Raw genomic sequence first — 43,835 nt, 5'->3', positions numbered from 1 at the left:
GATGGTGTGGGAGAGTAGGACGCTGCCGGACATTCATTCGCGAGGGGCCGCCCAAAGATGGGCGGCCCCTTCGCGCATTTTTGCGTTCCCGAATGCGTGTCGTCCCAGGTACGCGTACAGTTTTGAACCGGCGATGTGAAAGGTGATGTCGTGGCCGACAACGAGTCAAGTTCCGAGGGCGAGCGCGCAAGGCGCGACGCCGGTCGACCCTATCGCGGCGGCAGCAGCCGCAACTCATCCGCTCCCCGGAGTTCCTCTCAAGAGAGAGGATCCGCCAGTCGCGGCGGAGCGCCTCGACGCGATGGCGCTCCCGGCCGTGGAGGCTCGCCTCGTCGCGACAACGGCCCCGCAAACGGCGGAGGCCGCAGGAGCGAGAGCGGCCCCACTCGCGGTACCCGGGACGGCAACTACCCGGGAGACCGGGAAGCCAGAGCCCCCCGTCGCGAGCGTGATGGGGGAGATGCGCGCCCCTCCCAAACTCGCTTGGACGTTCCCGACGTTCCAGAGGACGTGACCGGTCAAGACCTCGACCGAGACGCGCACGGCCGGCTCCGCACCCTGAGCAAAGACAACGCCGAAGACGTGGCCCGGCACCTCGTCATGGCCGGACGGCTGCTTGAGGAAGATCCGGAGCGCGCCTATCGGCACGCGCAAGTGGCGCTCGCCCGCGGGGGCAGAGTCGACGTCGTCCGCGAGGCCGCCGCGCTCACCGCTTACGCCACCGGCCGCTATGCAGAGGCGCTCCGTGAGTTCCGCACCGTTACCCGCCTGAGTGGCTCCCACGCACACCTCGCGCTCGTCGCGGATTGCGAGCGGGGCCTGGGTCGGCCAGAGAAGGCTCTCGAGATCGCCGCCGGGGTAGACGCCAAGAGCCTCGATCGCAAGGGGCGCGCAGAGTTGGATCTGGTTGTTGCTGGCGCACGTGGGGATCTGAACCAGTTCGAGGCCGCGTTGCTGACGCTCGATCGCATCGTCGCGGTCGACGGCGAGCAGGCACAAAGGGTGGAAGAAGCCCGGTCAACCTTGCGTGTAGCAGCGGGTTTGGACGCTCCGCAAGAAGAGCAAGCGCAATCGGGGGCTACCGAAGCAGAGGCAGGCGGGGAACCCCAGTCCACGCCCGGCGTTGACGAAGAGGAAGTGGTTGTTTACGACCTCGAGGATGATGGCAATGCCTGAGTCAATGCTGAAGGGGACCGACGGTCCACTGCAGGAAGCGTTCGACGCCGCGCTTGTGGACCTGGATGGCGTCGCCTACCGCGGTCCGCAGGCAATTCCCTCCGCTCCGCCAGCGTTGCAGGCCGCACGCGACGCCGGGATGAGCATCGTGTTCGTGACCAACAACGCCAGTCGTGAGCCTCACGAGGTTGCCGACCACCTCAGCAGCCTGGGCATTCCCACGGATCCCGACGAAGTGCTCACAGCAGCTCAAGCGCTCGCGCGCCTGATGGCCGGTGACCTCGAGCCAGCGGCGACGGTGCTGGCTGTCGGCGGCAAGGGCTTGAGAACAGCGCTCACCGAGTTGGGCTTCACGCTCGTGGCATCCGCACAGGACAACCCCGACGCCGTGGCGCAGGGCTTCGTGCCTGAGATCTCGTGGCGCGATCTGGCCGAGGCCGCATACGCAGTCCAAGGAGGCGCCAGGTTCTTCGCCACGAACCTCGACCTCACGCTCCCGAACGAGCGCGGGATTGCCCCAGGCAACGGCTCCTTGGTGGGTGCCGTGGTGCACGCCACCGGCGTCAACCCGACCGCGGCAGGCAAGCCCGAGCCCACCATGTTTCATCTCGCGGCCGCGTCGGTAGCCTCCGAGAAGCCGCTCGCGATCGGCGATCGACTGGACACCGACCTCAAGGGCGCCAGGGCAGCCGGAATGCCGGGACTGCTCGTCTTCACGGGAGTGTCCTCGGCAGCCGACGCGGTGCTGGCGCCGCGTGATCAGCGCCCGTCCTACGTCGGCGAGAACCTCGAGTGCCTGGCAGAGTCGCATCCCGCACCCCGGCTCGAGGGCGCGACGTGGATCGTCCGCGCTGCCTCGGCGTTCGTGGATGGTCGACGGTTGAATGTGACCGGGAGCGGCATCGACGCCGTGCGTGCAGCGTGCGCTGCAGCGTGGGCTTCCGCCGACGGTGGCGTACAGGTCGATGGTGGAACGATTCCCGACTTCAGAGTAGGGTCGTGACATGAGCAAGTTCGAGGAAGTCCGCGAACCCCTGGGCGAGGTGCACTATCCACCAGAGGTGGAGCAGGCGCTGAAGGCCGTCAGTGAGGTTCCTGAGGACGTAGACGAGCAGGCAGAGTTCTTCGACAAGATCCAAGACTCTCTTGCCTCGCGTCTGCGCGAGGAATCCTGAGCCTCGACTCCCATGCGGCTTGACCGCGCCGTTTACGCGCGCGCGCTTGCCCGGTCGCGGTCACACGCACAGGAACTGATCACCCAAGGCCTCGTCTTGGTTGATGGCGAACCAGAGACCAAGCCAAGTCGCATTGTGCCCGACAACGTCGCCATCGACGTGGTTGGCGCCACGGACCACTATGTGTCTCGCGCGGCGCACAAACTCATCGGAGCACTCGATGCCTTCTGCCCGCTGGGGCTCGAAGTGCGCGGAAGGCATGCCCTCGACGTCGGCGCCTCTACTGGTGGTTTCACACAGGTGCTCCTGGAGCGGGGCGTTGGCCGCGTGACCGCAGTGGATGTCGGCCATGGGCAGATCGCGCCCGTCATTGCCGACGACGCCAGGGTCGAGGCGGTCGAGGGGCTGAACGTGAGGGACATGGAGACCGGCTCGCCCGGCACGGGCGCCGGGCTCGTGGTCGCGGATCTGTCTTTCATCTCACTCACCATGGTCATCGCGCCGTTGCGTGCCGTGGCGGCGGATCACGCCGACTTTGTGCTCATGGTGAAGCCACAGTTCGAGGTGGGAAAGCGGGGACTCGACAAGCACGGCGTCGTCGTCTCTGATGAACTGCGCGCGCAGGCCGTCGCGGCGGTGTGCGAAAGCGCCCAACAAGAGGGCCTGGCGGTCCGGGCGCTCGAGCGTAGCCCGCTGCCTGGCCCGAGCGGCAATGTGGAATTCTTCGTGTGGGTCAGCCAGTCATGGCAGTCTAGGGGTGCGGCCCAAGAGCGCGTGCTCACCGGGCACGCTTTGGACGCCGCAATTGTCACGCTCGTCGAAGGAAGTCCATGACCCGCCGCATTCTCATCGTCGCGAACCCGAGTCGCCCAGAGACTCTCGAGGCCGCCGATCTCGCCCGCTTGGAACTCGAGCAACGCGGCATAGCGGTCTGCACCGACAAGGGTGAGGACCCCATCGACGCCGTGATGGTCTTTGGCGGCGACGGGACGATGTTGCGCGCGGCCAGAGAGACTTACGGAACGGGCGCCCCGTTGCTGGGCGTGAACATGGGTCACGTGGGTTTCCTCGCGGAACTCGAGCGCGGAGACGTCGCCCACGCAGTGAATTGCCTCGCAGAGGGAGAGTTTGAGGTCGAGGAACGCCGCACCGTGGACGTGGTGGTGCGTCAGCCGGACGGAACGGTCGAGACTGGCTGGGCACTCAACGAGGCCGCCGTTGAGCGTTCCGAGTTGCTACGGACGCTCGATGTAGCCGTCGAGGTTGACGGACGGCCGTTGGCGAGTTTCGGCTGCGACGGAATTGTGATCTCGACCGCCACCGGCTCCACCGCGCACGCGTTCTCGGGTGGCGGGCCCGTGGTGTGGCCAGACGTGGAGGCCCTGCTGATGGTCCCGCTCGCCGCCCACGCGCTGTTTGCTCGACCCCTGGTGGTGGGCCCTCGATCCTGGTTTGCCGTCGAGGTGTTGGAACGCTCGCCAGCCGACGGACTGCTGGTGCTCGACGGCGCCGAGACCATCGCCGTACGCCGTGGTGCGCGCATCGAGGTGCGCCTGGGCTCGGAGCGCGTGAGACTTGCGCGCACGCTAGACGCGCCCTTCACCGAACGCTTGGTGCGCAAGTTTGGCCTGGACACCGAGGGTTGGCGCGGCGCGAACCGGGCGCACAAGGAGTAGCCGTGCTGCACGAATTGTCGATCACATCGCTCGGAGTGATCTCCTCCGCGCGCCTGCCCTTGCGTCCAGGGCTCACCGTGGTGACGGGCGAGACGGGTGCAGGCAAGACCATGGTGCTCACGGGTCTGGGCCTCATTCTTGGAGGCAAGGCCACGCCAGACGCCGTGCGCGTGGGAGCCGATGAGGCGGTCGCAGAGGCTATCTACGACCTCCCGGAGTCGTTCGAGGGGCGCGCCCTGGTGACCGACGCAGGCGCCGTGATTGACGACGACGGCACGGTCACTGTGGTGCGCACCGTGGGGTCGTCCACCCGATCCCGGTCCATCCTCGGTGGCCGCACAGTGCCGCAAGCGCTGCTCGCTCAAGTGGGCGAGGAACTCGTGACCGTTCACGGTCAGGCCGATCAGGTGCGTCTGCGCACGCCAGCGCGCCAGCGCCAGCTCCTGGATACGTATGCGGGTCCGCGTCATGGCGAGGCGCTTGCGCGGTACCGTGCGGCTTGGGCGCAGTGGCGTGAGGCTGCCGAGACGCTGGAACGCATGGTCGCGTCGGAGGACGTGGAACGCGCAAGGCTCACCCGATTGCGCGACGACCTCGCTGCACTTGACGACGCTGCGGTGCAGCCAGGCGAGCGGGCCGAGCTTGAGGCGACGGGCCAAGTGCTGGCTCACGCCGAGTCGCTACGTTCGCTCGCCGTGACCGCGCACGACGCTTTGGCAGGCGAGAGCGAGTTCACGGCGGCCGTCTCGCTCGAGGCCGCACGCAAGGCGCTCGACGAGGCCACGGCTCACGATCCCTCCCTTCGGGCGCTCGCCACGCGGGTTGCCGACTATCTATATGGAGCCACGGACGCCGCTCAAGAGTTGGCGTCCTACCTTGACCGTCTCGAGGCCGACCCCGCGCGCCTCGATGCCATGCACCAGCGGCTGTCGACCATCAGCGCCGCGGAGCGCCGGTTTGGACGTGCGGCAGACGAACTGGAGCCCCTCAGACAGAGCATCGCTGAAGAACTCGGTGCTGACGCCGACTGGGAAGACAGGGTCGAGGCCGCCAGGGCCGCTCATGACCGCGCACGCGCGCTGATGATCGAGTGCGCCCAAGAGGTCACCGAGGGGCGTCAGGAGGCCGCCGAGCGGCTCGCGGCGCACGTGGAGAAGGAGTTGACCCTCCTGGCGATGCCAGACGCCACCGTGCAGATGCGCGTAGAGCCGCGTGAGCCTGGCCCGTTTGGCGCAGACACGGTGTCATTGCTGCTGTCCGCGCACCCAGGAGCGCCCGCTCGATCGGTGACGGAGGCCGCGTCGGGCGGTGAGTTGTCGCGCATCATGCTTGCGATCGAGGTGGTACTCGCCGAGGCAGGCGGGCCAGCGCACACTTTCGTCTTTGATGAGGTCGACGCGGGCGTCGGCGGTAAGGCCGCGCAAGCCGTGGGGCAGCGCCTCGCGGCTCTGGCACGCACACACCAGGTGCTGGTCGTCACCCATCTCGCCCAGGTTGCGGCATGCGCGGCACACCACGTGGTGGTATCGAAGGCGTCCGACGGCGCCGTCACCGTGTCGCACGTGCGCGAGGTCGAAGGGGAGGATCGCGTCACCGAGGTGGCACGCCTGCTCTCGGGAGAGCAAGACTCGGCTTCGGCGCGCGCGCATGCCGTGGAGCTCCTTGAGAGCTCTCGCGTGGCACCATGACGGCATGAGGCGTTCTTCCGAGGCCAACACCCCCACGACCCTTTCCGCCCGTGTGCGGGTAGGGCACGATCCCCGCACGCTGGCGCGCGTCCTCAAACGGGGCGAAATCGCCATCATCGACAGAGCCGACCTGGACGCGGCTTCGGCGGAGCTTCTTGCCGACCGCGAACCCGCCTGCGTGATCAATGTGTCGCCGAGCCTCACGGGCCGGTTCGAGGCGCGCGGCGCTTCCACACTTCTCGCCCGGTCGATACCGCTCGTGGACGCGACCGACCGCACGCTGATCGCCGCGGCCGACGGGGACGAGGTGAGTGTCGACTTCACCGTCGAGGCTGGCTCCGATGGCAGGCGCGCCATCGTGACATCTGGCCCGGGAAGTGTCGAGTGTCGAGTGGTGGACGCGGAACACATTGAGAGCAGGCAGACCGAGGCCAAGGCCGCGTCGGCCTCGCGATTGCCGCGCCTCACGGCGAGTGCGCTGGATCTGGTGCAAAGGGATGGCCCCGCGCTCGTCGACGGGGATGCGGTGCCGCACCTCGAGTTGGACCTTGCGGGCAAGGATGTGCTGGTAGTGACCGCAGGGCCGGGATACAAGAACCAACTTGCAGCCCTAAGACGCGTGGTTCGCGAGCTGCGCCCCGTCGTGATCGTCACGGGCGACGCCGCAAATGTGGTGGCCGAGCACCACGGCGTGGATGTGATCGTCGGTCCGATCGAAGGCGTGTCAGATGAGGTGCTATCGAAAGCTTCACGAGTGGTCGTTCACGGCGAGTCCAACGCGGTCGCGACCACCCGTCTGGGGGCACTTGGGGTGAGGCACGTCAGCAGCGCTTCGCGCCTCGAATCGGCCGATCTCGCGGTGGCCCTCGCAGCGTCCGCCGGCGCCAGGCTGATCGCGACTGTTGGCATTGACACCGCGATTCCCGACTTGGTGGATTCGGCGCAGGGAGCCTCGGCGCTGTTGGCACGCGTCGCCGCCGGGCCCGCGTGGATCGACGGACGCATGCTCGCCAGGATCCACAGGTCGCGGTGGTCTCGACTTCAAGGGTGGCTCGTGGTTGTCCTCGCGGCGCTGGCGGCCGCGGCGGCGCTCGCCTTGCATCCTCAAGTGCGGGACGTGGTGACGCGCGTGACGGGCCTGGGTTGATGCGATCGCGTACGGTATTCGCGGCATTCTTGGTGCTCGCCCTTTCCGCGGGAGTTCTGATCGGCTTGGCAGCACCCCGAGGGGTCGACGCCACGAAAGCATCGCCCTCCGCTGCTGCCGATATCGAGGAGGCGTTGGCGCGCGTCGCGCAACGCGAGGCGTGGCTCGCTGAGGTGGTCACCGCTTCCGTTTCGGGTCGACTCGAGGGCGCGGAGATCGCGATCCTCGTGGCCGATGGCGCGTCGGCAGCGGATGTCGACAAGGTGACAACCGCCCTCAAGGACGCGGGTGCCACTGTGGCACTCGAGGCGGCGCTGAGCGCCGACTGGTGGACTCCGGAGCTGGGCGCCTATCGCGGCGAGATCGCGGATCAGGTGGCGGATTCGGTGATCGGGGCCGAAGGGCTGCCCTCGACCGACGTCTTGCAGCACGCGATCGTCCAGGCGCTCGTGCCAGACGCCGTGCCAGCGGGCGCCGAGGCCCCGGGAGACGTGGGGGTGGAGTTTCCAGACGACGGGGTGGCTGCGGATCGAACGGCGGTGCTCTTCGAGGTCCTCACCCGGTCCGACCTGCTCGCCGTGAGCGAGGCGGCCACGGGGCCCGTCGACGCCCTCGTCATCGTGACCGCACAAGGCCCAGAGGGCGGGGGGACCATGGCGGGACTCGCAGCGAGCGTGTGGGAGCAGTACGTGTCCGCCACCCTGGTGGTCGTGTTCGATAACGGGGAAGCGCCCACTGTCGCCACGGAGGCGATCACACACGGCGCGACGGTTGCGATCACTGATCGCCCGAGTGTCGTGGTGGCGACGGAGGAGTCGCTCATGCCCGCTCAAGTGGTGTTGGCCCTGGTAGAGCAGCGAGACGGCGGTTCAGGAGCGTACGGCGCCGCTCAAGAACTGGCGCTCATTGCGAAACCGTGACCGGCGAGCCACCATGATCACCCGCGAACACTGTTACTGTTGAAGTCCGTGGAGAGATCTCGTTTTGAGTCCCGTGCGGACCATGTCACCCGGCACATCTTTGTCACAGGGGGCGTTGTGTCCTCCCTGGGAAAGGGCCTGACGGCTTCCAGCCTCGGCCGATTACTTCGCTCGCGCGGCATCCGCGTCACGATGCAGAAGCTCGACCCTTACCTCAATGTCGACCCTGGAACGATGAACCCGTTCCAGCATGGCGAGGTCTACGTGACGGAGGATGGAGCCGAGACCGACCTCGACATCGGCCACTACGAACGCTTCCTGGACGTGAAGCTCTCTGGCGACTCGAACGTCACCACCGGCCAGGTGTACTCGCAAGTGATCGCCAAGGAACGACGCGGCGAGTACTTGGGCGACACGGTGCAGGTCATCCCTCACATCACCGATGAGATCAAGCGCCGCATGCGCGCCCAAGCGGGTCCGGACGTGGACGTGATCATCACCGAGATCGGCGGCACCGTCGGCGACATTGAGAGCCAGCCGTTTATCGAGGCGGCGCGCCAGGTGCGCCACGATGTGGGCCGCGACAACGTCTTCTTCCTGCACGTCTCGCTCGTGCCGTACATCGGCCCTTCCGGCGAGCTCAAGACCAAGCCAACGCAGCACTCCGTGGCAGCGCTGCGCAGCATCGGCATCCAGCCAGACGCGATTGTGTGCCGTGCCGACCGCGACATTCCCGCCTCTGTCAAGAACAAGATCGCGCTCATGTGCGATGTCGAGCCGCAGGCCGTCGTGACGGCCAAGGATGCGCCGAGCATTTACGACATTCCCAAGGTGCTGCATTCCGAGGGTCTGGACGCATACGTGGTGCGCAGGCTCGACCTGGCTTTCCACGACGTGCAATGGGGAGCGTGGGACGACGTACTGCGCCGCGTCCACCACCCCGCTGAAGAGGTCGAGGTTGCCCTGGTCGGCAAATACGTCGACCTTCCCGATGCCTACTTGTCGGTGGGAGAGGCGCTGCGTGCTGGTGGCTTCCACCACAACGCGCGAGTCAACATCCGCTGGGTCGCTTCCGACACGTGTCAGACCCCAGAGGGCGCCCAGAAAGCTCTTGGCGGAGTCGATGCCGTCCTGATCCCCGGTGGCTTCGGCGTGCGTGGGGTGGACGGCAAGATCGGCGCGGCCCGCTGGGCGCGCGAGAATCGGGTTCCCACCCTTGGCATCTGCCTGGGCCTGCAAGTCATGGTGATGGAGTATGCGCGCACCGTGCTGGGCTTGGAGGGAGCGTCCAGCTCCGAGTTCGATCCCGACACTCACCATCCTGTGATCGCCACCATGGAAGAGCAGCTCGAGTTTGTCGAGGGCAAGGGCGACCTGGGTGGCACGATGCGCTTGGGTGAGTACCGCGCGGTTCTGGTTCCGGGCTCCGTCGTGGAGCAGACTTACGGCGTGGCAACCGTGGGGGAGCGCCACCGCCACCGCTACGAAGTCAACAACGCGTACAGGCAACGCCTCGAAGAGGCCGGCCTGGTGGTGTCGGGGGAGTCCCCCGATCGCCAACTGGTGGAGTTCATCGAGTTGCCGCGCGCCGCGCACCCGTACTACGTGGCCACTCAGGCGCACCCCGAATTCCTCTCGCGCCCCACGAAGGCGCACCCTCTCTTTGCGGGGCTCATCGCGGCCGCGCTCGAGCTCCAGAAGGGTGAGCCGGCGCGCGACGAAAGCCCCGCCGAGCAGTACGTCGCACCTGCCGTGTCCCCCTCCTCCGCACCTGCCGTGTCCCCCACATCGTGACGCCGGAGGCGGCGGCGCCATTGGCCGACGTCGACGCGCCACGCCCGACGCTGACGCGCCACGAGCGCTTCGACGGCCTCGTGTTCAACCTGGTGAGCGACGAGGTGGACCTTGGCCACGCCGTCGTGACGCGTGACTATGTGCAGCACACGGGAGCCGTCGTCATCGTCGCGCTCAACGAGGTTGGCGAGATCTACCTGGTGCGCCAGTATCGCCACCCCGTGGGGGTCGAGTGCTGGGAGCCCCCGGCGGGTCTGCGCGACGTGGCGGACGAGCCGCCCGTCGAGACGGCCAAGCGCGAGTTGCACGAGGAGGCGGATCTGACCGCGGCAACGTGGCACGTGCTCGCCGACTACTTCCCTTCAGGGGGAGGCAGTTCAGAGGCGGTGCGGGTGTTTCTGGCGCGGGACCTCGCGCCGGTGCCCGTCGCCGAACAGCACCTTCGCACCGACGAGGAGCACGACATGGTCGGCGCCTGGGTCGCCCTTGATGACGTGTTGGCCGCGATCCCCGCCGGGCGGGTGCACTCGTCGTCCCTCGTGGTCGGCGCCATGGCCGCTGACCTCGCCCGCCGCGCGGGGTGGACCACGCTTCGCCCCGCCGACGCACCGTGGATGCTGCCGCCTACGGACAGGCGTCGCCCAGGGGAGTAGGGGCCCTATGCAGGGCCCGACTGGAGGCCCGTGATCGAGCCCTGCGCCAGGATGTGCCCCTCCATGGCGGTGAGGAGATCGCCGTGCGTGAAGCCTGGTTCGAGCGCGAGCGCCCTATCCAGTGCGTAGATCGAGAACTCGTAGTGGTGGTCGGCGTTGGGCGGGCACGGCCCGAAATACTCGCCGTAGGACGTCGAGGACATCGACCTGCTGCCGCCCACGCCGCTCAAGTCGCCTGACGCGCCGCGATCGATCGAGGTGGTTGATGCGGGGATGTCGGCCACCAGCCAGTGAACGAAGCCCCCGGCGTCCGTGTCGATCATGGTGATGGCGAAGCCCTCCGTGTCTGGGGACGGCGACTGCCAGGAGAGCTGGGGGTTCGTGTTGTCTCCCGTGCACTGGCCCCCGAAGGCGTCGGCCGTGGTCCATTCGGGCATAGCCGCGCCGTCGGCGAAGTCCTCGCTCGTGACCGTCAGAACTGCGTCGGTCGCACTGACCTCGTCCGGGGAGGCGCATCCAGCACACAAGAGGGCGACCAGTGCGGTCGCGGTGGCGCGTCGAATCATGGCTCAAGCATGGCTACACGGCGACGGCGCCGCAACCGGTCAGCGCGCTACGCGGCCGCCTGGGCACGCACCTTGGTGCGATCTCGTTTGAGCAAGTAGAAGGCGGCGGAGTGTGCGGCCGTGAGGATCGCGGCGCCAGCGAGGTGCGCGCCGACGATGATTTCTGGCAGGCCGGTGAAGTACTGGACATAGCCGATGAGGGCCTGCAGCAACGTGACGGCGACAAGAACCTTCCAGGCTTTGCCAACCTCGTCCCGTTCGCCCTCCGAGCGGTCTGAGCGCACACGCCACACCAAGAAGGCCAGCACAGCGACGAACGCCCACACAATGAGCGCGTGGGCCTGGGCGGCGACTTCGGGGTCGATTCCGAGCCTCTCGGTCGCGTCGGCGTCGCCAGAGTGCGGACCGGCACCCGTAGTGACCGTGCCGAGAACCAGTAGGCCAGCGAGCAGTACGGAACTGGTCCGTAGCGTGGACTTGATGCATCGCCCGTCCCGCCTGGGGGCGTCACGGTACTTCAGTGCGAGCCACACGGCCTGCCACACGAGGGCCATGGACAGCAACAGGTGGGGGGCGACGACGACGGGGTTGAGGTCGGCCAGGACCGTGATGCCCCCGATGATCGCCTGAGCCACTACGCCCAAGAGCGGCACGAGGCCCCACCAGCGGAGGGCTGGGCGGGTGTCCCACACGGCGAGCGCCACCCCGACCGCCACCACGAGCAAGACGAAGGTCAGGGTGCGGTTGCCGAATTCTATGAACGGGTGAATCCCGAGCTCGCTGCGAAGTTCGGGGACGAACGTGCCTGGCTCGCACTGGGGCCAGGTCGAGCAGCCCAGCCCGGACCCGGTCAGCCTTACCGCGCCGCCGGTGACGATGATGCCGCCCTGAGTGAAGATGTTGGCGACCGTGAGCGCGCGACCGTGGCGGACCAAGAAACGGCGAAGTCGCTGGAAGGGGTTGCGGGAGCGAGTCTCGGGGGCCGTTGTGGTCACTGACCAAGTCTAGGCGTGTGCCGCGGAGGTTAGGCCCGCCTTGCTTGCGCACGGGCATTTTCGGCACGACAATGTTGTTTAATTACCTGACGACCGCGCAAGGCGGTGAAAACGGCGGAAGGAGGCTTTCTTGGGTACGGACACCACTCGAGAGCGCATCCTGAGCCTCATCGCATCTGCTGGCCCCATCACCGCTGCCGCCCTTGCCGACAAACTCAGCCTCACGTCGGCCGCCGTGCGGCGCCACTTGGGCGCACTCATCGACGACGGACTCATTCACGACCACGAGTTGCCGCACCCGGCCGACCGTGGGCGTGGCCGACCTGCCAGGTCGTTTGTCGCGACGGCGGAGGGCCAGCGGTCCTTGCAGTCCGCCTACTCGGAAGTGGCGAGGGAGGCAGTCAGTTACATGCGCGATCGCGGCGATCTCGCAGAATTTGTCGAGGCCCACGCCGCGAGGCTCGAGGCGACCCTCGCCGACGCCGTCGACCCCAACGCGCCGATGGCGGAACGGGTGGAGGCGCTATCGTCCGCCCTCGCAGAGCAGGGCTACGCCACGTCGGTGCGCCCTGGCCCAGGCGGGTACACCGTCCAGCTGTGTCAAGGCCATTGCCCTGTTCAAGAGATTGCCCAGGTCGCGCCGGAGTGGTGCGAAGCGGAAGCCAGGGCATTTTCCTCCGTTCTCAACGTTCATGTTCAAAGACTGTCCACGCTCGCCCAAGGGGCTCACGTGTGCACGACCACCATCCCGCTCACCCCAGCCCTGAAGGAAGGATGACGATGAGCACACCCACTGACAACGTCCCCATGACCCAAGACGAGACCATTGCGTCTTTGGGCAACTACGAATTCGGGTGGCATGACGACGACGCCGCAGGGGCGATCGCCAAGCGCGGCCTCGACGAGGACGTGGTGCGCGGCATCTCCACGCTCAAGAACGAGCCGGAGTGGATGCTCAAGCTCCGCCTCAAGTCGCTCAAGCTGTTCGGCAAGAAGCCGATGCCCACGTGGGGCTCCGACCTCACCGGTATCGACTTCGACAACATCAAGTACTTTGTGCGCTCCACCGAGAAGCAGGCCACCAGCTGGGAGGAACTGCCGGAGGAGATCAAGCGCACGTACGACAAGTTGGGCATCCCGGAGGCGGAGAAGCAGCGCCTCGTCTCTGGAGTGGCCGCCCAGTACGAGTCCGAGGTGGTGTACCACCAGATCCGCGAGGACCTGGAAGAGCAAGGCGTCATTTTCATGGACACCGACACCGCCTTGCGGGAGCACCCCGAGTTCTTCGAGGAGTACTTCGGCACCGTGATCCCGCCTGGCGACAACAAGTTCGCGTCGCTCAACACGGCCGTGTGGTCAGGCGGATCGTTCGTGTACGTCCCGCCGGGCGTCCACGTCGACATCCCTCTCCAGGCCTACTTCCGCATCAACACGGAGAACATGGGCCAGTTCGAGCGGACCCTGATCATCGCCGACGAGGGCTCCTACGTGCACTACGTCGAGGGCTGTACTGCGCCGATCTACAAGTCTGACTCGCTGCACTCCGCGGTGGTCGAGATCATCGTGAAGAAGAACGCCCGCGTGCGTTACACGACCATCCAGAACTGGTCGAACAACGTCTACAACCTCGTCACTAAGCGCGCTACGGCGGCCGAGGGCGCCACCATGGAATGGGTCGATGGCAACATCGGCTCGAAGGTCACCATGAAGTACCCGGCCATCTACCTGCTGGGTGAGCACGCCAAGGGCGAGACCCTGTCGATCGCCTTTGCCGGCGAGGGCCAGCACCAAGACGCAGGCGCCAAGATGGTGCACGCCGCCGCCAACACCTCGTCGTCGATCGTGTCGAAGTCGGTGGCGCGCGGGGGTGGCCGCACGTCGTACCGCGGGCTCGTTCAAGTGCTCGAGGGTGCGAAGGGCTCCAAGTCGAACGTCTTGTGCGACGCACTGCTCGTGGACCAGATCTCACGATCAGACACGTATCCCTACGTGGACGTGCGCGAGGACGACGTGAGTATGGGTCACGAGGCAACCGTGTCCCGCGTGAGCGAGGACCAACTGTTCTACCTCATGTCCCGCGGAATGGCGGAGACCGAGGCCATGGCCATGATTGTGCGCGGATTCGTGGAGCCCATCGCCCGCGAGCTCCCGATGGAGTACGCGCTCGAGCTGAATCGCCTCATCGAAATGCAGATGGAAGGATCCGTCGGTTGAGTATCACCACAGACCACAGCAAGGCCACGGCCGACGCCGCGCACAAGCACCAGTACAACGGCACCACCGTGCCGGACAAGTCGCGCGCTGACCGGCTCTTGTCCTTCGATGCCGACGCTTTCGGCATGCCGACCGGCCGCGAGGAGAATTGGCGCTTCTCGCCGATGCGCGACATCGCCGCACTCCTTGAAGACAAGGAGACCGGCGAGCACCTCGAGGCGAGCTATCCGGAGCTGCCCCAAGGCGTGAGCATCACCACGATTGACGCCGAGCAGTTCCGCGAGCGCGCAGTGAGGGCTCCTGGAGACCGCGCGAGCGCAGTCGCGGCGGCGCGCGCGGAAGGGGCGATGGCCCTCGCCGTCGCGCCAGGCACCATCGTGGCCGAGCCGATCCGCATCACCGTGACAGGAACCGGCCAGTCCGCCCGGCAGGCCATCTCGCTTGACGTGGGAACCAGTGCAGAGGTCACCGTCATCATCGAACGCAAGGGATCCGCCGTGGTTGGCGAGTTCACCTCTGTTCACGTTGCCGACAACGCCTCCCTCAACCTTGTGCTGATTCAGGATTGGGACGCCGACGCGATTCACGTGGGCGAGGTCGTGGCCAAGCTCGACCGGGACGCACGCCTGCGGCAGTCCGTCGTCACGCTTGGCGGCAAGGTGGTACGCCTCAACACCTCGGCCGCGCTGGCTGGCGAGGGTGCCTCCGTCGACCTGTACGGCCTGTACTTTGCCGACTCGGGCCAGCACCAGGAGCACCAGCTCTTCGTGGACCACGTCGCGCCGCGCTGCCGTTCGCGCGTCACGTACAAGGGCGCGCTCGCTGGCAAGACGGCCCGCACCGTGTGGATCGGCGACGTGCTCATTCGCGCCGCGGCCGAGGGCACCGACACGTACGAGCTCAACCGCAACCTGGTCCTGACCGACGGCGCGCGGGCCGACTCTGTTCCCAACCTCGAGATCGAGACAGGGGAAATCGAGGGAGCCGGTCACGCCTCCGCCACGGGTCGCTTCGACGAGGAGCAGATGTTCTATCTGCGCTCGCGGGGCATCACAGAGGACGCCGCCCGCAGGCTGGTGGTTCGCGGATTCTTCGCCGACCTGGTCCAGCAAATCGGCGTGCCTGAGGTGGAAAAGGGCCTCATGCGGGCCATCGACCAAGAACTTGAACAGATCACCGACGGGGAGGACGAGTCGTGAGCGAGCAGTTGGCGTGCCAAGTGGCCGACATGGAGCCAGGCTCGGCACTGCAGGTCTTCCTGACACGCGGTGACGGCGCCGAGGTTCCCGTTGCCCTGGTACGCACTGATGACGGTGAGTTCTATGCCATCAACGACGTGTGCAGCCACGGCGAGGTGCCACTGTCAGAGGGCGAGATCGAGGGCTGCGAGGTCGAATGCTGGGCCCACGGAGCCCGCTTCGATGTGCGCACCGGCGCCGTGATGGAGTTGCCAGCCATCGACCCCGTCGATTCCTATCCCGTCACCATCGATGGCGAGCGCGTGCTCGTCGACGTCGATCACCCACGACTTCCCGTTAAGGAGAACGCATGAGCACCCTGGTCATCAAGAACCTGCACGTCACCGTCGACACGCCTGAGGGCGTCATCGAGATCCTCAAGGGGGTCGACCTCACGATCTCCTCTGGCGAGACGCACGCCATCATGGGCCCAAACGGCTCCGGCAAGTCCACGCTGGCCTACTCGATCGCTGGTCACCCCAAGTACACGATCACCGAGGGCTCCGTCACGCTCGATGGTGAGGACGTGCTCGCCATGACGGTGGACGAGCGTGCCCGCGCAGGCCTGTTCCTCGCGATGCAGTACCCCGTCGAGGTGCCCGGCGTGTCCGTATCCAACTTCTTGCGTACCGCGAAGACAGCCATCGAGGGCGAGGCCCCCAAACTGCGTCATTGGGTCAAGGACGTCAAGACCTCGATGGAGAAGCTGCGCATGGACCCAGCGTTCGCTGAGCGCAACGTCAACGAGGGATTCTCTGGCGGGGAGAAGAAGCGCCACGAGATCCTCCAGATGGAGCTGCTGAGCCCCAAGATCGCCATTCTTGACGAGACCGACTCTGGCCTCGACGTCGACGCCTTGCGCGTCGTGAGCGAGGGTGTCAACCGCGTGAAGGAAGACACGGGACTGGGCGTCATGCTCATCACCCACTACACGCGCATCCTCAACTACATCACGCCTGACTACGTGCACGTGTTCGTCAACGGCCGCATCGCAGAAGAGGGCGGGCCAGAACTGGCCGAGCGCCTCGAGGCAGAGGGCTACGACCGCTTCCCGGTGGAGGCGTAAGCACCACGATGGACACGCTGACTGGCGTCAGGGCAGACTTCCCGATCCTCGCCCGCACGGTGCGGAACGGGAAGCCCCTGGTGTATCTCGACTCCGCCGCGACGTCCCAGCGTCCTCACCAGGTGCTGGACGCCGTGGCCGAGTTCGAGCGCGCCCACAACGGCGCGGTGCAGCGTGGCGCGCACCTGATCGCGGAAGAGGCGACAGAAGCCTTCGAGGGCGCACGTGCGAGCGTGGCGCGGCTCGTGAACGCCTCCGCGCCACAAGAGATCGTGTGGACGGGCAACGCCACGCAATCGATCAATCTCGTGGCAGGCGGCATCGCGAACGCCTCGGCAGGCATCGGCGGCGCAGAGGCCGAACGCTTCCGCGTGGGCCCCGGCGACACCATCGTCGTCACAGAGACGGAGCATCACGCGAACCTGGTGCCGTGGCAGCAGTTGTGCGTGCGCACGGGTGCGACGCTCAAGTGGATCGAGGTGGATGACGAGGGCCGCATGCGGCCCGACTCGATCGCCTCCGTCATCGACGAGACCACCAAGGTGGTCGCGTTCACGGCCGCGAGCAACGTGACCGGCATCGTGACGGACGTGGCACCCATCGTGGCCAAGGCGCGCGAAGTGGGCGCGCTGACGGTGCTCGACGCGTGCCAAGCCGTTCCTCACCTTCCCGTCGACGTGCAGGCGCTCGGCATCGACTTCGCCGCGTTCTCTGGACACAAGATGCTGGGACCCACCGGCATAGGCGCGCTGTGGGGCCGGGGGACCCTTCTGGACGCCCTTCCCCCCGTCGTCTTTGGCGGCGGCAGCGTGAAGACGGTGACCATGGAGACCACCACCTGGCTCGATGCGCCTCACCGTTTCGAGTCAGGCTCGCAACCCGTGGCGCAAGCCGTGGGGCTGGGAGCCGCGGCCGAATACCTCATGGCGTTCGGGATGGAAAACGTCGCGCGGCACGAGGCGCGGCTCGCGCAGATCATGCGCGAGGGTGTGGCTCAGTTGCCTGGCATCCGCCTGCTGGGACCGGTGGGGGACGTAGCCAAGGCCGACGTGCTCGGCCTGGCCGCCGTGGTGGTTGACGGCGTGCACGCCCACGACGTAGGCCAAATCCTTGACGACGCTGGCATCGCCGTGCGCGTGGGGCACCACTGCAACCAGCCCCTGCATCGGCGCTTTGGCGTGGTCTCCTCGACCCGTGCGAGCGCCCACCTGTACACGACCGAGGACGAGGCGAGGGCTTTCGTTGACGTCCTTGGTACCGTCAGGACGTTCTTTGGAGTGAACTCATGAGCGACCTTGAGCAGATGTATCAGCAGGTCATTCTTGACTACGCGAAGACCAGGCGCGGCAGCGGCCTCGTGACGCCTGAAGCTCCCTCAGTGGGGGAGTCGCACCAGGTCAACACCACGTGTGGCGACGAGATCACGTTGCGCGTGGGACTCGACGGCGACCTCATCACGTCGGTGTCGTGGGAGGGCCAGGGATGCTCGATCTCCCAAGCGTCCGCCTCGATGCTGGCCGAGATGATGGACGGCGCGAACCTGCGCACCGCCGACGAGACCATGGAGGCCTTCATGGCCCTCATGCACCACAAGGGTGTTCCCCTCGGCGACGAACGGGAAGACCTGCTGGAAGACGCCACCGCATTCGTGGGTGTGGGCAAGTACCCGGCGCGCATCAAGTGCGCCCTCATCAGCTGGATAGCGTTGCGCGACGCGATTGCGCGCGCCACCGTTGGCACGGAAGGATCAACACCATGACCGACACTGCAACCCCCTCCAACGTGGCCGACGTCGAAGAGGCGCTGCGCGACGTGATCGACCCAGAGCTGGGAATCAACGTGGTGGACCTTGGCCTCGTGTACGGCGTCCACCTCGACGAGAACCAGCACGCCATCATCGACATGACGCTCACCTCGGCCGCCTGCCCGCTGACGGACGTGCTCGAGGACCAGACCGCTCAGGCGCTCGAGGGGCTCGTGAACGGGTTCCGCATCAACTGGGTGTGGATGCCGCCGTGGGGCCCAGACAAGATCACCGATGACGGCCGCGAGCAGCTCAGGGCGCTGGGCTTCAACGTCTAGCGTGTTCCAGGTCTAGCGGTCGAGCACTCCGAACGCGTCGCACGACGCGACGGTACCGTTCGTGTACCCCGTGACGAACGCTTCAGTCCGCTGCTCGGACGTGCCGTGCGTGAAGGTGTGGGGGTCCACCTCGCCTTGAGTCGCCTCTTGGATGCGATCGTCTCCCACGGAGGCCGCCGCAGCCAAGGCATTGTCGAGTTGCTCCTGAGAGATCGGCTCGAGGAACGGGACGCCGGTGTCTGGATCTGGCGTGGTGGCCGCATGTCCCACCCATACCCCCGCGAGGCAGTCCGCCATCAACTCGACCTTGACGGAGTCCGAGTTCGCGCCGGTTCCTGAGCGGTCCGCAATGTCGAACACGCCCAACTCGTTCTCGATGTGATGCCCGTACTCGTGGGCGATCACGTACGCCTCCGCCAGGTTGCCGCTCTCGAAACCGAAGGACGCCAGGGAGTCAAAGAACGTAGTGTCCACGTACATTGTCTGGTCGGGTGGGCAGTAGAACGGGCCGGTTGCCGACGATGCCATGCCGCAAGCGGACGACGTGGACTGATCGAAGATCACCACGCCAGGCAGAGCGTGGCGGAAGCCCGCGGCTGGAAGTGCGTCCGACCAGTACGCGTCGAGCGACTCGATGACGGCGAGCACCCGGCAGTCTGCGTCGGCGTTGGCGTCCGCGCCTGTGGTGCAGTTCGCGGCGAATTCCTGCTGCACGGTGTCGTCTTGTGCCCCCGCCGCGCCACCGAGACCCCGAGTTCCGTCATCGAGGCTCAGTACCGAGGGGTCGATGCCGAGAATCAGCGCAAGAATGACGATCACCACGCCACCGATCCCGCCCCCAATGGCGATCCCTCCACGCGCGCCGCCGGGGCCCCTGCGTTGGACGCGGTTGGGGTCGAGTCGTGTGCCCTCGTTGAACGTCATGGTGTCTCCCGCCTGAGCCGACGCGGTGCGCGTGCTACGCGCACGGTGCGTCCCGTCCTCAAAAACTACTCGCTCGGCGCCTGAGGGGAGAGCCGCATCGGCCGCAACCGTGGTGCATCCGACCTTGCGTCATCGCCGATCCCCCTGGCGTGGAGCGCCGCGCCCAAGTCGAGGGCGAAGCCGACGGTGCGCGTGGCGGTGGGAATCATGAGCGCCGTGAGGTTGCGGCGCACCCCACGGGCGCGGGCGGCATCTCTCGACTGGCGCATGATGTTCGCGATCTCGGGGATCGCGCGCAACATGATCGCAAACATGAGTCCAGTCACGGCTGGCGGCAGGATGCGCCTGAACGGACGAGCGGCGGCCGTGGCCAGGTCGAGCATGTCGGACATCGGTGTGGAGCCTGTGATGGACAGAGACAGGGCGAAGAGGCCGATGAGGTCGACGCCAATGTCGATCCCCGCCAGGTAGTCGCCCCTCCACACCTGGTAGGCGCCCGCCATGGCGGCCACGATGACAATCATGCCGAGGCCCTTGAGCGTGGGCCCCGGTGCCGGCGTCACGCTCACCAGTAGCAGGAGCGCGGCGGCGGCCATGCCGCCAGACGTGATGGGGTCCCTGACCAACAAGGTGACGGCCGACCACGCGACCAGCGCGGCCACCTTCGACCATGCGGGGAGCCGGTGCAGGGGCGACGCTCCGGGTCGGTAGGCGCCCAGCACGTGCGTCACGCTGGTTCCCCTACCGACTTGCGGTACATGAGGTCGCGGTAGTGGGACACGGCGTCCTCAGGGTTCCCGTCGAACACCACGCCGCCGTCGTCGACCACCAGGGTGCGATCGGCTTTGGTGGCCGCCTCCAGGTCGTGCGTCACCTCGATCAATTGAATAGGCAGAGAGTGCAGGAGCGCGCCAACGTGCGCCTTCCAGCGCAGGTCCAAGAGCGTGGTGGGCTCGTCAGCCACCACCACCTTGGGTGTCGCCGTCAGCACGCCAGCAAGCGCAAGCAGTTGGCGCTGCCCGCCGGACAGCGCGTTGACGGACACGTCTGCCTTGTCCCCGAGCCCGATGTCTTCTAGCGCCGCCATCGCGGCCTTGACTCGCTCGTTCTTGGATTTGATGACACGGCGCAAGGAGAGCATCACGTCCTCGATGGCCGTCGGCATGATCAACTGCGACGTCGGGTCGGTGAAGAGGAAACCGACCTTGCGGCGCACCCGCGCCCCATGCTTGCGCGTATCGACTCCGTCCACTGACACGCTGCCGGACACCGGAATCGCGAGCCCATTGATAAGCCTGGCGAGCGTCGACTTTCCCGAGCCGTTGGCTCCGATCACCGTGATGCGGTTCTCGCTCAGGGTCAGAGTGGTGGGCTTGAGGATGACGATGCCGGAATCGGGCGCGACAACGGTCGCGTCCTTGAATTCGATCATGGAGAAAGGGTAAGCGCTACGACGCGTCCTGGGTGCCGACCGCGACGGCCGGCGGCGCGGCGGGTGCCGCCGGTGCCGCTGGCGTGGCGACGCTCGCGGGAGCGACCGGCACGCCGAGCAGGCCAGGGTACGCGCGGTGCACGGCCGCGGCCGTCACGCCGGCGACGAACACCTTGATGATGTCTCCCACCAAGAACGGAGTCGCGAAGGCGACGGTGTCGGCGGCCGTGGCGTCGAGCCGGATCATGAAGAAGCCCCAGCCGATCACGTTGAGCACCAGCAGCGAGGCCACCGCGCAAGCGCCGATCACGCCGGACACGTTGAGTTGGGCGCGTCGGCGCATGCTGCGCACCAGCCAGCCGGCGACGAAGGCGGCGATCACGAAGCCAGCGAGGAAACCGGCAGTGGGGCCGGTCCAGACGGCAGGGCCCGCAGAGCGGCCTGCAAAGATGGGGGCGCCCGCAGTGCCGACTACCAGGTACAGGACGACGGCGCTCGCGCCTCGCCACGGCCCGAGAGCGGCGCCCGCAAGCAGCACGGCGAGTGTCTGCAGAGTGATGGGCACTCCGGAGACGAGCTCGGCGCCTGGCCAGATGGTGGACGCGGCGATGAGGCCAGCGAACACGGCAACCAGGGCAAGATTGGTGGGGGACAGAGCGTGACGAAAGTTCATGGGACTCCCTGAGATAATGAATTGGCCGCCACGATACCGGGCGGCACCCCATCTGCGCTCATTTGCGTCCACCACCACCCAGCCCGCCGCAGGGCGCCCGAAAGGATTTGCTGTGATTGTCGCCCAGGAACTCGAGATGCGCATCGGCGCCCGCGTGCTGTTGCACCCGGCGTCGTTTCGCATCAACAAGGGCGACCGTGTGGGGCTGGTAGGTCGCAACGGCGCTGGTAAGACGACGCTCACCCGCATCCTTGCTGGGGAGGGTCAGGCGTCGGCTGGGAAGGTCACGCACAAGGGCTCGGTGGGTTATCTGCCGCAGGACCCCCGCGAGGGTGATGTGACGGTGCGCGCTCTCGATCGCATTCTGGCCGCGCGCGACCTCGAGACGATCCTGCGCAAGTTGCGCGAGGCGGAGCTAGGCATGGCGAGCGAGGACTCAGCCGTTGCCGAGAGGGCCATGGAGAGGTACCCGGCGATTGAGGAGCGCTTCCGCGCGGCTGGCGGCTACGCGGCGGAATCGGACGCCGCTCGCATTGCGGCGAACCTTGGGCTCGACGAGCGAGTGCTCGCTCAAGAATTGGGCACCCTGTCAGGCGGTCAACGCCGCCGCGTGGAGTTGGCGCGCATTCTGTTCTCCGATGCGCAGACGCTGCTGCTCGACGAGCCGACCAACCACCTGGACGCGGATTCCATCCAGTGGCTGCGCGGCTTCTTGGCGCAGTACCCCGGCGGGCTCGTCATCATCTCCCACGATGTGGATCTGGTGCGTGCCGTCGTCACCAAGGTCTTCTACCTGGATGCCAACCGCGGCGTGATGGACCAGTACGCGATGGGGTGGGACCTCTACCTCAAGCAGCGCGAGGACGACGAGCACAGGCGTCACCGCGAGCGCAAGAACGCCGAGCAGAAGGCGTCAGTACTGATGGCGCAGGCCAACAAGATGCGCGCGAGCGCCACGAAGGCGGTGGCTGCTCAGAACATGGCGAAGCGAGCCCAGCGACTGCTGGCGGAGACCGAAGCGTCGCGACAGTCAGACAAGGTGGCGGCTTTGCGTTTTCCCAAGCCAGCGCCCTGTGGCAAGACGCCGTTGCGAGCATCGGAGTTGTCCAAGAACTACGGCACCCTCGAGGTGTTCACTGACGTGGAGCTCGCGATCGACCGCGGCTCGCGCGTGGTGGTGCTGGGGCTCAACGGCGCGGGCAAGACGACACTCCTCAAGCTGCTCGCGGGGGTCGAGCAGCCGGACACCGGTCAGGTGGAACCGGGCCATGGCCTCAAGCTCGGCTACTACGCGCAGGAGCACGACACTCTGGACATGGAGGCGACGGTGCTGGAGAACATGCGGCACAGCGCGCCAGACCTGAACGACACAGAGGTGCGCAGCGTGCTCGGGTCCTTCCTGTTCCAAGGAGACGACGTCGACAAGCCCGCACGCGTTCTCTCGGGTGGCGAGAAGACCAGGCTGGCGCTCGCCACGCTCGTGGTGAGCCAAGCGAACGTGCTGCTGCTCGACGAGCCGACCAACAACCTGGATCCCGCCTCGCGAGCGGAGATCCTTGGTGCCCTCAAGACCTACGAAGGCGCCGTCGTGATGGTGACGCACGACGAGGGAGCGGTAGACGCGCTGGAGCCCGAGCGGGTGTTGCTGTTGCCGGACGCCGACGAGGACCTGTGGAATGCGTCGTACCGGGATCTGATCTCGCTCGCGTAGCGAGGGCGCGTGGCCCTTACAGCGCGTCCTCGATCTCCTCGTCTGTGAGACGGCGTTTCTTGGAGCGCTTGGGCGGTGGGGGCTGGCTTTGAGGGCTTGCCGCGACGGCGGCGCGCTCGCGCTCATGAAGCGCGTCCCTGCGTGTGAGCCACACGCCCAGCGGCGCCGCGACAGCCGTGAGTAGCCACCACTGCAGCGCGTAACTGAGGTGGGGCCCCAGTGACAGGCTGGGGATCGGCGCCGGCTCGAGGCCCTCGACGCAACCGTTCGCGCCGCACGTCGAGGTTGCCATCAGGTATGCCTGGACCACCTCGCCGTCGATGCCGTTCATCTGGACAGGAGTGACGCGCGTGCCTGGCTTCCCGTTGTCCTCCTCGAAGGCGCGCACGATGCCGGTCACGGTAACCTCACCTGGGGGCAGAGTCGGGGCAGTCGCGCCAGAGCGAGGTTGCCATCCCAGGTTGACCAGCACGGTGCGGCCCGACTGTGTGTGGACCCACGCCAGGTATTGCAGGGACGCCGTGTTGTCGACGGAGCGGCCCCGCAGTTCCACCACGGAAGTGGGGTCGAGCACGCCGGTGACGGTGGCCGTGCGCCATTCGGCGTCGCCCGGGCCCAACGCGCCGGGGGCCACGATCGCCTCGAGGTCGGCGATCGGCTTGCCCTTCGCAGCTGCTTGGGCGTCGACAGCGTCCGACCTGGTCTCGTAGCGGTTCCACTGCCACGACCCGGCGACGAGGCCAAGGGCCATCGCCGCAAGCACGGCGATGGCGGTGAGCGCGATCCGTCCTGGCCGGTACGCGGCCGGGCGTGGATTCTCGGCGGGAGGGCTCACGGACTCGATCGTACGTGCGAGGCGCGTGCACAAGGTTCCGGGCGCATCGGCTAGTTTGGGGCCCATGACGCGACACGTGGTGGTGACAGGAGCAAACCGCGGCATCGGCCGTGCGATAGCGGAGGCATTCGTGGCCAACGGCGACACCGTCTCCAGCATCTACCGGGGAGGCGACCTCCCGGAAGGGGTGACGGGCGCAATCGCCGACATCACCGATTCAGACGCCGTGAACGCCGCCTTCGACGAGTTGGAGGCCCAGCACGGCCGGGTGCGCGTGCTCGTGGCCAACGCGGGTATCACCCGCGACGGGCTGCTCATGCGGATGTCTGACGAGGATTTCTCTGCGGTGATCGACACCAACCTCACCGGCACGTTCCGCACCGTGCGCCGCGCCGTCAACTCGATGATGCGCGAGAAGTACGGCCGCATTGTGCTGATCGGCTCAGTGGTGGGATTGCTGGGTAACCCAGGCCAAGTGAACTACTCGGCGTCCAAGTCGGCGCTCGTCGGCATGGCCCGCTCCATCACGCGCGAGGTGGGCGGACGCGGGATCACCGCCAACGTCGTCGCCCCAGGGTTCATCGCGACCGACATGACGGCGGAACTGGGGGAAGACACGGTGAAGCAGTATGCGGCGTCCATTCCCGCCAAGCGCTTTGGCACCACCGACGAGGTCGCGGCCGCGGCAGTGTTCTTAGCCTCGGATGAGGCAGGGTATGTGTCTGGCGCGGTGCTTCCGGTCGACGGCGGCCTCGGCATGGGGCACTAAGACTTCAACCACGTACGCTTTCCGACAGGAGGAACCATGGGCATTCTCGAAGGCAAGAACATCCTCGTCACGGGGGTATTGACTGAGGGTTCGATCGCGTTCGATGTGGCGCGCCTGAGCCAAGAGCAGGGTGCGCACGTGGTGCTCACTGGGGTGGGTCGCACGCTCAAGGTCACCGAGGCCATGGGTCGCAGGCTTCCCGTCGAGGCGAAGGTTGTCGAGCTCGACGTCACCAATCCGGAGCACCTCGCGGCGCTGCCCGACGCCGTGCGCGAGCACGTGCCCCACCTCGACGGCGTGGTGCATTCGATCGGTTTCGCCCCACAGAGCGTGATGGGCGGCAACTTCATGACCGGCCAGTGGGATGACGTCGCGACCGCGATCCACATCTCCGCCTACTCGCTCAAGGCTCTCGCGGAGGCCACGGTGCCGCTGATGTCGAGCGGGGGCTCGATTGTGGGCCTGACGTTCGACGGTCGCTTCGCGTGGCCCGTGTACGACTGGATGGGCGTCGCCAAGTCGGCCTACGAGGGGATCAGCCGCTACTTGGCGCGTGACCTTGGCCCCCAAGGCATCCGCTGCAACCTCGTGTCTGCGGGGCCGCTCAAGACCACCGCAGCCAAGCACATCCCTGGGTTTGACCAGATGGAAGGCAAATGGAGCGAGCGTTCGCCCCTTGGCTGGGACTCGGAAGACACCGTGCCCGCTGCCAAGGCAGTGACCGCACTGCTGAGCGACTGGTTCCCGGCGACCACCGGTGAGATGGTGCATGTGGACGGTGGCGTGCACGCCATGGGTCAGTAGCGGTGCCCACCCTCATTCTGGCCCGACACGCCAAGGCAGAAGCTCCTCAGGCTGGCCTCGACGATCACTCGCGCGCCCTCACCATGGAGGGGCGGGACGCGGCCGGACGGCTTGCCGAGAGACTGCAAGCGAAGGGGCTACGTCCCGATGTGGCTCTCGTGTCCTCGTCGAATCGCACGGTGCAGACCTTCAAGCGCATGGCGAGTGTGCTGGGCGACGTCGAGCTGCGCATCGAGGAGGATCTCTATGAGTCCGCGCGGGATCGATTCATCTCGGTGCTTGCGCGGGTGGGCGAGGTGGAGACCTTGCTGGTCGTGGGTCACGAGCCGACCACATCGCACGTTGCCGCGTGGTTGTCGGGGCCAGGATCCCTCAAGCAGCCGTTGCAGCGGGTCTCGCTGGGCATGTCCACGGCGGCGGCCGCGGTCCTCGAGTTCGACACCCCGTGGCCTGAGATCGGCCCCAACGCCGCGCGGCTCGTCGACGTGGTCGAGGGAAAGCCTGCCTAAGGGCTCGCAGTGACTGACGGCGACCTGATCGATCGGCTGTGGAGCGCTCTGCTGCCCATGCAGCGTCTCGCGTGGGAGCAGGGGGTTGCCTCTCAGGCCGCTCTCGACAGTGGTCGGACGGATCTTGCCGCGGCGATCGCTCGCGATGCGCTCGAGCACCAAGACGCAGACGGCCGACTCGCGGCCACCGGCGATGCCGGGCTGGTCAACGGAGGCTGCCTGGGTGAGGCCGTCGCCGCGCTGGCCGCGCAAGGGGACGCGCGCGCCGCAGAGGCGCTCGAACGCCAGCGCTGGTGGTTCCTGAGGTTCTCGCCACGAGACGACGAGGGCGTCGTGTGGCACCTCGCGGGGAGCACGGAGGTGTGGGTCGACTCGATCTACATGGTGGTGCCGTTGCTGGTGCTCACCGGCGATGTGGCACCAGCCGACATGCAGTACCGCATGCACCGCGAGCATCTCTGGGACACGAACTCCGGCCTGTACAGGCACAGGGTCGACACCGTCTCAGGGGAGCACGTGCGTGGGGCGTTCTGGGCGTCTGGCAACGGCTGGGCCGCGGCGGGGATGGCCAGGGCGCTCAGCGTCGGCGGCGAGGCCGTGCCTGCCGAGATGCGGGCCAGGTGGCAGCGAGACACCAGAGACCTGCTTGACGCCATATCGCGCCATCAGAGCGCCGGTGGCAGGTTCCATGATGTCCTCGACGACTCGGCGACCTTCACCGACGGCACCGCGGGGCTCATGTGCGCCTACACGGCCTTCACCGGCGTGGCTGAGGGATGGCTACCCGCCGACTACGTTCACCGTGCGACGCGGTGGCTGGAGGCGGCGCTGTCGCGCGTCGACGCCGACGGCGTGGTGCGCGGCGTGTGTGGGGCCCCACATTTCGAGACGGAGGGCACGTCGGCAGAGGCTCAGGCTTTCGCGATCATGGCGCACGTCGCGTCGCTTCGGGTGACGTGACCGCCAGGGTTGTCTCTGGTTGACTCAGGCGGAGATGAGCGGCCACGCGGCGTCGAGGCGAGGCCCGTCGATGACGATGTCGGCCGCCGCGCGCACCACTGGCTTCGCGGCGAAAGCCACGGACAGGCCCGCAGCCGCCATCATGTCAAGATCGTTGGCGCCGTCGCCCACCGCGACCGTGTCGCGCAGGGCGACGCCTGAGGCACGCGCAAAGGCGGCGAGCGCGACGGCCTTCGCGTGGCGGTCGATCACGGGCCCCACGGTGCGTCCGGTGAGGTGCCCCTGCTCCACCTCAAGTCTGTTTGCGAGGTACAGATCCACTGACACGCTGCGCGCGATCGAGGAGACCACCTCTTCGAAACCGCCGGAGACGAGCGCGACAGTCCAGCCAGCGGCACGGGCCTCGTCGAGCAACTCCCGGGCGCCAGGAGTGAGTTCGACCTGCTCCGCGACCTCTTGGATAACTGTGGTCGGCAACCCCTTGAGCGTGGCCACCCTGTCGGCGAGCGACGCGGCGAAGTCAATCTCTCCGCGCATGGCGCGCTCCGTGATCTGCGCGACCTGCACCTGAGTGCCTGCGCGCGCCGCGAGAAGCTCGATCACTTCGTGGCGGATGAGGGTCGAATCGACGTCGAGAAGGATCAGGCGCCGTGTCTTCATCCGGCGATCACTGCGCTCATGTGGGGAACACCGCGCTCATCTGGGGATCACGGTGTTCTTCGCGACAACGGTCAGTCCGGATTCCGTGACGGTGAAGCCGCGAGCGATATCCGCCTCCCGATCGATTCCGACGCGCGCGCCCTCTTCGACCACCACGTTCTTGTCAAGGATGGCGCGGTGCACCTGGGCGTGACGGTCCACCACGACGTCGTCGAGGAGCACGGAATCTGACACCGTTGACCACGAGTGCAAACGCACTCCTGGGGACAGTACCGAGCCGGTGACAGTCGCTCCTGACACGATGACGCCAGGGGAGACAACGGAGTCGGCCGCGTGACCCATGCGGCCCTCTTCAGAGTGGATGAACTTCGCGGGTGGCTGCGTGATGAGTCCTTGGTGAAGCGGCCACTTGTCGTTGTAGACGTTGAACACAGGCATCACGGCGATGAGATCCATGTGCGCGTCGTAGTAGGAATCGATCGTTCCCACGTCTCGCCAGTAGTCCTTGTCGCGAGCCGTCGAGCCGGGTACGTCGTTGTCAACAAAGTCGTAGAAGCCGCACGTGCCCTTGTCGACAAAGTAGGGGACGATGTCGCCGCCCATGTCGTGCTTCGATGACTCGTTCTCGGCGTCGTCCTTGAGCGCCTCCAGCAAGGGTCCGACGGAAGCGACGTAGTTGCCCATCGAGGCGAGGATCTCTTGCGGGCTGTCCGGCAGGCCGTCTGGGTTGGTGGGCTTCTCGAGGAACGCACGCACGAGATGCTTGCTCGAGGGATCGACGTCGATCACGCCAAACTGGTCCGACATCTCGATCGGCTGGCGGATGCCGGCCACCGAGAAGTCGGCGCCGGAGGCGATGTGGGCGTCCACCATCTGGGAGAAGTCCATCCGGTACACGTGGTCTGCGCCCACGATCACGACGATGTCTGGACGCTCGTCCTCGATGATGTTGACGCACTGGTAGATCGCGTCAGCGCTGCCCAAATACCAATGCTTGCCACGTCGTTGCTGCGCGGGTACGGGCGCCACGTAGTTGCCCAGCAGCGGAGACATCCGCCACGTGCGCGCGATGTGGCGGTCGAGCGAGTGCGACTTGTATTGCGTCAGCACCACGATGTGCAGGTATCGCGAGTTCACCAGGTTCGACAGGGCGAAGTCGACAAGTCGGTACGTTCCCCCGAAAGGCACGGACGGCTTGGCCCGTGCTGCGGTGAGGGGCATCAGGCGCTTGCCCTCACCTCCCGCGAGGACGATGGCAAGTACTTTCGGCTCTGACATATGTCCAGCATAGGTGCCACGTGACCGCGTCGCACAGACCACACACGCGACGAAACGATTACGGTGGGACCATGCGCATCGACATTCTCAGCCGTGAATACCCGCCTCACGTCTACGGAGGCGCGGGTGTCCATGTCAATGAGTTGGCAAGAGTGCTTCGCGAACACGTCGAGGTGAGAGTACGGGCCTTTGACGGCCCGCGCGAGGAGCCAGGCGTCACCGGCTACACCGCGCTTGGGGGCGGAGTGGGAGACGCCTCGCTCGACGTGATCGCGCACAACCTGCCCATGGCTCACGACTGCGCAGGAGCCGACTTGGTGCACTCGCACACCTGGTACGCGAACATGGCCGGGCACCTCGCCAAGACGCTGCACGGCATCCCGCACGTGGTGAGCGCACACTCGCTCGAGCCCTTGCGGCCCTGGAAGGCGGAACAACTTGGTGGCGGGTACCGCGTCTCCAGTTGGATCGAGAAGACCGCCTACGAGGCGGCCGACGGCATCATCGCCGTGTCAGAAGGCATGAAGTCCGATGTGTTGCGCTGCTACCCGAACGTCGATCCCTCGAAGGTGTACGTGGTGCACAACGGGATCGACGTCGACGCGTGGGCCGCTCCAGCCGGTGATGAAGAGCGTTCCGCGGCCGACGCCGTCGTCGCCCGATACGGCATCGACCCGTCGCGGCCAGCCATCGTGTTCGTCGGTCGCATCACGCGTCAGAAAGGCCTGCCGTACTTTCTCAAGGCCGTCGAGCAGTTGCCAGAGGACATCCAGGTGGTGTTGTGCGCAGGGGCGCCAGACACGGCGCAGATTGCTCAAGAGGTCTCTGGTGCGGTCACCAAGCTGCAAGAGGAGCGCGGCGGCGTCATCTGGATCGAAGAGATGCTGCCGCGAGCGCAGTTGGTGGCAGTGCTGGACGCGTGTACTGCGTTCGTCTGCCCCTCCGTGTATGAGCCGCTCGGCATCGTCAACCTTGAGGCGATGGCGGTGGGCCTTCCAGTGGTCGCGACGGCCACCGGCGGCATCCCCGAGGTGGTGGACCACGGCGTGACGGGAATGCTCGTGCCGATCGACCAGGTGCAAGACGGCACGGGGACGCCGACGGACCCGGAGCAGTACGCCGCCGACTTTGCGGCCGCCGTCAACGCCATGGTCTCCGATCTCGATGCGGCGAAGGCGATGGGCAAGGCTGGCCGTCAACGCGCCACCGACCACTTCTCGTGGGACACGATCGCAGAACGCACCCTTGAGGTCTACCGCGACGTTCTGGGCTAGGCTCGACCGATATGAGCGAAGTCCTGCGGCTTGACGATGTCACGCTGCGCCGCGGAGACAACCAGGTACTTGACGGCATCACCTGGAGCGTTGAACCCACCGATCGTTGGGTGATTCTTGGGCCCAACGGTGCCGGCAAGACGTCCCTCATGACGGTGTGCTCCGCGCGCGCGCACCCCACCACGGGCACTGCCCGGATTCTGGGCGAGCAACTCGGCGATGCAGACACAAACGAGTTGCGTATTCGAGTGGGTCTCGCGTCTGCTGCGCTGGCCGACCGCATCCCGCCGGACGAGACAGTGCACGACATCGTGATGACGGCCGCTCACGGCGTCACTGGTCGGTGGCGAGAGGAGTACGAGCGGGTTGATGAGGTGCGCGCAGAGGATCTGTTGTCCGCCTTCGGCATGCACGCCTTCGCGCACCGGACCTTCGAGACGCTGAGCGAGGGGGAGCGCAAGCGGGTTCAGATCGCGCGCGCCCTCATGACCGACCCCGAACTCTTGTTGCTCGATGAGCCTGCTGCGGGCCTCGACTTGGGCGGTCGAGAAGAACTGCTGTCTGCCCTCACTGAGCTCGCTGGTGACAGAAGGTCGCCCGCGATCGTCATGGTGACGCACCACGTCGAAGAGGTTCCCACCGGCTTCACGCATGCCTTGCTCTTGCGCGACGGCAGGATCGTTGCCAAGGGCGCCCTTGGCGACACGCTGACGAGCGCCAACCTGTCTCAGACCTACGGGTTGCCGCTCCAACTCTTCGCTCAAGACGGGCGCTGGACGGCGCGCAGATCGGCCTAGAGTATGACTCAACGGGGGGTTGATCAGGTATGCAACGTCGACGGCGTTGGGTCCTTCGCAGGGATGATCAGTGACGTCCATCCCGCGGCCGATTCGCCGCAGCGTCCAGCCTGGTAGCGTCCGAACTGAAAGGAGTTGACATGGCTTCATTGTGGTGGTTCGTGGCGGCAGCCGTGTTGGGCGTCGTCGAGATTTTCACCCTCGATCTGACGTTCCTCATGCTCGCGGGAGGCGCCATTGCTGGCGGCGTCGTCGTGCTCGCGGGGGGATCGGTCGTGCTTGCGGCGGTGGTCGCGCTTGTGGTGGCGGCCCTGCTGATGATGGCGCTGAGGCCGTGGTTGCTGAGGTCGATGCGTAAGCGCGGAGTCGATTTTGTGGAGACCAATGTGCAGGCGGCCGTCGGCACCAAGGCGCGCACGATCGATGAGATCACCGAGACCAGCGGTCGTGTGAAGCTGCGCGGCGAGGTGTGGTCCGCTCGCATCGTGGACGACGCCGCTGTCATTCCTGAGGGCGCTGAAGTCATCGTTGTCAAGATCGTGGGAGCGACGGCCATCGTCGTCCCGGAAGAGGAGTACACAGCATGAACCCTGAAGCATTCGTGGGGCTCGCCCTGATCGCCTTTGTTGCCATCTTTGTCATCTCGGCAATCGCGCGAGCCATCATCGTCGTGCACCAGACGCAGGCCTACTTGGTCGAGCGTCTTGGTCGCTACAACCGCACTCTCGACGCCGGACTGCACTTCTTGGTGCCGTTCATCGACCGCGTGCGCGCCAAGGTCGACCTGCGCGAGCTGGTCTACTCGTTCCCGCCGCAGTCGGTCATCACGTCCGACAACCTGGTGGTGGACATCGACTCGGTGATCTACTTTCAGGTCACGGAGCCCAAGTCGGCCATCTACGAGATCGCCAACTACATCACCGGTGTGGAGCAGCTCACCACGACGACGCTGCGTAACATCGTCGGCACCATGGACCTCGAGCAGACGCTCACCTCGCGCGACCAGATCAACGGTCAACTGCGCGGTGTGCTCGACGAGGCCACCGGCAAGTGGGGCATTCGCGTCAACCGCGTCGAGCTCAAGGCCATCGAGCCGCCCATGTCCATCAAGGACTCGATGGAAAAGCAGATGCGTGCAGAGCGTGACCGCCGTGCGGCGATCCTCACGGCAGAGGGTGTCAAGCAGTCCAAGATCCTCACTGCAGAGGGAGAGAAGCAGTCGGCCATCCTGACGGCAGAGGGAGAGGCGCAATCGCGCATCCTCCGCGCAGAGGGCGAGTCGCGAGCCATTCTGCAGGTGTTCGAGGCCATCCACGAGGGTGACGCGGACAGCAAGCTGCTGGCGTACCAGTACCTGCAGATGCTGCCGGAGATCGCCAAGAACGAGTCCAACAAGGTGTGGTTCGTTCCCACCGAGTTCACGGGCGCGCTCAAGTCGATCAGTGCCGCGTTTGGCGTCGAGGAGGACCCCGAGCCGCTCAAGGCCAGCCCGAACCGCAAGAAGCGCACCAACATCACCTCCGCTCTTGCCGACCCGCGCGAGGCGCTCGCTCAGGCCAAGCGCGACGTGGAGGACGCCACATCGGACGCGAACAGCTCTGGCACCCTGTCAGGCAAGCCGTTCGATCCGAACGCCTCGAAGGGCCAGTAGGCCTCAAGTCACGCGAAGCCCCGGAGCTGCTGCTCCGGGGCTTCGTCGCGTCCGGCCCGAAATCGCCTCCGCCACGCGGATGATGCCACACTGTGCGAGTGGCCGTGATCAGAGTCGACTCCGTCGCCGATGAGCGGCTGGCGGACTATCGCAGCCTCACCGATATCGCGTTGCGGCGACGCATTGAGCCGCAGCAAGGCCTGTACATGGCAGAGGGCGCCAAGGTGATCGGCAGGGCGCTCGCTGCTGGCCACCGGCCGCGCTCGGTGCTGGTGAGCGAGCGCTGGCTCGCGTCCATCGAACCCCTCGTCGATCAAGGCACGCCCATCTATGTGGCCCCGCCGCCCGTGCTCGAATCCGTTACCGGCTACGACGTCCACCGCGGCGCCCTGGCCGCCATGCATCGTCCCGATCTCCCCACGGTCGCCGACGTCGTGAGGGATGCCCGCCTGGTAGTGGTGCTCGACGGCATCGTGGATCACACCAACGTTGGCGCGGCGTTCCGGTCTGTCGCGGGACTCGGCGCCGATGCCGTGCTCGTCTCGCCCACGTGCGCCGACCCCCTCTACAGGCGGGCGGTCAAGGTCTCTATGGGCACAGTGTTTCAGGTGCCGTGGACGCGCATCGAGCCGTGGCCTGCGGGCCTGGACGAGCTGCGCCAGGCGGGCTTCACGGTCGCAGCCTTGGCGCTAGCGGACGACGCAGTGTCCCTGGGGGACTTCGCCGCCGCCGGTCACGAGCGGGTCGCCCTCGTGATGGGGGCGGAGGGGGATGGGCTGTCGCGCGACGCGCTTGCGGCCGCCGATCACGTCGTCACCATCCCCATGGCGGGGTCAGTGGACTCCCTCAACGTGGCCGCAGCGTCGGCCGTTGCTGTGTGGGCCTTGCGCCGCTAGAGACGCGCCCTGGAGGTGTGTGGCCACCGTCACCCGCGCTCGCGCATGTCCGCCATTCGTGGCAGAATCGAACACATGTTCGAATGGCGCGCGGGTCGATCCGCCGCCCCGTAAGCGACCGCTCGGGAGGTGACCGTGGACACTCAAGGCACTCGCCTGGCCGCCGCCCGCGCCGCACTGAGCGCCGTCGAATCGCGCATGGGAGCCGACCGTAAGGCGGCGGAGGGCCCCGCACTCGCTCTGGACGAGGCGCTTGCTCCTGTGCTGCCGCACGGCTTGCGCAGGGGAAAGGTGATTGCGGTCGAGGGATCGACGTCGCTCCTGCTTGCTCTGGTGGCGCGGGCCTCGAAAGAGGGCGCGTGGACCGCCATGGTAGGCATGCCGCACGTGGGCCTGCTCGCGGCGGCGCGGCGTGGCATCGACCTGGATCGGCTGGCCCTGATCCCGTACCCTGGGGCGCAAGCCCCCGCCGCACTGGGGGCGTGCATCGACGGCATGGACGTAGTGATGGTGGGGCAGGGAATCGCATTGTCAGACGCCGACCGCAGGCGACTCGCCGGCCGCGCAAGGGAGCGCGGCTGCGTGATGGTGGTCGGGGGCTCATGGACGGGCGCCCACGTCCAGTTGACGGTCGAGAAGTCTCGGTGGAGTGGTCTGGGGGCCGGGGAGGGCCGTCTGCGCGAGCGGGACGTCACCGTGGCGATCTCCGGTCGCTCGGTGGGGGCTACCAGGCGCATGATCATCACCCTCGACGCGGGTGACCCACCGGTGGGGTCCGGTGGTAGCGCCAGGCGCGCGGCCGTGGGGGACAGTGTGGTCGGGAGCAGCGCGGTCGGGGACAGGGCACTTGGCACGGGTGCCGCATGAGTGCCCCCTTGCGCGACGCCGCCGTGGTGACCGTGCGCCGCGTCGTCCTGTGGGTGCCCGATTGGCCAGTGGTGGCCGCCATGACTCAGGCGGGACTCAGCGCTGACGCCCCCGCAGCGGTGCTGCACGGTAGGGGGATGCTGGCCGTGTCCGCGGCGGCACGCGCCGCAGGGGTGCGCAGGGGCATGCGCAAGCGCCTGGCCCAGAGGGCCTGTCCAGAACTCGAGATTCTCCCTCACGACGAGGGTAGGGACGCCCGCGAATTCGAGGCCGTCGCTGCCGCAGCGGAGCAGGTGGTCGCGGGGGTCGAAATCTCGCGCCCTGGCCTGCTCATGATCCCCTCAGAGGGCGCCGCGCGTTTTCATGGCTCCGAAGAGGCGCTTGCCGAGGCGCTCGTGACCCAGGTGGCGGAAGACGCCGGCTGCGAGTCAGCCGTGGGCATTGCCGACGGGCTGCTCGCCGCCGTGATGGCCGCCAGGGCGAACGCGCTCATCGAGCGCGGCCAGTCCCACGATTTTCTGGCGCCCCTGCCGGTGGGTGCCTTGGTGCACGCCGCCATGGAGCGCACCCAGCGCATCGAGGTGGAGGACCTCGTCAGCGTGCTGACGCGGCTGGGGCTGACCGCGCTGGGCGACTTCACCGCACTTCCCGCCGCCGACGTCGTGGCCCGCTTTGGGCACGTGGGCGCGTGGGCGCAACGCATGGCACGGGGTGAAGATGTCGCCCCTCCCGTGCTGAGGCGCGCAGAGGGCGACATCGGCGTCGAGTATGTGTTCGAGGATCCCGCGGAAAGGGTCGAGCAGCTCGCCCTGGTGGCCGCCTACGTCGCGGAGCAACTCGACACCGCCTTGCTGGCGGCCGCCTCGCGATGCTCCCGCGTGCGCATCGGCGCCCGCACCGTGACGGGTGAAGAACTGGTGAGGGTGTGGCGCACCGATGTGGGAAGCCGCTCTGGCGCCTTCTCCAAGCACATGGCCGACAGGGTGCGCTGGCAGTTGGAGGGATGGCTGTCCGGCACCGCCGCTGGGCCGCAGCCCGCGCCACTCACGGCGCTCACGCTCACGGCAGAAGATGTGGTGCCGCTCGGATCAGAACAGTCGTTCCTGTGGGGCGGCACGTCAGGGGCCGACGCCAGGGCTCACCGGGCCCTTGAACGAGTGCAAGGGCTATTGGGAGCGGAGGGCGTGCTTGCAGTGGCGGAGCAAGGCGGCCGCACCCCACGCGACCGGGTCCACTCGCTCGCCTGGGGTCAAGAAGGTGAGCCGGCACGGAGGGTCAGCCACCCGTGGCCTGGCCGCATCCCCGACCCCGCACCGGCGACGGTGCTCCCAGTGCCGCTCGAGATTCACGTGCTCGACGCTGGCGGAAGCCCCGTGCGGGTCGACAGGCGCCTGGCAGTGAGCGCTCCACCCACCTGGGTGCGCCTCCAGGCCGACCCTCGCGACAGGGTGGCACGTGCCGCGCATCGTCACCCGTCATCGGGCCATGTAGGTGGCGACGACGGCCCCGTGTGGGCGCCGCCTTTGCCAGTGGAGGCGTGGGCAGGCCCGTGGCCCATCGTGGAGCGGTGGTGGTCGGGGGAGGCCTCTAGGCGTGCCTTTCTACAGGTGGCGCTGCGCGGAGAGGACGGGCAGTCCGAGGTGACGCTTCTGGTCGCCCTTCAGGAGGGGCGCTGGATGCTCGAGGCCGTCTATGACTGAGTGTGTCGACTACGCGGAGCTGCACGCCCACAGCGCCTTCAGTTTTCTCGACGGTGCCAGCCAGCCGGAAGAGATGGCGGCAGAGGCAGGACGCCTCGGGCTGTCGGCGATGGCACTCACCGATCACGACGGCCTGTACGGGGTAGTGCGCTTCGCCAATGCCGCCCGTGCCGTGGGGCTGCCCACCATCTTTGGCGCGGAACTGCACTTGCCCGCCCCTGATGGCAAAGCAGGCGCCCCCGTGCTGGACGCGCCCACCGGCACACCCGATCCGCGCGGCACCCACCTGGTGGTGCTCGCTCGCGGCGCCGACGGATACGCGCGACTGTCCCGCACCATCGGCATGGCACACCTGGCCGCTGGCGAGAAGGGCAAGGCGCACTACACGCTTGAGGGGATCGCCGAGGCGGGGGGCGGGCAGTTCCTGGTGCTCACCGGCTGCCGCAAGGGCTCGGTACGGCGAGCCCTCGCCGGGATCGGGGTACCGGGGGTAGGGCCAGACGCTCATGCCAGGGGAGTGACAAGGGAGGGCTTCGCGGCCGCCAAAGGGGAACTGGACAGACTCGCCGCGCTGTTTGGCCGCGAGGGCGTGGCCGTGGAGATCACCGACACCGGCCAGCCCCACGATTCCGAGATCAACGATGCCCTTGCCGACCTCGCGTTCGACGCAGGGCTGCCGCTCGTGGCGACCACCAACGCGCACTACGCGACTCCGCGGGACGCTGACCTGGCGGCGGCCCTCGCGGCCGTGCGGGCGCGCTCGTCTCTTGACGACATGGACGGCTGGCTGCCGGGAAGCCCAGGCGCGCATCTGCGTAGCGCAGGGGAGATGAGATGGAGACATCGGCGGCACCCCCAGGCCGTCACCACTGCCTCCCGGCTGGGCGCGGAGGCGGCCTTCGACCTGCACCTAGTGGCCCCGCAGCTCCCGCCGTATCCCGTGCCGGAGGGCCACACGGAGGCGTCGTGGCTGCGCGAACTCACCTACAGGGGAGCCCGTGAGCGCTACGGACCGCCAGAGGCCGAAAGGATTCGGGGCGCGTGGAAGCAGATCGAACACGAGCTGACCGTGATCGAGGAGCTCGACTTTCCCGGCTACTTCCTCATCGTGCATGACATCGTGAACTTCTGCAGGCGCGCCGACATCCTGTGCCAGGGGCGTGGATCGGCCGCAAACTCGGCCGTGTGCTTCGCGCTCGGCGTCACCGCGGTGGACGCCGTGACCCACGGACTGCTGTTCGAACGCTTCCTCGCGCCGGAGCGGGATGGCCCGCCAGACATCGACGTGGACATCGAGTCCGACAGGCGGGAAGAGGTCATCCAGTACGTCTTTCAACGCTTTGGACGCATCAACGCCGCCATGGTGGCCAACGTCATCCAATACCGTCCCCGGTCTGCCGTCAGGGACGCCGCCAAGGCGCTGGGCTACGACGTCGGCCAGCAAGACGCCTGGTCAAAGTCGATCGACAGGTGGTCGACCCTGCGCACCGATCAGGAGGCGGAGGCGGCGTGGGCTGCCAGGCAGCGAGACGCCATGTGGCCGGAGCCGCAGCCTGTGCAGTCGCTCGATCACATCCCTGAGCCGGTGGTGGACCTTGCCGAGCGGTTCCTGCGCCTGCCCCGGCACCTGGGCATTCACCCGGGCGGCATGGTGCTGTGCGACAGGCCGGTGGTGGACGTGTGCCCCGTGGAATGGGCACGCATGCCTGGCCGCACGGTGCTGCAGTGGGACAAGGACGACTGCGCCGACGCCGGGCTGGTGAAGTTCGACCTGCTGGGCCTGGGCATGTTGTCGGCCCTCAAGTACGCGTTCCGCTACGTGGCGGACACCGAGCGTCAAGAACTGGGCCTGCACTCGCTGCCTCAAGAGGACCCAGCCGTGTACGACCTGCTGTGTGCAGCAGACACCGTGGGCGTGTTCCAAGTGGAATCCCGCGCGCAGATGGCCACGCTGCCGCGACTGCGACCCCGCAGGTTCTACGACATCGTGGTGGAGGTCGCTCTGATCCGGCCGGGACCCATCCAGGGCGGCTCGGTGCACCCGTACATCAACAGGGCGCGCGGACGCGAGGAAGTCACCTACCTCCACCCGCTGCTGGAGAAGTCGCTGGGCAAGACTCTCGGCGTGCCGCTGTTCCAAGAGCAACTCATGCAGATGGCGATGGACTGTGCGGGCTTTGACGGGGCCATGGCCGATCAGCTGCGCCGCGCCATGGGCTCCAAGCGCTCGCCTGAGCGCATGGAGGCGCTGCGCGCACGCTTCATGGTGGGCGCACACGAGCGAGGCATCACCGCCGAGGTGGCGCATCAGATCTTCGACAAGCTCAAGGCGTTCTCCGACTTCGGATTCCCCGAGTCTCACTCGTTCTCCTTCGCATACCTGGTGTACGCCTCCAGCTGGCTCAAGGTTCACAAACCCGCGGCGTTCTACGCGGGTCTCTTGGCCGCGCAACCCATGGGCTTCTACAGCCCGCAGTCGCTCACGGCGGACGCCAGGCGTCACGGTCAGGTGGTGCTCAGGCCGTGCGTGGCACGCTCAGAGGTGCTGGCTCGAGTGGAGAGGCTCGACGAACCGTTCAACACCCCAGAAGAGGCGCGCGCCGACATGACCTCGCTGTCGATGGTCGACAGGCACCTGGCCGTGCGCATGGGCCTCGCCGCCGTGCGGGGGCTGGGGGACGATGCCGCGCAGGCCATCGTCGACGCGCGCGCACAGGGGCCGTTCACGTCGCTGCCCGACATGGCCAGGCGGGTGCGGGTGCGGCCAGGGGGCTTCCAGGGGGCCGTGCTGCGGGCGCACTCGCAGGCCGTTGATGCCGCCAGTGGGGCATCGGACGCCTTGCTCGCCGATGTCGGAGCCAAGCCGCTCAGCAAGGCGCAGTGGGAGGCGCTCGCCACCTCTGGCGCGCTCGAGACTCTCGGAGTGACGCGCCGCGAGGGGCTGTGGGCCGCGGGGGTGCTGGCGCTTGAGGGGCCCGACACGTTGCAGGGCGTGGTGCCTGGAGTGCGGGCGCCCACCCTGCCAGGCATGTCGCCCGTCGAAGAGGCCGTGGCCGATGTCTGGGCCCACGGGGTGTCTGTCGACACGTACCCCACGGTGTTCGTGCGGGAGGGACTCACCAGCAACGGCGTGCTTACTGTCGCGGGTGTGCTGGGGCATGAGGCGGAGCGTCGCGTGAGCGTGGCGGGCGTGGTGACGCATCGGCAGCGTCCTGGTACCGCCAAGGGAGTCACCTTCATCTCGTTGGAAGACGAGACGGGCTTCCTCAACGTCATCTGCTCTCAAGGGGTCTGGAGACGCTTTCAGGCGGTCGCCAGGCGGTCGCCAGCTCTCGTCATCAGGGGACGCATCGAGCGTGCCGACGGCGCCACGAACCTGGTAGCGGAGCACTTGGCCCCGCTCAGCCTCAAGGTTCCCGCGAAGAGCCGCGACTTCCAGTAGGGGGGCTGACAGAGCGCCAGGCGACCGGAAGTGCAAGCGTTTCGCGCCTAGCATCATCGCGTTGATAGCGTGAAGAAGGAACACCCCAGACCGTCCAGTCACGTATCCAGTGGAAGGAGTTCCATGACGATCCGCACAGGTCCATCGACCATCGCTATCGCGCTCACAGGCGCCCTCGCTCTCACGGCGTGCGGCGGCGAACCGCAGGTCCCAGCGGAGGAGTCGCAGGACGCCACGGCCGATGACGCGACCGAGACCACCCAGACCACCGAGGCCGCGCCGGAAGACCCCGAGGCTCCGGTCGAGGTGTGTGAGCTCCTGGATTCCGCCGAGGTGGCCGCGCTGCTGGAGGACGACCTGCGCGAGCCGAGCCCCGACTCGCCCTCGAGCTACTCCCTTGGCGCCTGTAGCTGGGGTGCCGAGAGCAACGGGCGCGACCTCTACGTCTCCGCACGCGCCCTCGACCAGTGGGACTCGGCCCTCGAGTCCAACGACTTCGGCGTCGAACCCATCGACGGACTCGGTGAGCGGGCCTGGCGCACCTCGGACGACGGGCTGTTCGTAGACCCAGGCGACCGCCACTACTTCTACCAGATGTTCGTGATCGGTCTCGATGGCGACATCAACTTTGACATGAGCGTCCAGGCCGCCGAGTTGCTGCTCGACTAGCCTGCACACCGGCTCCGGACCACATCCACGACCTGCCAATGCTTGGCGCACTCTGTGCGCCAAGCATTGCGTCAGACCAGGCTCACCGCGACGGTGAAGCCAGCGACCACGATCGCCTCCATGGACATCAGCTTGACCAGGATGTTGAGACCTGGGCCCGAGGTGTCCTTGAAGGGGTCGCCCACCGTGTCGCCGATGACGGCGGCCTCGTGAGCCTTGGAACCCTTGCCACCGTGGTGGCCTTCCTCGATGTACTTCTTGGCGTTGTCCCAGGCGCCACCGGTATTGGCCATAAACATCGATAGGGAGAATCCGGCCGCGCCGGCGCCGGCCAGCAGGCCAAGAACACCAGGCACCCCAAAGATCAGCCCGATGACAACGGGTGCGGAAATCGCCAGAATCGACGGGAACATCATTTCGTGCTGAGCCGCCTTGGTGGAGATGGAGACGCACCGTGCATAGTCAGGCTCGGCGTCGCCGCTCATGATTCCCGGAATGTCACGGAACTGGCGCCGCACCTCGTCGACCATGAGCCCCGCTGCACGCCCCACGGCCTTCATGGTGATGCCGGAGAACAGGAAGGCGAGCATGGCGCCACTGAACATGCCAATGATGACCTTGGGGTTGATGAGCACTACTTCGTACCGAGTCATCATCTCCATCAAGCTGAGGCCTTCGAGTTGCTCCACGGCGGTCGAGGCGATGCTCGAGCCGTCGGGGAACACATAGTCGACGCCACGGTCGAGCACGTGCGAGATGCCGATCTTGACCTCTTCGATGTAGGAGGCGAGCAGCGCAATGCCGGTCAGTGCTGCCGAACCGATCGCGAAGCCCTTGCCGGTGGCTGCGGTGGTGTTGCCCAGCGAGTCGAGCGCGTCGGTGCGCTCGCGCACCTCGGGCGGAAGCCCGCTCATTTCCGCGTTGCCGCCAGCGTTGTCTGCGATGGGGCCGTAGGCGTCCGTCGCGAGCGTGATGCCGAGCGTGGACAACATGCCGACGGCGGCCATGCCGATGCCATACAGTCCGAGACTCATGGTGTCGGTGCCGAAGGAGTACCCCGAGCCAAAGAAGTAGGCAAGGCCAGTGCCTGAGACCACGGCGAGGACAGGAATGGCGACCGACATCATTCCTTCACCAATGCCGCCGATGATCACGGTGGCCGGGCCAGTCTTGGCTGCTCCGGCGATGCGCATGGTCGGCTTGTACCCCTGAGAGGTGAAGTACTCGGCCGCGCGGCCAATCGTGATTCCCGTGAGCAGTCCGACGATAAGGGCCAACCACAGTCCCCACAGGTTTGGCATTCCCATCATGGCGAGTACCAGGAGCGACGTCACGGCGATCATGACGGCCGAGCCGTTGACTCCGCGTCCCAACGAGGCAAGCAATTGCTTGGGGGTCGCTCCCTCCTTGGTGCTCACCAAGAACACGCCGATCACGGACAGTAGCGAGCCGAGTGCCCCGATCACCATGGGGGCAATGACGGCCTTGAGTTGAATCTCGGCACCAGAGGTGAGGTAGGCGGCGGCACCCAGCGCCGCAGAGGCGAGGATGACGCCCACGTAGGACTCGTAGAGGTCCGCACCCATGCCTGCCACGTCGCCGACGTTGTCGCCCACGTTGTCGGCGATGGTGGCCGGGTTGCGGGGGTCGTCCTCAGGAATTCCCGCCTCGATCTTGCCGACGAGGTCTGCACCAACGTCGGCAGCCTTGGTGAAGATTCCGCCGCCGACACGGGCGAACAGCGACTGAACGGCCGCACCCATGCCGAATGTCAGCATCGTGGTGGTGATGACGACCACCTGCTGGGCGTCGTCGGTGCCGTAGTAGCGGGTGAGCACGAGGAACCAGATCGCGATGTCGAGCAGGCCGAGCCCCACCACGGTCAGGCCCATGACCGCTCCAGAGCGGAAGGCGACACGCAGGCCGTGGTTGAGGGACTGGCGCGCGGCATTAGCGGTGCGGGCGGACGCGTAGGTGGCGGTGCGCATGCCGATGAACCCGGCCAAGCCGGAGAACAGTCCGCCGGTGAGGAACGCGAACGGAACCCACGGGTTCTGCATGTGGAACACGTACGCGAGCACACAGAACACGAGTGTGAGCGACACCAGCACAATGCCGACAACCTTGTATTGCTGCTTGAGATACGCGATCGCGCCAGCGCGAACGTGCGCAGCGATCCTCGCCATGGTCTCAGTGCCTTCTGACTCCTTCATCATTTGCCTGAAGAAGCCGTACGCGGCGCCAAGGGCGACGATCGATGCGACGGGTACCAACCAGAACCAGGCGGGCATAACGAGGCCTTTCGTGTCGGGTAGAGGTGGCCTACTGGCCGAAAGTGGACTGTGCGGAACGCCACCATGCGCGATGTTCGCGCTCGAGGGCGTCTTGGCTGGGCAACGGGAACGACGTGATGCCGGTGGGATCTCCGACGAACACGCCGTTGCGGATGGTGCGGAAGAGCACCTCTTGAGTCATCTGGCGCAACACAGTCTTGGTGGCCTTGTCTGGTGCCGCGGCGAGCTCACGCAGGCAGTCGCGCAAGTGGCCGATGTTGGGGTACGGCAGGTTGTCGACGTCCTGATGGTCTGGGTCGTTCTTGAGGTTTCCAAGGGTGAGTTCGGCAAACACGATGCGCGGCACGTGCACGTTGCTCTGAGCGCCCGTGAGGAACTCGGCAAACTCCGCGGGATTGAGGGCCGAGACGATGCGCGGAGTGACGGGGCAGAGTTCTTGGTAGAGGTGAGTCCGATCCTCGCCGTCTTCGATGAACTCTTGCGGCTCGACGGTGAGCACCCTGCCATCGTCGGTGGCGAGATGAAGAGCCGTCAGCGCCTCACGGGGTACCCGCTCGAGGGCGCGATAGATCGAGAGGTAGAGCGACCTCTTGGGGCTGCCGTCCGCGTGAGCGACGCAACGGGCGTCGGCGTCCTCCAAGGGCAAGTCAGCGTCGCCAAGCTTGGAGCGATCAACAGAGAAGAAGATGGCTTGGCCATGAGAACGCTTGGCGGACCCGATCGCGTAGTACAGGCCGAAGTCGTCCGGAGGCAACATCGAAGCGATGAGTGCCTCTGGAATGAGGGACAGATACAGGTACGTGGTCATGGCTGGCTCCCGTCGACGGTGACGACGCTACTGACCGTATCGATCAAGAGACCATGCGCGTGGGGCCATTGGTCCCTGAGACGTCAGGGTGTTGGTCACAGCGGCGGCTTTCGCGACCACTGCGGAATGGAATCGGACTTTTCGAAGTTACCGCCCTAGTAGGACAAGAGCAACGAAAGGACACGTCATGTGGGACACAATTTTGTGGATCATTGCCGTCATCGTCGGAATCATCGGCATCGTTCGACTCTTCCAACGCCAAATCCTTTGGGGCATCCTCCTCATTGTGGCCGCCTTGCTGATTGGGCCAGGAGGCGTGAGCCTCTTTACCTGACGAACGCTGGCGTGTCTGCCACCTCTGTCGGCGGTCTGTCGCATGCCGGTCGAGAGTTCTCGGCGTGCTAGCATTGCCGTCGCGCTTGAGCGCCCTGAGGGGTGCCCAAGTCCACTCGTCCGGGTGGCGGAATTGGCAGACGCGCTAGCTTGAGGTGC

Annotated in this window: 44 protein-coding genes; 33 read left to right on the top strand and 11 right to left on the bottom strand. The window is 66.7% G+C overall.

From position 1 onward, the window contains the following. Positions 1–483 precede the first annotated feature (483 nt). From QZZ33_RS04845 to QZZ33_RS04800, 10 genes are read left to right on the top strand one after another with little or no spacing between them, the layout of a single operon-like run. Entirely contained in the window at positions 484–1,176 is a 693-nt protein-coding gene (locus QZZ33_RS04845) for a hypothetical protein (RefSeq protein ID WP_291378575.1), read from the top strand. Continuing rightward, entirely contained in the window at positions 1,169–2,179 is a 1,011-nt protein-coding gene (locus tag QZZ33_RS04840) for an HAD-IIA family hydrolase (protein WP_291378573.1), read from the top strand. Before QZZ33_RS04845 ends, QZZ33_RS04840 begins: the two co-directional genes overlap by 8 nt. Position 2,180: 1 nt before the next feature. Next, a complete protein-coding gene (locus QZZ33_RS04835) occupies positions 2,181–2,351 on the top strand; it encodes a hypothetical protein (protein WP_291378572.1) in 171 nt (56 codons plus the stop codon). Positions 2,352–2,363: 12 nt separating this feature from the next. Beyond that, entirely contained in the window at positions 2,364–3,185 is an 822-nt protein-coding gene (locus tag QZZ33_RS04830; protein WP_291378570.1) for a TlyA family RNA methyltransferase, read from the top strand. Beyond that, a complete protein-coding gene (locus QZZ33_RS04825; RefSeq protein ID WP_291378568.1) occupies positions 3,182–4,027 on the top strand; it encodes an NAD kinase in 846 nt (281 codons plus the stop codon). Before QZZ33_RS04830 ends, QZZ33_RS04825 begins: the two co-directional genes overlap by 4 nt. A 2-nt stretch (positions 4,028–4,029) precedes the next feature. Then, entirely contained in the window at positions 4,030–5,715 is a 1,686-nt protein-coding gene (gene recN / locus QZZ33_RS04820; RefSeq protein ID WP_291378566.1) for a DNA repair protein RecN, read from the top strand. A gap of 4 nt (positions 5,716–5,719) precedes the next feature. Next, the gene (gene steA / locus QZZ33_RS04815) at positions 5,720–6,862 is read left to right on the top strand and encodes a putative cytokinetic ring protein SteA (protein WP_291378564.1); all 1,143 of its coding nucleotides are present in this window, start codon (positions 5,720–5,722) and stop codon (positions 6,860–6,862) included. After that, a complete protein-coding gene (locus tag QZZ33_RS04810; protein WP_291378562.1) occupies positions 6,862–7,782 on the top strand; it encodes a copper transporter in 921 nt (306 codons plus the stop codon). The genes steA and QZZ33_RS04810 overlap by 1 nt, the downstream gene beginning before the upstream one ends. Positions 7,783–7,830: 48 nt before the next feature. Further along, the gene (locus QZZ33_RS04805) at positions 7,831–9,576 is read left to right on the top strand and encodes a CTP synthase (protein ID WP_291378560.1); all 1,746 of its coding nucleotides are present in this window, start codon (positions 7,831–7,833) and stop codon (positions 9,574–9,576) included. Between the two features lie 20 nt (positions 9,577–9,596). Continuing rightward, positions 9,597–10,229: an NUDIX hydrolase gene (locus tag QZZ33_RS04800; protein ID WP_291378558.1), complete on the top strand. Its 633-nt coding sequence runs from the start codon at positions 9,597–9,599 to the stop codon at positions 10,227–10,229. Positions 10,230–10,234: 5 nt separating this feature from the next. Here the strand turns inward: QZZ33_RS04800 and QZZ33_RS04795 are convergent, their stop codons facing one another. Next, positions 10,235–10,795, bottom strand: coding sequence for a YbhB/YbcL family Raf kinase inhibitor-like protein (locus QZZ33_RS04795; RefSeq protein WP_291378556.1), 561 nt, complete (start codon positions 10,793–10,795; stop codon positions 10,235–10,237). A gap of 47 nt (positions 10,796–10,842) precedes the next feature. Next, entirely contained in the window at positions 10,843–11,790 is a 948-nt protein-coding gene (locus QZZ33_RS04790) for a COX15/CtaA family protein (protein WP_291378554.1), read from the bottom strand. A gap of 130 nt (positions 11,791–11,920) precedes the next feature. Between QZZ33_RS04790 and QZZ33_RS04785 the strand changes: the two genes are divergently transcribed. From QZZ33_RS04785 to QZZ33_RS04750, 8 genes are read left to right on the top strand one after another with little or no spacing between them, the layout of a single operon-like run. Further along, positions 11,921–12,568, top strand: coding sequence for a winged helix-turn-helix transcriptional regulator (locus QZZ33_RS04785; protein ID WP_291378552.1), 648 nt, complete (start codon positions 11,921–11,923; stop codon positions 12,566–12,568). 2 nt (positions 12,569–12,570) lie between these two features. Beyond that, positions 12,571–14,004, top strand: coding sequence for a Fe-S cluster assembly protein SufB (gene sufB / locus QZZ33_RS04780; protein WP_291378551.1), 1,434 nt, complete (start codon positions 12,571–12,573; stop codon positions 14,002–14,004). Beyond that, on the top strand, positions 14,001–15,203 hold the full coding sequence (gene sufD / locus QZZ33_RS04775) for a Fe-S cluster assembly protein SufD (protein ID WP_291378549.1): 1,203 nt from the start codon (positions 14,001–14,003) through the stop codon (positions 15,201–15,203). Before sufB ends, sufD begins: the two co-directional genes overlap by 4 nt. After that, positions 15,200–15,556, top strand: coding sequence for a non-heme iron oxygenase ferredoxin subunit (locus QZZ33_RS04770; protein ID WP_291378547.1), 357 nt, complete (start codon positions 15,200–15,202; stop codon positions 15,554–15,556). The genes sufD and QZZ33_RS04770 overlap by 4 nt, the downstream gene beginning before the upstream one ends. Beyond that, complete coding sequence (gene sufC, locus QZZ33_RS04765; protein WP_291378545.1) at positions 15,553–16,308, top strand: Fe-S cluster assembly ATPase SufC; 756 nt, start codon at positions 15,553–15,555, stop codon at positions 16,306–16,308. Before QZZ33_RS04770 ends, sufC begins: the two co-directional genes overlap by 4 nt. A gap of 8 nt (positions 16,309–16,316) precedes the next feature. Continuing rightward, a complete protein-coding gene (locus QZZ33_RS04760) occupies positions 16,317–17,597 on the top strand; it encodes a SufS family cysteine desulfurase (RefSeq protein ID WP_291378543.1) in 1,281 nt (426 codons plus the stop codon). Then, positions 17,594–18,067: a Fe-S cluster assembly sulfur transfer protein SufU gene (gene sufU, locus QZZ33_RS04755; RefSeq protein WP_291378541.1), complete on the top strand. Its 474-nt coding sequence runs from the start codon at positions 17,594–17,596 to the stop codon at positions 18,065–18,067. Before QZZ33_RS04760 ends, sufU begins: the two co-directional genes overlap by 4 nt. Next, entirely contained in the window at positions 18,064–18,390 is a 327-nt protein-coding gene (locus tag QZZ33_RS04750) for a metal-sulfur cluster assembly factor (protein WP_226096994.1), read from the top strand. The genes sufU and QZZ33_RS04750 overlap by 4 nt, the downstream gene beginning before the upstream one ends. Before the next feature lie 12 nt (positions 18,391–18,402). On the opposite strand, the gene QZZ33_RS04745 is transcribed toward QZZ33_RS04750, so the two are convergent. From QZZ33_RS04745 to QZZ33_RS04730, 4 genes are all read right to left on the bottom strand, one after another. After that, positions 18,403–19,314: a neutral zinc metallopeptidase gene (locus QZZ33_RS04745; protein ID WP_291378538.1), complete on the bottom strand. Its 912-nt coding sequence runs from the start codon at positions 19,312–19,314 to the stop codon at positions 18,403–18,405. 65 nt (positions 19,315–19,379) lie between these two features. After that, the gene (locus QZZ33_RS04740; protein WP_291378536.1) at positions 19,380–20,045 is read right to left on the bottom strand and encodes an energy-coupling factor transporter transmembrane component T; all 666 of its coding nucleotides are present in this window, start codon (positions 20,043–20,045) and stop codon (positions 19,380–19,382) included. After that, positions 20,042–20,746: an ABC transporter ATP-binding protein gene (locus QZZ33_RS04735; RefSeq protein WP_291378534.1), complete on the bottom strand. Its 705-nt coding sequence runs from the start codon at positions 20,744–20,746 to the stop codon at positions 20,042–20,044. Before QZZ33_RS04735 ends, QZZ33_RS04740 begins: the two co-directional genes overlap by 4 nt. A 16-nt stretch (positions 20,747–20,762) precedes the next feature. Next, positions 20,763–21,419, bottom strand: a complete 657-nt coding sequence (locus QZZ33_RS04730; RefSeq protein WP_291378533.1) for a biotin transporter BioY — start codon at positions 21,417–21,419, stop codon at positions 20,763–20,765. A gap of 112 nt (positions 21,420–21,531) precedes the next feature. Between QZZ33_RS04730 and QZZ33_RS04725 the strand changes: the two genes are divergently transcribed. Then, positions 21,532–23,130, top strand: coding sequence for an ABC-F family ATP-binding cassette domain-containing protein (locus QZZ33_RS04725; protein WP_291378532.1), 1,599 nt, complete (start codon positions 21,532–21,534; stop codon positions 23,128–23,130). A gap of 16 nt (positions 23,131–23,146) precedes the next feature. Here the strand turns inward: QZZ33_RS04725 and QZZ33_RS04720 are convergent, their stop codons facing one another. Further along, positions 23,147–23,965 carry an SURF1 family protein gene (locus QZZ33_RS04720; RefSeq protein ID WP_291378531.1) on the bottom strand — a complete coding sequence of 273 codons (819 nt, stop codon included), beginning with the start codon at positions 23,963–23,965 and terminating at the stop codon, positions 23,147–23,149. Between the two features lie 64 nt (positions 23,966–24,029). Between QZZ33_RS04720 and fabG the strand changes: the two genes are divergently transcribed. From fabG to QZZ33_RS04700, 4 genes are read left to right on the top strand one after another with little or no spacing between them, the layout of a single operon-like run. After that, positions 24,030–24,734 (top strand): 3-oxoacyl-ACP reductase FabG, encoded by a 705-nt coding sequence (gene fabG / locus QZZ33_RS04715; RefSeq protein WP_291378530.1) that lies wholly within the window; start codon positions 24,030–24,032, stop codon positions 24,732–24,734. A gap of 36 nt (positions 24,735–24,770) precedes the next feature. Then, complete coding sequence (gene fabI / locus QZZ33_RS04710; RefSeq protein WP_291378529.1) at positions 24,771–25,538, top strand: enoyl-ACP reductase FabI; 768 nt, start codon at positions 24,771–24,773, stop codon at positions 25,536–25,538. Positions 25,539–25,540: 2 nt separating this feature from the next. Continuing rightward, positions 25,541–26,047, top strand: a complete 507-nt coding sequence (locus tag QZZ33_RS04705; RefSeq protein ID WP_291378528.1) for a histidine phosphatase family protein — start codon at positions 25,541–25,543, stop codon at positions 26,045–26,047. 9 nt (positions 26,048–26,056) lie between these two features. Then, positions 26,057–27,007 (top strand): glycoside hydrolase family 88 protein, encoded by a 951-nt coding sequence (locus tag QZZ33_RS04700; protein WP_291378527.1) that lies wholly within the window; start codon positions 26,057–26,059, stop codon positions 27,005–27,007. A gap of 24 nt (positions 27,008–27,031) precedes the next feature. Here the strand turns inward: QZZ33_RS04700 and serB are convergent, their stop codons facing one another. Then, complete coding sequence (gene serB / locus QZZ33_RS04695; RefSeq protein WP_291378526.1) at positions 27,032–27,667, bottom strand: phosphoserine phosphatase SerB; 636 nt, start codon at positions 27,665–27,667, stop codon at positions 27,032–27,034. 36 nt (positions 27,668–27,703) lie between these two features. Beyond that, a complete protein-coding gene (locus QZZ33_RS04690; protein WP_291378525.1) occupies positions 27,704–28,945 on the bottom strand; it encodes a glucose-1-phosphate adenylyltransferase in 1,242 nt (413 codons plus the stop codon). A 71-nt stretch (positions 28,946–29,016) separates the two neighbouring features. Here QZZ33_RS04690 and glgA point away from each other — a divergent pair, with 71 nt between their 5' ends. The 9 genes from glgA (at position 29,017) to QZZ33_RS04645 (ending at position 40,241) form a co-directional block, all read left to right on the top strand. Then, positions 29,017–30,219, top strand: coding sequence for a glycogen synthase (gene glgA / locus QZZ33_RS04685; protein WP_291378523.1), 1,203 nt, complete (start codon positions 29,017–29,019; stop codon positions 30,217–30,219). A gap of 11 nt (positions 30,220–30,230) precedes the next feature. Then, positions 30,231–31,016, top strand: coding sequence for an ABC transporter ATP-binding protein (locus QZZ33_RS04680; RefSeq protein ID WP_291378521.1), 786 nt, complete (start codon positions 30,231–30,233; stop codon positions 31,014–31,016). A 140-nt stretch (positions 31,017–31,156) separates the two neighbouring features. Then, positions 31,157–31,603, top strand: coding sequence for an NfeD family protein (locus QZZ33_RS04675; protein WP_291378520.1), 447 nt, complete (start codon positions 31,157–31,159; stop codon positions 31,601–31,603). Beyond that, positions 31,600–32,667 carry an SPFH domain-containing protein gene (locus tag QZZ33_RS04670; RefSeq protein WP_291378518.1) on the top strand — a complete coding sequence of 356 codons (1,068 nt, stop codon included), beginning with the start codon at positions 31,600–31,602 and terminating at the stop codon, positions 32,665–32,667. Before QZZ33_RS04675 ends, QZZ33_RS04670 begins: the two co-directional genes overlap by 4 nt. Positions 32,668–32,765: 98 nt before the next feature. Beyond that, positions 32,766–33,563: an RNA methyltransferase gene (locus QZZ33_RS04665; RefSeq protein ID WP_291378516.1), complete on the top strand. Its 798-nt coding sequence runs from the start codon at positions 32,766–32,768 to the stop codon at positions 33,561–33,563. 135 nt (positions 33,564–33,698) lie between these two features. After that, positions 33,699–34,430, top strand: coding sequence for a hypothetical protein (locus QZZ33_RS04660; protein WP_291378515.1), 732 nt, complete (start codon positions 33,699–33,701; stop codon positions 34,428–34,430). Further along, on the top strand, positions 34,427–36,130 hold the full coding sequence (locus tag QZZ33_RS04655) for a DNA polymerase Y family protein (protein WP_291378514.1): 1,704 nt from the start codon (positions 34,427–34,429) through the stop codon (positions 36,128–36,130). The genes QZZ33_RS04660 and QZZ33_RS04655 overlap by 4 nt, the downstream gene beginning before the upstream one ends. Beyond that, on the top strand, positions 36,123–39,572 hold the full coding sequence (locus QZZ33_RS04650) for an error-prone DNA polymerase (protein ID WP_291378513.1): 3,450 nt from the start codon (positions 36,123–36,125) through the stop codon (positions 39,570–39,572). Before QZZ33_RS04655 ends, QZZ33_RS04650 begins: the two co-directional genes overlap by 8 nt. Before the next feature lie 123 nt (positions 39,573–39,695). Beyond that, a complete protein-coding gene (locus tag QZZ33_RS04645) occupies positions 39,696–40,241 on the top strand; it encodes a DUF3558 family protein (RefSeq protein WP_291378512.1) in 546 nt (181 codons plus the stop codon). A 71-nt stretch (positions 40,242–40,312) separates the two neighbouring features. Here the strand turns inward: QZZ33_RS04645 and QZZ33_RS04640 are convergent, their stop codons facing one another. Next, positions 40,313–42,532 (bottom strand): sodium-translocating pyrophosphatase, encoded by a 2,220-nt coding sequence (locus QZZ33_RS04640; RefSeq protein WP_291378511.1) that lies wholly within the window; start codon positions 42,530–42,532, stop codon positions 40,313–40,315. A 31-nt stretch (positions 42,533–42,563) separates the two neighbouring features. Next, a complete protein-coding gene (locus QZZ33_RS04635) occupies positions 42,564–43,343 on the bottom strand; it encodes a hypothetical protein (RefSeq protein ID WP_291378509.1) in 780 nt (259 codons plus the stop codon). Between the two features lie 187 nt (positions 43,344–43,530). Between QZZ33_RS04635 and QZZ33_RS04630 the strand changes: the two genes are divergently transcribed. Next, a complete protein-coding gene (locus tag QZZ33_RS04630) occupies positions 43,531–43,677 on the top strand; it encodes a GPGG-motif small membrane protein (RefSeq protein WP_291378507.1) in 147 nt (48 codons plus the stop codon). The last annotated feature ends 158 nt before the right edge of the window (positions 43,678–43,835 follow it).

The organism is Demequina sp., from assembly GCF_016278775.1.
Lineage (GTDB): Bacteria > Actinomycetota > Actinomycetes > Actinomycetales > Demequinaceae > Demequina.
Note: the sequence above shows the minus strand (reverse complement) of the source record. Positions and strands in the feature narration are given on the sequence as shown.

What these genes read in the sequence shown, in the direction of transcription:
- QZZ33_RS04840 (WP_291378573.1), top strand. Translation starts at nt 1,169, where the DNA reads ATGCCTGAGTCAATGCTGAAGGGGACCGACGGTCCACTGCAGGAAGCG.
- QZZ33_RS04835 (WP_291378572.1), top strand. Translation starts at nt 2,181, where the DNA reads ATGAGCAAGTTCGAGGAAGTCCGCGAACCCCTGGGCGAGGTGCACTAT.
- QZZ33_RS04830 (WP_291378570.1), top strand. Translation starts at nt 2,364, where the DNA reads ATGCGGCTTGACCGCGCCGTTTACGCGCGCGCGCTTGCCCGGTCGCGG.
- QZZ33_RS04825 (WP_291378568.1), top strand. Translation starts at nt 3,182, where the DNA reads ATGACCCGCCGCATTCTCATCGTCGCGAACCCGAGTCGCCCAGAGACT.
- steA (WP_291378564.1), top strand. Translation starts at nt 5,720, where the DNA reads ATGAGGCGTTCTTCCGAGGCCAACACCCCCACGACCCTTTCCGCCCGT.
- QZZ33_RS04810 (WP_291378562.1), top strand. Translation starts at nt 6,862, where the DNA reads ATGCGATCGCGTACGGTATTCGCGGCATTCTTGGTGCTCGCCCTTTCC.
- QZZ33_RS04795 (WP_291378556.1), bottom strand. Translation starts at nt 10,795, where the DNA reads ATGATTCGACGCGCCACCGCGACCGCACTGGTCGCCCTCTTGTGTGCT.
- sufB (WP_291378551.1), top strand. Translation starts at nt 12,571, where the DNA reads ATGAGCACACCCACTGACAACGTCCCCATGACCCAAGACGAGACCATT.
- sufC (WP_291378545.1), top strand. Translation starts at nt 15,553, where the DNA reads ATGAGCACCCTGGTCATCAAGAACCTGCACGTCACCGTCGACACGCCT.
- QZZ33_RS04760 (WP_291378543.1), top strand. Translation starts at nt 16,317, where the DNA reads ATGGACACGCTGACTGGCGTCAGGGCAGACTTCCCGATCCTCGCCCGC.
- sufU (WP_291378541.1), top strand. Translation starts at nt 17,594, where the DNA reads ATGAGCGACCTTGAGCAGATGTATCAGCAGGTCATTCTTGACTACGCG.
- QZZ33_RS04750 (WP_226096994.1), top strand. Translation starts at nt 18,064, where the DNA reads ATGACCGACACTGCAACCCCCTCCAACGTGGCCGACGTCGAAGAGGCG.
- QZZ33_RS04745 (WP_291378538.1), bottom strand. Translation starts at nt 19,314, where the DNA reads ATGACGTTCAACGAGGGCACACGACTCGACCCCAACCGCGTCCAACGC.
- QZZ33_RS04735 (WP_291378534.1), bottom strand. Translation starts at nt 20,746, where the DNA reads ATGATCGAATTCAAGGACGCGACCGTTGTCGCGCCCGATTCCGGCATC.
- QZZ33_RS04730 (WP_291378533.1), bottom strand. Translation starts at nt 21,419, where the DNA reads ATGAACTTTCGTCACGCTCTGTCCCCCACCAATCTTGCCCTGGTTGCC.
- fabG (WP_291378530.1), top strand. Translation starts at nt 24,030, where the DNA reads ATGACGCGACACGTGGTGGTGACAGGAGCAAACCGCGGCATCGGCCGT.
- fabI (WP_291378529.1), top strand. Translation starts at nt 24,771, where the DNA reads ATGGGCATTCTCGAAGGCAAGAACATCCTCGTCACGGGGGTATTGACT.
- serB (WP_291378526.1), bottom strand. Translation starts at nt 27,667, where the DNA reads ATGAAGACACGGCGCCTGATCCTTCTCGACGTCGATTCGACCCTCATC.
- QZZ33_RS04690 (WP_291378525.1), bottom strand. Translation starts at nt 28,945, where the DNA reads ATGTCAGAGCCGAAAGTACTTGCCATCGTCCTCGCGGGAGGTGAGGGC.
- glgA (WP_291378523.1), top strand. Translation starts at nt 29,017, where the DNA reads ATGCGCATCGACATTCTCAGCCGTGAATACCCGCCTCACGTCTACGGA.
- QZZ33_RS04680 (WP_291378521.1), top strand. Translation starts at nt 30,231, where the DNA reads ATGAGCGAAGTCCTGCGGCTTGACGATGTCACGCTGCGCCGCGGAGAC.
- QZZ33_RS04675 (WP_291378520.1), top strand. Translation starts at nt 31,157, where the DNA reads ATGGCTTCATTGTGGTGGTTCGTGGCGGCAGCCGTGTTGGGCGTCGTC.
- QZZ33_RS04670 (WP_291378518.1), top strand. Translation starts at nt 31,600, where the DNA reads ATGAACCCTGAAGCATTCGTGGGGCTCGCCCTGATCGCCTTTGTTGCC.
- QZZ33_RS04655 (WP_291378514.1), top strand. Translation starts at nt 34,427, where the DNA reads ATGAGTGCCCCCTTGCGCGACGCCGCCGTGGTGACCGTGCGCCGCGTC.
- QZZ33_RS04650 (WP_291378513.1), top strand. Translation starts at nt 36,123, where the DNA reads ATGACTGAGTGTGTCGACTACGCGGAGCTGCACGCCCACAGCGCCTTC.
- QZZ33_RS04645 (WP_291378512.1), top strand. Translation starts at nt 39,696, where the DNA reads ATGACGATCCGCACAGGTCCATCGACCATCGCTATCGCGCTCACAGGC.
- QZZ33_RS04640 (WP_291378511.1), bottom strand. Translation starts at nt 42,532, where the DNA reads ATGCCCGCCTGGTTCTGGTTGGTACCCGTCGCATCGATCGTCGCCCTT.
- QZZ33_RS04635 (WP_291378509.1), bottom strand. Translation starts at nt 43,343, where the DNA reads ATGACCACGTACCTGTATCTGTCCCTCATTCCAGAGGCACTCATCGCT.
- QZZ33_RS04630 (WP_291378507.1), top strand. Translation starts at nt 43,531, where the DNA reads ATGTGGGACACAATTTTGTGGATCATTGCCGTCATCGTCGGAATCATC.